At 63.1% G+C, this 54956-nt stretch carries 58 protein-coding genes and 1 pseudogene (1 of these 59 only partly in view); 35 read left to right on the top strand and 24 right to left on the bottom strand.

What is annotated here, in order from left to right; translation table 11 throughout:
* The 3 genes from ribA to ACE3PP_RS07985 form a co-directional block, all read left to right on the top strand.
* Position 1 carries a 1-nt sliver of a GTP cyclohydrolase II gene (gene ribA, locus ACE3PP_RS07995; RefSeq protein WP_374380228.1) on the top strand. The gene continues 1178 nt to the left of window position 1, outside the view, so only 1 of the gene's 1179 nt is visible here; its start codon lies beyond the left edge, outside the window; the stop codon is cut by the window's left edge — 1 of its three bases falls inside, at position 1.
* Positions 2-127: 126 nt separating this feature from the next.
* Positions 128-1333 carry a hypothetical protein gene (locus ACE3PP_RS07990; RefSeq protein ID WP_374380225.1) on the top strand — a complete coding sequence of 402 codons (1206 nt, stop codon included), beginning with the start codon at positions 128-130 and terminating at the stop codon, positions 1331-1333.
* 119 nt (positions 1334-1452) lie between these two features.
* Entirely contained in the window at positions 1453-2289 is an 837-nt protein-coding gene (locus ACE3PP_RS07985; protein ID WP_374380222.1) for a class I SAM-dependent methyltransferase, read from the top strand.
* A gap of 7 nt (positions 2290-2296) precedes the next feature.
* Here the strand turns inward: ACE3PP_RS07985 and ACE3PP_RS07980 are convergent, their stop codons facing one another.
* A complete protein-coding gene (locus ACE3PP_RS07980; RefSeq protein WP_374380219.1) occupies positions 2297-3220 on the bottom strand; it encodes a hypothetical protein in 924 nt (307 codons plus the stop codon).
* 149 nt (positions 3221-3369) lie between these two features.
* On the opposite strand from ACE3PP_RS07980, the gene ACE3PP_RS07975 reads away from it, so the two are divergent.
* The gene (locus ACE3PP_RS07975) at positions 3370-4671 is read left to right on the top strand and encodes an ATP-binding protein (protein WP_374380216.1); all 1302 of its coding nucleotides are present in this window, start codon (positions 3370-3372) and stop codon (positions 4669-4671) included.
* 22 nt (positions 4672-4693) lie between these two features.
* Entirely contained in the window at positions 4694-5485 is a 792-nt protein-coding gene (locus ACE3PP_RS07970; RefSeq protein ID WP_374380213.1) for an alpha/beta hydrolase family protein, read from the top strand.
* 66 nt (positions 5486-5551) lie between these two features.
* On the opposite strand, the gene ACE3PP_RS07965 is transcribed toward ACE3PP_RS07970, so the two are convergent.
* Positions 5552-6460, bottom strand: coding sequence for a LysR substrate-binding domain-containing protein (locus tag ACE3PP_RS07965; protein WP_374380210.1), 909 nt, complete (start codon positions 6458-6460; stop codon positions 5552-5554).
* Between the two features lie 98 nt (positions 6461-6558).
* Here ACE3PP_RS07965 and ACE3PP_RS07960 point away from each other — a divergent pair, with 98 nt between their 5' ends.
* The 3 genes from ACE3PP_RS07960 (at position 6559) to ACE3PP_RS07950 (ending at position 9568) form a co-directional block, all read left to right on the top strand.
* Positions 6559-7701, top strand: a complete 1143-nt coding sequence (locus ACE3PP_RS07960) for a TauD/TfdA family dioxygenase (protein ID WP_374380207.1) — start codon at positions 6559-6561, stop codon at positions 7699-7701.
* A 20-nt stretch (positions 7702-7721) separates the two neighbouring features.
* A complete protein-coding gene (locus ACE3PP_RS07955; protein ID WP_374380204.1) occupies positions 7722-8303 on the top strand; it encodes an HD domain-containing protein in 582 nt (193 codons plus the stop codon).
* Between the two features lie 242 nt (positions 8304-8545).
* On the top strand, positions 8546-9568 hold the full coding sequence (locus ACE3PP_RS07950; RefSeq protein ID WP_374380201.1) for a PstS family phosphate ABC transporter substrate-binding protein: 1023 nt from the start codon (positions 8546-8548) through the stop codon (positions 9566-9568).
* A gap of 67 nt (positions 9569-9635) precedes the next feature.
* Here the strand turns inward: ACE3PP_RS07950 and ACE3PP_RS07945 are convergent, their stop codons facing one another.
* On the bottom strand, positions 9636-9938 hold the full coding sequence (locus ACE3PP_RS07945; RefSeq protein WP_374380199.1) for a YciI family protein: 303 nt from the start codon (positions 9936-9938) through the stop codon (positions 9636-9638).
* 35 nt (positions 9939-9973) lie between these two features.
* Between ACE3PP_RS07945 and ACE3PP_RS07940 the strand changes: the two genes are divergently transcribed.
* Positions 9974-10891: a LysR family transcriptional regulator gene (locus ACE3PP_RS07940; RefSeq protein ID WP_374380196.1), complete on the top strand. Its 918-nt coding sequence runs from the start codon at positions 9974-9976 to the stop codon at positions 10889-10891.
* Between the two features lie 21 nt (positions 10892-10912).
* Here ACE3PP_RS07940 and ACE3PP_RS07935 read toward each other — a convergent pair whose 3' ends face one another.
* From ACE3PP_RS07935 to fsa, 3 genes are read right to left on the bottom strand one after another with little or no spacing between them, the layout of a single operon-like run.
* Positions 10913-11881 (bottom strand): tyrosine recombinase XerC, encoded by a 969-nt coding sequence (locus ACE3PP_RS07935; RefSeq protein WP_374380193.1) that lies wholly within the window; start codon positions 11879-11881, stop codon positions 10913-10915.
* Positions 11878-12600, bottom strand: a complete 723-nt coding sequence (locus tag ACE3PP_RS07930) for a DUF484 family protein (protein ID WP_374380190.1) — start codon at positions 12598-12600, stop codon at positions 11878-11880. Before ACE3PP_RS07930 ends, ACE3PP_RS07935 begins: the two co-directional genes overlap by 4 nt.
* Positions 12601-12622: 22 nt before the next feature.
* Positions 12623-13279, bottom strand: a complete 657-nt coding sequence (gene fsa, locus ACE3PP_RS07925) for a fructose-6-phosphate aldolase (RefSeq protein ID WP_374380187.1) — start codon at positions 13277-13279, stop codon at positions 12623-12625.
* 146 nt (positions 13280-13425) lie between these two features.
* On the opposite strand from fsa, the gene ACE3PP_RS07920 reads away from it, so the two are divergent.
* From ACE3PP_RS07920 to ACE3PP_RS07905, 4 genes are all read left to right on the top strand, one after another.
* Entirely contained in the window at positions 13426-15654 is a 2229-nt protein-coding gene (locus tag ACE3PP_RS07920) for a primosomal protein N' (protein ID WP_374380184.1), read from the top strand.
* Between the two features lie 129 nt (positions 15655-15783).
* Positions 15784-18039 carry a methyl-accepting chemotaxis protein gene (locus tag ACE3PP_RS07915; protein WP_374380181.1) on the top strand — a complete coding sequence of 752 codons (2256 nt, stop codon included), beginning with the start codon at positions 15784-15786 and terminating at the stop codon, positions 18037-18039.
* A 129-nt stretch (positions 18040-18168) separates the two neighbouring features.
* The gene (locus ACE3PP_RS07910) at positions 18169-19128 is read left to right on the top strand and encodes a neutral zinc metallopeptidase (RefSeq protein WP_374380178.1); all 960 of its coding nucleotides are present in this window, start codon (positions 18169-18171) and stop codon (positions 19126-19128) included.
* A 93-nt stretch (positions 19129-19221) separates the two neighbouring features.
* The gene (locus ACE3PP_RS07905) at positions 19222-20895 is read left to right on the top strand and encodes an ankyrin repeat domain-containing protein (protein WP_374380176.1); all 1674 of its coding nucleotides are present in this window, start codon (positions 19222-19224) and stop codon (positions 20893-20895) included.
* A gap of 57 nt (positions 20896-20952) precedes the next feature.
* On the opposite strand, the gene ACE3PP_RS07900 is transcribed toward ACE3PP_RS07905, so the two are convergent.
* On the bottom strand, positions 20953-21354 hold the full coding sequence (locus tag ACE3PP_RS07900) for a hypothetical protein (RefSeq protein ID WP_374380173.1): 402 nt from the start codon (positions 21352-21354) through the stop codon (positions 20953-20955).
* Between the two features lie 266 nt (positions 21355-21620).
* On the opposite strand from ACE3PP_RS07900, the gene ACE3PP_RS07895 reads away from it, so the two are divergent.
* The 9 genes and pseudogenes from ACE3PP_RS07895 to ACE3PP_RS07855 all read left to right on the top strand — a co-directional run bounded on the left by ACE3PP_RS07895 (position 21621) and on the right by ACE3PP_RS07855 (position 29738).
* Entirely contained in the window at positions 21621-22424 is an 804-nt protein-coding gene (locus ACE3PP_RS07895; protein WP_374380170.1) for a glycosyltransferase family 2 protein, read from the top strand.
* A gap of 48 nt (positions 22425-22472) precedes the next feature.
* Positions 22473-23063: pseudogene (locus ACE3PP_RS07890) on the top strand (glutathione S-transferase family protein); the annotation flags it as partial.
* Positions 23064-23414: 351 nt separating this feature from the next.
* Positions 23415-23990 carry a F0F1 ATP synthase subunit delta gene (locus ACE3PP_RS07885; protein ID WP_374380167.1) on the top strand — a complete coding sequence of 192 codons (576 nt, stop codon included), beginning with the start codon at positions 23415-23417 and terminating at the stop codon, positions 23988-23990.
* Positions 23990-25519: a F0F1 ATP synthase subunit alpha gene (gene atpA, locus ACE3PP_RS07880; protein WP_374380164.1), complete on the top strand. Its 1530-nt coding sequence runs from the start codon at positions 23990-23992 to the stop codon at positions 25517-25519. The genes ACE3PP_RS07885 and atpA overlap by 1 nt, the downstream gene beginning before the upstream one ends.
* Before the next feature lie 28 nt (positions 25520-25547).
* Entirely contained in the window at positions 25548-26429 is an 882-nt protein-coding gene (locus ACE3PP_RS07875) for a F0F1 ATP synthase subunit gamma (protein WP_374380161.1), read from the top strand.
* A gap of 36 nt (positions 26430-26465) precedes the next feature.
* Entirely contained in the window at positions 26466-27887 is a 1422-nt protein-coding gene (gene atpD, locus ACE3PP_RS07870) for a F0F1 ATP synthase subunit beta (protein ID WP_374380158.1), read from the top strand.
* 18 nt (positions 27888-27905) lie between these two features.
* Positions 27906-28346 carry an NUDIX domain-containing protein gene (locus ACE3PP_RS07865; protein ID WP_374380155.1) on the top strand — a complete coding sequence of 147 codons (441 nt, stop codon included), beginning with the start codon at positions 27906-27908 and terminating at the stop codon, positions 28344-28346.
* 38 nt (positions 28347-28384) lie between these two features.
* The gene (locus ACE3PP_RS07860; protein ID WP_374380152.1) at positions 28385-28798 is read left to right on the top strand and encodes a F0F1 ATP synthase subunit epsilon; all 414 of its coding nucleotides are present in this window, start codon (positions 28385-28387) and stop codon (positions 28796-28798) included.
* 124 nt (positions 28799-28922) lie between these two features.
* Complete coding sequence (locus tag ACE3PP_RS07855; protein WP_374380149.1) at positions 28923-29738, top strand: ferritin-like domain-containing protein; 816 nt, start codon at positions 28923-28925, stop codon at positions 29736-29738.
* A gap of 3 nt (positions 29739-29741) precedes the next feature.
* Here the strand turns inward: ACE3PP_RS07855 and ACE3PP_RS07850 are convergent, their stop codons facing one another.
* The 8 genes from ACE3PP_RS07850 to ACE3PP_RS07815 form a co-directional block, all read right to left on the bottom strand.
* Positions 29742-30407: a glutathione S-transferase family protein gene (locus ACE3PP_RS07850; RefSeq protein WP_374380146.1), complete on the bottom strand. Its 666-nt coding sequence runs from the start codon at positions 30405-30407 to the stop codon at positions 29742-29744.
* Positions 30391-31104, bottom strand: coding sequence for a DUF599 domain-containing protein (locus tag ACE3PP_RS07845; RefSeq protein WP_374380143.1), 714 nt, complete (start codon positions 31102-31104; stop codon positions 30391-30393). Before ACE3PP_RS07845 ends, ACE3PP_RS07850 begins: the two co-directional genes overlap by 17 nt.
* Complete coding sequence (locus ACE3PP_RS07840; protein ID WP_374380140.1) at positions 31101-31820, bottom strand: DUF599 domain-containing protein; 720 nt, start codon at positions 31818-31820, stop codon at positions 31101-31103. Before ACE3PP_RS07840 ends, ACE3PP_RS07845 begins: the two co-directional genes overlap by 4 nt.
* Before the next feature lie 18 nt (positions 31821-31838).
* Positions 31839-32210: a PilZ domain-containing protein gene (locus tag ACE3PP_RS07835; protein ID WP_374380138.1), complete on the bottom strand. Its 372-nt coding sequence runs from the start codon at positions 32208-32210 to the stop codon at positions 31839-31841.
* A 140-nt stretch (positions 32211-32350) separates the two neighbouring features.
* Entirely contained in the window at positions 32351-32740 is a 390-nt protein-coding gene (locus tag ACE3PP_RS07830; protein ID WP_374380135.1) for a hypothetical protein, read from the bottom strand.
* A gap of 132 nt (positions 32741-32872) precedes the next feature.
* Complete coding sequence (locus ACE3PP_RS07825) at positions 32873-33262, bottom strand: hypothetical protein (RefSeq protein WP_374380133.1); 390 nt, start codon at positions 33260-33262, stop codon at positions 32873-32875.
* A gap of 142 nt (positions 33263-33404) precedes the next feature.
* Complete coding sequence (locus tag ACE3PP_RS07820) at positions 33405-35120, bottom strand: ArnT family glycosyltransferase (RefSeq protein ID WP_374380130.1); 1716 nt, start codon at positions 35118-35120, stop codon at positions 33405-33407.
* Between the two features lie 26 nt (positions 35121-35146).
* Positions 35147-35857 (bottom strand): glutathione S-transferase family protein, encoded by a 711-nt coding sequence (locus ACE3PP_RS07815; RefSeq protein WP_374380128.1) that lies wholly within the window; start codon positions 35855-35857, stop codon positions 35147-35149.
* A 190-nt stretch (positions 35858-36047) separates the two neighbouring features.
* On the opposite strand from ACE3PP_RS07815, the gene ACE3PP_RS07810 reads away from it, so the two are divergent.
* The 3 genes from ACE3PP_RS07810 (at position 36048) to ACE3PP_RS07800 (ending at position 38672) form a co-directional block, all read left to right on the top strand.
* A complete protein-coding gene (locus tag ACE3PP_RS07810) occupies positions 36048-37544 on the top strand; it encodes a M17 family metallopeptidase (protein WP_374380126.1) in 1497 nt (498 codons plus the stop codon).
* Positions 37545-37772: 228 nt separating this feature from the next.
* Positions 37773-38285, top strand: coding sequence for a hypothetical protein (locus tag ACE3PP_RS07805; RefSeq protein ID WP_374380123.1), 513 nt, complete (start codon positions 37773-37775; stop codon positions 38283-38285).
* 69 nt (positions 38286-38354) lie between these two features.
* Positions 38355-38672, top strand: a complete 318-nt coding sequence (locus tag ACE3PP_RS07800) for a YkgJ family cysteine cluster protein (RefSeq protein WP_374380120.1) — start codon at positions 38355-38357, stop codon at positions 38670-38672.
* On the opposite strand, the gene ACE3PP_RS07795 is transcribed toward ACE3PP_RS07800, so the two are convergent.
* Both ACE3PP_RS07795 and ACE3PP_RS07790 read right to left on the bottom strand, forming a co-directional pair.
* Positions 38669-39397, bottom strand: coding sequence for a hypothetical protein (locus ACE3PP_RS07795; RefSeq protein WP_374380117.1), 729 nt, complete (start codon positions 39395-39397; stop codon positions 38669-38671). The genes ACE3PP_RS07800 and ACE3PP_RS07795 overlap by 4 nt on opposite strands.
* Positions 39394-40332 (bottom strand): transcriptional regulator GcvA, encoded by a 939-nt coding sequence (locus ACE3PP_RS07790; RefSeq protein ID WP_374380114.1) that lies wholly within the window; start codon positions 40330-40332, stop codon positions 39394-39396. The genes ACE3PP_RS07795 and ACE3PP_RS07790 overlap by 4 nt, the downstream gene beginning before the upstream one ends.
* Before the next feature lie 163 nt (positions 40333-40495).
* On the opposite strand from ACE3PP_RS07790, the gene ACE3PP_RS07785 reads away from it, so the two are divergent.
* Both ACE3PP_RS07785 and ACE3PP_RS07780 read left to right on the top strand, forming a co-directional pair.
* Positions 40496-40753 (top strand): DUF1127 domain-containing protein, encoded by a 258-nt coding sequence (locus tag ACE3PP_RS07785; protein WP_374380111.1) that lies wholly within the window; start codon positions 40496-40498, stop codon positions 40751-40753.
* A 282-nt stretch (positions 40754-41035) separates the two neighbouring features.
* The gene (locus ACE3PP_RS07780) at positions 41036-41539 is read left to right on the top strand and encodes a DinB family protein (protein ID WP_374380108.1); all 504 of its coding nucleotides are present in this window, start codon (positions 41036-41038) and stop codon (positions 41537-41539) included.
* A 10-nt stretch (positions 41540-41549) separates the two neighbouring features.
* Here the strand turns inward: ACE3PP_RS07780 and ACE3PP_RS07775 are convergent, their stop codons facing one another.
* The 7 genes from ACE3PP_RS07775 to ACE3PP_RS07745 all read right to left on the bottom strand — a co-directional run bounded on the left by ACE3PP_RS07775 (position 41550) and on the right by ACE3PP_RS07745 (position 47771).
* Entirely contained in the window at positions 41550-42161 is a 612-nt protein-coding gene (locus tag ACE3PP_RS07775; RefSeq protein WP_374380106.1) for a class I SAM-dependent methyltransferase, read from the bottom strand.
* Between the two features lie 154 nt (positions 42162-42315).
* A complete protein-coding gene (locus ACE3PP_RS07770) occupies positions 42316-42915 on the bottom strand; it encodes a hypothetical protein (protein ID WP_374380103.1) in 600 nt (199 codons plus the stop codon).
* A gap of 131 nt (positions 42916-43046) precedes the next feature.
* A complete protein-coding gene (locus ACE3PP_RS07765; RefSeq protein WP_374380100.1) occupies positions 43047-44021 on the bottom strand; it encodes an NADPH:quinone oxidoreductase family protein in 975 nt (324 codons plus the stop codon).
* 119 nt (positions 44022-44140) lie between these two features.
* Complete coding sequence (locus ACE3PP_RS07760; protein WP_374380097.1) at positions 44141-44461, bottom strand: hypothetical protein; 321 nt, start codon at positions 44459-44461, stop codon at positions 44141-44143.
* A 202-nt stretch (positions 44462-44663) separates the two neighbouring features.
* Positions 44664-45935 carry a cystathionine gamma-synthase family protein gene (locus ACE3PP_RS07755; RefSeq protein WP_374380094.1) on the bottom strand — a complete coding sequence of 424 codons (1272 nt, stop codon included), beginning with the start codon at positions 45933-45935 and terminating at the stop codon, positions 44664-44666.
* Positions 45936-46045: 110 nt separating this feature from the next.
* A complete protein-coding gene (locus tag ACE3PP_RS07750) occupies positions 46046-47107 on the bottom strand; it encodes an asparaginase (RefSeq protein ID WP_374380092.1) in 1062 nt (353 codons plus the stop codon).
* Between the two features lie 67 nt (positions 47108-47174).
* Positions 47175-47771, bottom strand: coding sequence for a CGNR zinc finger domain-containing protein (locus tag ACE3PP_RS07745; RefSeq protein ID WP_374380089.1), 597 nt, complete (start codon positions 47769-47771; stop codon positions 47175-47177).
* An 83-nt stretch (positions 47772-47854) separates the two neighbouring features.
* Here ACE3PP_RS07745 and ACE3PP_RS07740 point away from each other — a divergent pair, with 83 nt between their 5' ends.
* From ACE3PP_RS07740 to ACE3PP_RS07705, 8 genes are all read left to right on the top strand, one after another.
* Entirely contained in the window at positions 47855-48715 is an 861-nt protein-coding gene (locus ACE3PP_RS07740) for a DMT family transporter (RefSeq protein ID WP_374380083.1), read from the top strand.
* A 28-nt stretch (positions 48716-48743) separates the two neighbouring features.
* Positions 48744-49316 (top strand): RNA methyltransferase, encoded by a 573-nt coding sequence (locus ACE3PP_RS07735; protein ID WP_374380080.1) that lies wholly within the window; start codon positions 48744-48746, stop codon positions 49314-49316.
* A 123-nt stretch (positions 49317-49439) separates the two neighbouring features.
* Positions 49440-49970, top strand: coding sequence for an invasion associated locus B family protein (locus tag ACE3PP_RS07730; RefSeq protein ID WP_374380077.1), 531 nt, complete (start codon positions 49440-49442; stop codon positions 49968-49970).
* An 11-nt stretch (positions 49971-49981) separates the two neighbouring features.
* Entirely contained in the window at positions 49982-51145 is a 1164-nt protein-coding gene (rlmN, locus tag ACE3PP_RS07725) for a 23S rRNA (adenine(2503)-C(2))-methyltransferase RlmN (RefSeq protein ID WP_374380074.1), read from the top strand.
* Between the two features lies 1 nt (position 51146).
* A complete protein-coding gene (locus ACE3PP_RS07720; protein ID WP_374380071.1) occupies positions 51147-52280 on the top strand; it encodes a tetratricopeptide repeat protein in 1134 nt (377 codons plus the stop codon).
* 310 nt (positions 52281-52590) lie between these two features.
* The gene (locus ACE3PP_RS07715; RefSeq protein WP_374380070.1) at positions 52591-53214 is read left to right on the top strand and encodes a hypothetical protein; all 624 of its coding nucleotides are present in this window, start codon (positions 52591-52593) and stop codon (positions 53212-53214) included.
* A gap of 95 nt (positions 53215-53309) precedes the next feature.
* The gene (locus ACE3PP_RS07710; RefSeq protein WP_374380067.1) at positions 53310-54521 is read left to right on the top strand and encodes an argininosuccinate synthase; all 1212 of its coding nucleotides are present in this window, start codon (positions 53310-53312) and stop codon (positions 54519-54521) included.
* A gap of 104 nt (positions 54522-54625) precedes the next feature.
* The gene (locus ACE3PP_RS07705; protein ID WP_374380064.1) at positions 54626-54946 is read left to right on the top strand and encodes a heavy metal-binding domain-containing protein; all 321 of its coding nucleotides are present in this window, start codon (positions 54626-54628) and stop codon (positions 54944-54946) included.
* Positions 54947-54956 lie beyond the last annotated feature (10 nt).

The following is a 54956-nucleotide window of genomic DNA, read 5'->3' as shown; positions in this document are numbered from 1 at the left end:
ATCCTGCCGCCCGCCGACCCCAATAGCTGGGATCGTCCAGCGCTGGCACGCCGCTTGCTCTTAACCTTCCCGGACGGTTGCGGATAAAGGTCCGCGACCCTGGCTTCAACCCGGGGATGACAGCAGCGTGACGGATTTTCCGACCATCGCATCGGCGCCATCACCCACCCTCCGCGGTGGGGCGCTCGCGCCGACCGCCGGCAGCGGCGGCATCCCGGGCAATGCGCTCCGCCCCGGCGCCATCGACCAGAGCCAGTTCCAGGAGATGCTGCAGGCCCAATATCGGGTGCAGCAGCAGGGAAAGCAGCTGCCCCTCAAAAGCCAGCCGGAGCGGGGCCTGAGCCTTGCCGATTATCGCAAGCTCGCCGGCACCGACAACGGCACGCCCTACCAGCCACCGGCGGCATCCCCGCCTGCTGCTGCCCCACCCAGCAATGCCCTGATGCCGGCCGATGGCATTCCCACCCTCAGCGCGGAACAATTTGCCGCCCTGACCGGCATGCCGCTCCCTGATGAGCCAAGTCCGCCGGCCGTCCCCCCGGCCGTTCCGGTCAATGCCGGGGGCATCCCGCTCACCACCGCGCCGGCCGAGGTCGATCCCGAGAAATCCGCCATACCGGCCGTTCCGGAAACGTCACCCGCGGCCCAGGTGGCTGAGACGCCGGCTGAAGTGCCGGTCGAAACCCCGGCCGAAGGTGCGGCGGCGGAAGCCGCCGACGGCGTGCCGGCAACGAGTGACGGCGAGGTCGCAGAACCCAAGGATGATGGCCGAACCGTCTGGCTCGACACGATCCCCGACCGCGAAGAGCAACGGCAGATCGCCGCTTCCGGCAAGACCTGGCGCATGAAGGAGACGCCCGGGGCGCGTGAGCTGTTCCTGGGCCCGGATGGCGAATTCGGCTGGGACGATTTCGTCGACATCATCAACCCGCTGCAGCACATTCCTGTCGTCGCCCAGATCTATCGCGCCGTGACCGGCGACGAGGCCTATGGCCTGTCGAACTTCATCGGCGCCATCCCGTTTGGTCCTCTTTCCATCGCCAGCGCTGTCGGCGACACGGTGATTCGCGCCCAGACCGGGCGCGATGCCGGTACCGATCTCGCCGCGCGCGTGCTGGGCGTCGACAACCGGACGCCCGAGGAAGCCAATCTCCACCTCGTGACCCAACCCGAAGCGGCGCATGCCGCCGACGACACGGCGTCGCTCTCAACCGGCGGCGATCAAACGCAGGTTGAGACGGCCCAAGTCCAGACGGCCCAGGTTCAGACGGCTCAAGTGCCCGAGGTTCCGACCGCCTGGACCCGCGAGGCGATGGGCATCGAGCGCGGCTAACCCGCCATCGTCGGGGATGCAGCGCCTGCGCGCCATCACGCGCCCACTTGCCATCACCCACATGACCGGTCATTTTCGCCGCCCGTGGAATCTCCGGCGAAACCGCAAGGCAGGCTTTGATGGCCAACCGCTTCTGGCGCCAGCTTCGGCTCGGCCTGCCGACCCTGTTGGGCCTCGCCCGGCGCGGCTTCTTCATTCCCTATCGCTATGCCTGTTCCGTGCGCCCGCTCGACGCTTACGCATCGGCTGCGCGCCTGTTCGGTGCCGCGCGTGCCGATTTCATCGCCGCCCTCGACGATCTTGCCACCTGGCGGGATGATCTCATGCGCATCGCCGCCGACGATGCGCCGCCGGCACCGCGCTGGAACCAGCATTGGTTTGCGCCGCTCGATGCCGCGATGCTCTACCGCTTCATGCGCCGCCATCAGCCGCGGCTGTTGATCGAAGTGGGCTCCGGCCATTCGACGCGCTTTGCCGCCCGCGCCATCGCCGACGGCAAGCTTGCGACGCGCCATGTGGCGATCGATCCGGCGCCGCGCGCCGACCTCGCCGGCTTGGCGGTCGACATGCAGCGCTGCCTGCTCGAAGACGCCGATCCGGCGCTCTTCGGTGCGCTGCAGCCGGGTGACATGCTCTTCATCGATTCAAGTCACATCCTGATGCCGGGGACCGATGTCGACCGGCTCTTCAACGAGATCCTGCCGGGACTGGCCGCCGGCGTCATCGTCCATGTGCACGACGTTTTTCTGCCCGATGATTACCCGGCCGACTGGGCTTGGCGCGGCTATAACGAACAGAATGCGCTGCTGCCCTTTCTTACCGGCGGCGCCTATCGGCCGCTCTTTGCCAGCCGCTATGCGCAGACGCGTCTCAAAGCGGAAACGGCAGCGTCGCTGGTGGCGACGCTGCCGTCTCATCAAAACCTCGCCACATCGCTGTGGCTGCAAAAGAACTGATGGCCGCTTACTGCAGCGGCTTCACCGCCACCTCGCGCAGCCAATAGCTGCCGCCGACATTGGTGACGAGGATACCGTCGAAATCGCCGGTCAAGCTGGTGTCGGCGGCACTGATCGCCGTCTGCCCGTCGAGGAGGACGGTCATCTTGCCGGAGCTGTCGCGCGTCATCACCAGTTCATGCGCCTTGCCGTCTTCCAGATTGACGGCGCCGTTATAGGCGCCGAGCGTCTGGGCACCGCTCGCCGTCACCTTCTGCAGCAGGAAGGCCTGATTGTTGCCGGGCTGATAGGCGACCCGGTACTGGTTCTGCGCCGAGGCACCCTGATAGAGCGCCAGCTGCAACCCGCCATAGCGGTCCTTCGACGTGAACTTGGTGCTGGCGGTGAAGAAGCCGGGCAGCTTCGCCTTGGTATAGATCGCGGCATATTGCGCATTGCTGTTCTGCTGCTGGCCCTGCTGGTTGAGGAGGTTGCCGAGCAGCGAATTCAGATTGCCGCCCTGGCGGATCTTGCTGACGAGACCCCGGTTGCTGCCCGATTTGTCGACCTGCCATTGGCCGGCCGTCACCTTCCAGGTGGGGTTGGTCGCAAACTCACCGTCACTGAAATTGTCCAGGAACGGTTGCGCCTGCGAAACGGCCGTCGCCGCCTCGAACTCGGCAATCGATTTCTTGAGATCGTCGAGGAAGTCGGGAGACCCGGCCTGGTCCTTCTCCGCCTGGGCGATCTTGGCTTTGAGGTCGGCGATCAGCTTCTGCGTTGCCTTGCCCTGCGTCGTCCCGGTCCAGGGCTGATAGGTGGGGGTGGTATTGTCGGCCAGGGCCGGCAGGCTCGCGGCCATGCCGACGGCGACCATGCCGATCGCGGCAAGGCTTGCGCCCAGCAGGCGGCTGCGGCGGGTCGCTCGCTTCAGCGGGGATGAAATATCCATGACAGGCTTTCCTCTCTTGGGCAGTTTTCTTTAGTCTTTCCGGTCGAGTCGCGGGTTTGGCGCGTTTGGCTCACCGGTTCTTTGTCATAATGGCGGGACGCCGGGTTCGATCCATAACAACGTGCCCATTATGGGATGAGAGGGCTTCGGTGCGGAAGGGCTTCGCGACACTTTTTCGTGATCTGGCTGTGGTCGTGGTCGCGATGGCGGCGTTGGTCGGCTTTACCGGCCGCACCGATTGGCCGCTTCTCGTGGTGCTTCTCGCTGCGGCCTTGAGCGCTCTGGCCTTCGTCCTTTTGCGTCACCAAGGGCCGCAGGAAGAAAAGCCGGGCTCGTCGGTTTTGTCCGATACGGACGAGGCGCCACTGTCTTTGGGCGCACCGCGCGCCCTCATCGACGCGCTGCCCGATCCGGTCCTGGTGCTCGATGCCCAGCGCCGCATCGCCCTTGCCAACCTCGCCGCGCGCGATCTGCTGGGGGCCGATATCGAAGGCAACTCGCTCCTCTCCGTGTTGCGCCAACCGGCGCTCCTCACCGCTCTCGATGCGCTGGCGCGGGGCGAACAGCCGGAACCGATGGAACTGCCGGAAATCGCCGGTCATTCGATGGTGGCGGAACTCTCGCTCATCGAAGCGGCGGGCGCCGAGATCGGGCGGACGCTCATCGTCTTCCACGATGTCTCCAACCTGCGCCGTGCGGAAAGCTTGCGCAGCGATTTCGTCGCCAATGTCAGCCACGAACTGAAGACGCCGCTCGCGACCCTCATCGGCTTCCTCGAAACGCTGAAAGGTCCGGCCCGCAATGACGAGCAGGCGCGTGCGCGCTTCATCGACATCATGCTGACCGAGGCCCAGCGCATGAGCCGCATCGTCGCCGATCTGCTGTCGCTCTCGCGCATCGAACTCAACGAACATCAATCGCCCGAAGGCAGCGCCGACATGAAGCGCTTGGTGGCGGCGGTCGTCGATGGTCTCGCCTTGAAGGCCGAGGCGCGCGGCATCGTCATCCGTTCACCCGATCCCACCCATCTGCCGCGCGTGCCGGGCGATGCCGACGAACTGACCCAGGTCGTCCAGAATCTCGTCGACAACGCGCTCAAATATTGCCGCGACCAGGCGGTGGTGACGGTCTCGGCCGAGATTATCACCGACCCCGCCTTGCTGCGTCTCCATCTGCCGCATCCCAAGAGCGTCCCGGCGGCACTTGCCCTCAGCGTCAATGACCAAGGCCCCGGTATCGCCCGCGAACATATCCCGCGATTGACCGAACGCTTCTACCGCGTCGACACGGCGCGGAGCCGCGACCTCGGCGGCACCGGGCTCGGCTTGGCGATCGTCAAGCACATCGTCAACCGCCATCGCGGCAAGCTCGAAATCCAGTCGGTCCTCGGCCAGGGCAGCACGTTCACCATCTATTTGCCGATGGACGCAGCGCCCGCCAAGGCTGCGTAGGGCATTCGTCGGCTACGAAAATATGAAACTCGAGAAATTCTTCATTCCCTCCGGCGAGGCGGGTGTGCGCTTGGAAGTCGTTGTGGCCAAGCCTCAACGCGATGGGCCGTGTCCGACGATCGTCTTCAATCACGGCTCTACTGGGCGCGGTCAGAATAGGTCTCTCTACCGACGGACCGTAAGCCCGGCTGTTGCGGCCAACTATTTTTCCGAGAAGGGCTGGATGGTTCTGTTTCCGCAACGCCGCGGGCGCGGAAAGTCAGGAGGTGCCTATGGCGAAGGCCTGTCCGCAGACGGTTCTGGCTATTCCTGCGATGTCGATATTGCGATTGCCGGTTTCGAGCGGGCTGTCGAGGATATGGACGCTGTGGTGCATCATCTGCGCGAACGGTCGGATGTGGATCAGAGCCGGCTTGCGATAGGCGGCGTGTCGCGCGGTGGTGTCCTGGCGATCGGCTATGCGGGCATGCGGCCGAATACGTTCCGGGGCGCCATCAATTTCAACGGCGGCTGGCTTGGGCGCGGGTGTTCCAGTCATGAAGTCGTCAACCCGCGCCTCTTTGAACGTGGCGCATCCGCGGGCATTCCGACCCTGTGGCTGCATGGCAGCTACGACCAATACTATCGCATCAGGCATTGCCGGAATAACTTCGACAGGTTCGTCGCGGCCGGCGGACGAGGAACGTTCATCGCCGCGCCGATGGGCCATGCCTTGTTGTTCAAGCCAGCGTTGTGGAAAGACCATGTCGATCGGTACTTGGGCGACATTGGCATGGACGCCGCTCATCTTTGCATCGACTCTCTCTCGCCCTGATCCTCTCCAAGCCGACAATGTCGGCATTCTTCCCAGGTAGGGGAGAGAGGCTCTGCCGAACCAAGCTCATCGAGCTTCCGCCACCATCCATTCCGCGATCTTGCGCAGCAGCTTTTCCTGCGCATGGTTCTTGCGCCAGGTGATGAAATAGCCGTGCTGCTCGCGCTTCAATCCGGGCAGCAATTGCACCAGCGTGCCGCTGGCCAGCAGCCCGTCGACGAGGCCGCGCCAGCCAAGACCGACACCTTCACTGGACAGGATCGCCTGCAGCACCAGCGGATAGGTGCTGTAGAGCATCTGCGGTTTGGGGATCGCCGCATTCACATGATGCCAGCGGAACCAGTCGCCCCAATCCAGCCAATCGGCATTGGAACTGTCGAGGTGGAGAAGATGCGCCTGCACGAAATCGGCCGGTGCCAGATCATGCCGCTTCAAATCCGGATGCGCCTCCAGATAGGCCGGCGTGCAGACGGGGAAGACTTCTTCCGCGAACAGATCGACCACCTGCCAGCCCGGCCAGTCGCCGGTGCCGAAGCGGATGGCGATATCGCATTCCGCCATGTCGAGTGCTGCATCCTCGTCGCTGGTCATCAGGCGGAAGGAGAGCAGCGGGTGCGCGGCGCGCAGGCGCGCGAAACGGGGCATCAGCCATTGCTGGGCGAAACCGAAATTGGCGGCGAGACGGACATTATGCTCACCCCCTTGCGCGCGGATGACGGAAGTCGCCTGGGCGATATGGTCGAGCCCCAGCGCCACGGCATGGCGATAGGCATTCCCGGCACTGGTCAGCGTCAGGCCGCGCCGGTTGCGGTGGAACAGGGCCGCCCCCAGATCCGCTTCCAGGATCTGCAGCTGCCGGCTGATCGCCGGCTGGCTCACGCCCAATTCACGGGCAGCCGCCGACATGCTGCCCAGCCTTGCGGCAGCTTCGAAGGGAATGAGGCACCCAATTGGGGGAAAACGTCGCTCAGCCATAATCTGTGTTTATATCATATCTAAGTTTATTACAGCTATTCAATAAGTTACCGCGACCGCAAAATGACACCATCCCTGATGGCAAGAGATGGAAGAAAATGGCCTCGGCTGAAATTATCGTGCTCGATCAACCGCATGCCGGGCTCCGCCTGCAGTGGTCGGACGGCTCTCACATCGACCTCCATCCGCTGTGGCTGCGCGAACGCTGCCGCGGCGAGGCCAGCGTCGATCAGCGCACCGGCCAGCGCTACTACAACCCCTCGGACCTCGATCCGGCCCTGGCCGTGACCGCTGTCGAACGCGTCGGGGGCGACCTTTTCGCCGTCACCTTCAGCGACGGTCTGGTCAGCCGGTTCTCGGCAGCCGACCTCATCGCCGAAGCCGGGCTTGCCCCCGGTGCCGATGGCCTGCCGCCGCTCGTCGCCTGGGATTCGAGCCTTTCGCCCTTCCCCGAGGCCAACTGGCAGAAGCAGCCGGACGCGGCGCTGAAGCGCGACATCGTGGACAAGTTCCTGCGCTACGGCTTCGTCATTCTGCATGGCGTTCCCAGCACCGATCAGGCGATCTTCAGCGTCGCCGAGACGTTCGGCTTCGTGCGCGACACCAATTTCGGCCGTCACTTCAACGTGCGCTCGATTCCCAATGCCAACGATCTCGCTTATTCCTCGCTGGCGCTCGATCCGCACACCGACAATCCCTATCGCGAGCCGGCGCCCGGCATTCAGCTGCTGCACTGCCTCACCAACCAGACCTCGGGCGGTCTCTCGACCCTGGTCGACGGCTATGCCTGTGTCGAGGCGCTGCGGCGCGAGGACCCGGCAGCCTATGACATCCTCAGCAAGGTGCAGTCGCGCTTCGTCTTCCGCGACATCGATGCCGAACATGTCGCCTGGGCGCCGCATGTGAAGCTTGATGAGAATGGCGTCTTCCAGGCCGTGCATTTCAGCCCGCGTCTCGACTTTTCGCCGCTGCTGCCGGTCGAGAAGCTGCAGGCGTTCTACGATGCGCGGCGCAAGCTCGACCGGTTGCTGAAGGCGGCGGAATTCGAAATCCGCTTCCGCCTCGACGATGGCGATCTCGTGATGTTCGACAATCGCCGCCTGCTGCATGGCCGCACCTCCTTCGATCCCGCCGAAGGGATCCGACACCTGCAGGGCTGCTATATCGACAGCGACGGACCGCGCAGCCTCTACCGGGTGCTGACGCGGGCAGACAACAGCCGCATCCTGGCGGCCGAATAAGGACAAGGGGAGAATTTGGAATGTCGAAGATCGTCAGTTTCCTGCAGATGAAGGACGGCACGCGCGAGGATTACATGCTGCTCGACCAGTCCGAACGCGATCACGCCAAGGGCCTGCCCGACCGGGTCATGGCGACGCTCGCGCGCCTCGATGAATCGCTTGAAGGCTACAAGGTCAGCCGTCTCGAACATTCGCTGCAAACGGCGACGCGGGCCGAGGCTGATGGGGCGGACCCGGAAATGGTGGTGGCGGCCCTCGTCCACGATATCGGCGATGAGTTGGCACCCTATAACCATGCCGAAATCGCGGCGGGTCTCCTGCGCCCCTATGTGCGGCCGGAAGTGACCTGGGTGATCGAGAAGCACGGCATCTTCCAGATGTACTATTACGCCCATCATCTGGGCGGCAACCGCAACGCCCGCGACGAATATCGCGGCCACGAATGGTACGATGTCTGTCACCGTTTCTGCGAAAGCTGGGACCAGACCTCGTTCGACCCGGCCTATACCACCAAGCCGCTCAGCTATTGGGAGCCCCTGGTGCGCGACATCTTCGGCCGCAAGGCGCACGATCCGCGCTATGTGAAGGCCCAGGCTGCTTAAAGGGCCAGGCTGCTTAAGGGGCCTTTGCGCCCGAACTCCAACAAATTGATGACATGAAAGAGTCACGGCAGGCCCACCTGCCGTGATTTTTCATTGAGTCACATTCGCCTAGGGCAAAAAGCTCAAGGAATCAGCGGCTTTCCCGAGGGGGTGTCACTTAATCGTCATAAATCGGAAAACCGGCTGTCATGGAAGCGACCTAATAACGGCGCTGCTTGGTTTCACCAAAAAAGGTTTCTGCCATGAAGCGCATCTCTCTTGCTCTCGCCGCGACCGGCATCGTCATCCTGACGGCCGGCGCCGCCGAGGCCCGCGACCAGCTCCACATCGTCGGTTCGTCGACGGTTTATCCCTTCTCGACCGCGGTCGCCGAGGAATTCGGCAAGAGCGGCAAGTTCAAGACGCCGATCGTCGAATCGACCGGCACCGGCGGCGGTATCAAATTGTTCTGCGCCGGCGTCGGCGAGGACACCCCGGACATCGCCAATGCCAGCCGCAAGATCAAAGACACCGAGATCGAGACCTGCAAGGCCAATGGCGTCACCTCGATCACCGAAGTGACCGTCGGCTATGACGGCATCGTCGTCGCCAACTCGAAGAGCCACGGCCGCTTCGAACTGACCGTGAAGGACCTCTGGAAGGCCCTCGCCAAGGAAGTTCCGGTCGACGGCAAGCTCGTCGCCAACCCCTACCAGACCTGGAAGGATGTCAACGACAGCCTCCCGGCCGAGAAGATCGAAGTCCTCGGTCCGCCGCCGACCTCCGGCACCCGCGACGCTTTCGTCGAACTCGTCATGGACAAGGGCTGCAAGGGCGTTCCCGAAATCGACGCGATCAAGGACGAAAAGGCCAAGAAGGGCGCTTGCGGCTCGATCCGTGAAGACGGTGCCTATATCGACGCCGGCGAGAACGACAATCTGATCGTCCAGAAGCTCGAAGCCAATCCGGCCGCTCTCGGCATCTTCGGCTACTCGTTCCTCGAGCAGAACGAAGACAAGCTGCAGGGCAGCGTCATGGACGGTGTCGAGCCCAGCTTCGACAACATCGTCTCCGGTCAGTATGAAGTTTCGCGCCTGCTGTACTTCTATGTGAAGAACCAGCACGAAGGCCAGGTTCCGGGCATCCGCGAATACATCGCCGAATTCACCAGCGACAAGGCTGCCGGTGAGGAAGGCTATCTCGCCGACAAGGGCATGATCCCGCTCCCCGCCGACATGCTGAAGAAAGTTCAGCAGAGCGCGGTGGCCCTCACCCCGATGATGTAATCGGGTCCCTCGACCAAAGCCTCGACTCTTGTAACCCCTCCCGCGAGCCATCGCGGGAGGGGTTCTCTTATGCGCGGGCGGCGATGGCGTCCGCACCGAATACGCGATGCCAGGCAAGAATCCGGTGGCTGCGGCGCAATCCGGTCGGCCAAAAAGGATCGGCACGCACAAGCTCCTCGACGATCTCGGGCAAGCTTGCTTCCACTAGCCACATGCCACCGGCGCCTGTACCGTCCCTTTCCCGCAATGGCCCGGCCATGATGATTGCGCCACGGTTCCTTTCGAGGAAGGCGAGGTGTGCTGCCATGAATTGTCGGCGGACCTCGTCGGTCTTTGCGGCATTGTCTTCGAACAAAACGGCGTAGAGCATCACTGTCTCCCGGCTAGATTTGGCTGAAGATCAGGATGGATCGGTCGGGTACCGACTGGCAGCAGGCAATGCTGCCGTGCCATACTGCAATTATGCAGGGGCCGGATTGGGATGATCTACGCTATCTACTAGCGTTGGCGCGGCGGGGGTCCTTCGCGGGTGCCGCCCGCGATCTGCGGCTAGACGCGACGACCGTTTCACGCCGCCTGCGCGCGCTGGAGCATGCATTGTCGGTCCGACTCTTCATACGTGGCGCGGATGGGGCGTTGGCACCAACTGCCGCTGGTACGCTCGCCATTCGGCGCGCTGAAGCGATAGAGGCGGAGATCGGCGGTCTGCGCGCAGCTGTAGAGGGGGTGGACACGCCCGTCCAAGGCTCCGTTCGTGTGACGACTGTACCAATCCTGGCCAACAGAATTCTCATCCCGGCCTTGCCCGACCTGATCGGTAAATATCCGACACTTAGGATCGAAATCGCGGCCGATTTCAGGGACTATAATCTCGTGCGCCGCGAAGCGGATATTGCCGTGCGCTTCGCGCGACCGGACGCAAGGCTTGGTAGTCGCATTCTGGCTCGCCGCATCGCGGTTCTTGACTACTCCCCGTATTGTGCCGCCGAGATGCGCGGCCAAGGCACGGCCATTCCCTGGCTTGGATATGATGACAATTTCAAAGACCTGCCGCAGGCTGAATGGCTACGGCATGCCAAAGGCCGAAAGTCGGCACTTTGCCTGAATGACGCGGAGAGCTTCATCCATGCAGCAGTGACCGGTCTCGGACGGATTCTGTTGCCACGTCGAATTGGTGATGCGGAACCACGCCTCAAGCGCCTTCGCGCTGATGAGCTGCCGCCCCTACCGACGCGCGAGGTCTGGCTGCTGACGCATAGAGACCTGCGGCCATTGCCACGAATCAGAGCGGTCGTCGACTGGCTCGGAGCGATATTCCGGTGATCAAATAGCGAACGCGAAGCCTCAACCCTTCGCGCGCGGGTGCGCTGCCTGATAGACCGAGAGAAGTTGCGCCGCGTCGATCTCGGTATAACGCTGCGTTGTCGACAGCGAGGCGTGGCCGAGCAGTTCCTGAATGGCGCGGAGATCGCCGCCACCGGCCAATAGATGCGTCGCGAAGGAGTGGCGCAGGGCATGCGGCGTCGCAGTCTCGGGTAGACCCAGTTGCAGGCGCATGCGCTGCATCGAGCGCTGGATGAGCCGCGGGTTGAGCTTGCCCCCCTTGGCCCCGACGAAGAGCGGGCCGTTGGCGGCAAGCGGCCAGGGGCATTGGGCGAGGTAATCGGCGACCGCCTCGGCCACCACGGGGAGGACCGGGACCAGCCGGGTCTTGCCGCCCTTGCCGGTGATGCGGAGCGAGGTACCGGCCTTGGGGGCGTCGGCGCGGGTGAGGCCCAGCGCCTCCGAGATGCGCAGGCCGCAGCCATAAAGGAGCATAAGGGCGGCCAGATCCCGGGCGGCGAGCCAGGGTTCGGTGGTCTCATATTCTACATTGTAGAATATGGCGTCGGCTTCGGCGGCGTTGAGCGGTTTGGGCACCGACCGGGGGAGGCGGGGCCCGCGCTGGGCGGCCAGCACCCCCATCTCGATCCGCCCCTCCCGCGTCAGGCGCCGGGCGAGACTCTTCAGGGCCGAGAGGGCGCGGGCGTTGCTCGCTGCAATGAGTCCCCGATCCTTGCGCTGGGCAAGCCAGGCGCGGATGTCGGTGCGGGTGAGGGCACCGAGGCGCCCCACATCGGGGGCATCGCCGTCATAGAAGCTCAGGAACCGCAGAAAGTCGCCGACATCGCGTTGATAGGCCTCGACCGTGAGGGCCGCGGCGCGGCGTTCGCGGGAAAGATAAGAGAGCCAATCCTTGAGGGCGGCGACCAGATCGGCCTTGGCAAAGAGCAGCGGGTTGGCATCGACCTTGACCGCTGCCGCGTCGGTCATGGTTTTGGAAGATCCAGCCATGAGCGGATGCCGAACTCGATGATGCGGCCGAGGAAGCTCATCAACTCGGTGCCTTGGCCGGCATGGAAATAGCCGGGATGGCGCGTGCCGAAGGCGATGACGCCGGCCGGCGCCACCTTGCTGATGGAGAGCCTGAGCAGCGCGTCGGAGCGGACGAGATCGGCAGCGCCGCCATAGATTTCGGGATCGCCCTCAACCTCGTCGCGCAGCCACACCTTGCGGCTCTTGCCCATGACGCGGTCGACGGCGCCGCGATCGAGGAACTGGATGCCGTCATGCTTGGGCCGGCGCGAGGTGACGTCGGTGAGTTCGAGGCAGAGGCACACCACATCGACTTCGAGCAGGAAGGCCAAGTCCCCGGTCACGATCTCGATGAACTGCTCGAAGCTCTCGGCCTCGAGCAGTGCCAGCACCGCATTGTGGATGCGCTCGGTCGTGTTGAGATTGTCGCGGCTGTTGGCGATGATCTCGTCCTGATCGGCGCGCAGCCGCGCCACATCGGTCTTCAAACGCTCCATCATGAATTGCTGCAGATCGACGACGCCTTCGCCCTTGTGCCGCTTGGGGCTGAGCTGCGTGTCGAGCAATTCGGGATGGCGGGCGAGGAAATCGGGATTGCGCTTCAGATAGGCAGTGACCTGCGCCGCCGTCACACTCGCGGCGGGTTTGGCTTTGACCTCTTCCACGGGATCCGACATCCGCGCCCTTTGCCGACTTGGGTTAGAGTACTGACTGGCCGGTCTTGGCCCAATCGGCGAGGAACGCCGCGAGGCCCTTGTCGGTCAGCGGGTGGTTGAACATCTGCTTCAAGACCGCCGGCGGCAACGTCGCCACATCGGCGCCCATCTTGGCGGCGGCGACCACATGCACCGGATGGCGCACGGAGGCGACCAGCACCTCGGTCTTCAGATTGGGATAGGCGGAATAGATGGCGATGATGTCGCTGATGAGTTCCATCCCGTCCTGGCCGATATCGTCGAGGCGACCGACGAAGGGCGAGATGAAGGTGGCGCCGGCCTTGGCCGCGAGCAGCGCCTGCGCCGCCGAAAAGCAGAGCGTCACATTGACCTGGATGCCATCGCTGGTGAGCGCCTTGCAGGTCTTCAAGCCGTCGACCGTCAAGGGCACCTTGATGCAGACATTCTTGGCGAGCTTCGAGAGCTTTTCAGCCTCGCGCATCATGGTGGCGTGATCGGTCGCCGTCACTTCGGCGCTGACCGGGCCGGGGACGATGGCGCAGATTTCCTTGATCACGTCGAGGAACGGCCGGCCCGACTTGGCGATGAGAGACGGATTCGTTGTTACACCATCAAGCAAACCGGTGGCGGCAAGCTCCTGGATTTCCTTGACGTCTGCGGTATCTACGAAAAACTTCATGGGTCCTGTCCCTGCTAACGAAGCGCGGCCTTTATCGGCGCGGCGCCACGCACTAGGCTATAAGCGAGAGAGAAGCAAGAGCCTCGTCACCCCCTCGACGAATCACCCAACCGACGTGCCCCCGAGTCTAGCCCCCGAGCATCGCCATGCCAACCGAAAGTGATCAAGCCGGGGAGCTCTGGGTACGGCCTGTGACAGAAGAGTCACGGGTGGTGGGCGTCCTCCTCCCGCTCGCCCTGTTTCAACCCTATGACTATCTGGTGCCGCCCGGGTTACAGCTGGCGCGCGGCGACATCGTGCGCGTGCCGCTGGCGCGCCGATCGGTCATAGGAATCGTCTGGGGTGAAGGCCAAGGCGACGTTGCTGCCGAGAAGCTCAAGGAGGTGACGGCGCGCCTCGACCTGCCGCCCTTGCCGGAGATCACCTGCGCCTTCGTCGATTGGGTCGCACAATATACGATGGCGCCCTTGGGTGCCGTGCTGCGCATGGCGGTGAGTGTCCCCGACGCGCTGGAAGCTGAACGCAGTCAGAAGGCGTGGACGCTTGGCGAGACGCAGATTGAGGCGCAGATTGAGGCGCGGGGCGCCAAGCTGACGGCCGCACGCCAACGCGTCATCGACGTGATGAAGGAATCGCCACCGCTGCCGCCCACGGAACTGGCGCGTCTGGCCGCGGTGAGCAGCGGCGTCGTCACCGAGATGGGCAAGCTGGGCTTGCTCAAATCCGTGCCGCTCGCCCTGAAGCGGCCCTTCGGATCGCCCGATGCCGATGCTGCCGGGCCAACGCTTTCCGACGCACAAGCAGCCGCCGCGCAATCCTTGCGCGATCTGGCGCCCGGCGTCACCTTGATCGACGGCGTCACCGGGTCGGGCAAGACGGAAGTCTATTTCGAAGCGATCGCATCGGCCTTGCGCGCCGGCAAGCAGGCCCTGGTCCTGGTGCCGGAAATCGCGCTGACGCCGCAATGGCTGAAGCGATTCGAAGCGCGCTTCGGGGCGCTTCCCGCGCAATGGCATTCGGAACTGACGGGGCTGGAGCGGCGCCTCACCTGGCGCGGTGTGCTCGACGGATCGGCCAAGGTGGTGGTCGGCGCGCGCTCGGCCTTGTTCCTGCCCTATCGCGATCTCGGCCTCATCATCGTCGATGAGGAACATGAATCGAGCTTCAAGCAGGAAGACGGCGTCATCTACCAGGCGCGCGACATGGCGGTGGTGCGCGGGCATCTGGCGAAGATCCCGGTGATGCTGGCTTCGGCGACGCCATCGCTGGAGACGATGGTCAATGTCGAGACGGGCCGCTATCGCCAGGTCCATCTGCCGGATCGGCATGGCGGCGCGACGCTCCCTGCCATCGACACCATTGATCTTCGTGTTGACAAGCCGGCGCGCCAATCCTGGATCGCGCCGCGTTTGAAGGCCGAGATTGAGCGCGTATTAGAGGCCGGCGATCAGGCGCTGCTGTTCCTCAACCGGCGCGGCTATGCGCCGCTCACCTTGTGCCGCACCTGCGGCCACCGGCTGCAATGCCCGCGCTGCACGGCGTGGCTGGTCGAGCATCGCTTTCATCAGAAACTGATGTGCCATCATTGCGGCTTCGATTCGCCGATGCCGCCAGCCTGTCCCGCCTGCCAATCGGAGGGAAGCTTTGCGGCCTGCGGTCCGGGTGTCGAACGGCTGGCGGAAGAAGCAGCGGCTTTGTTCCCCGATGCGCGGCGCCTGGTGCTGACCAGCGACACGGTGACGGGCCCGGCCAAGGCGGAAGCCTTGATGCACATGGTGACGGAGCGCGAGGTCGATCTGGTCATCGGCACGCAGATCATCGCCAAGGGTCACAACTTCCCGCACCTCACTTTGGTCGGCGTGGTCGATGCCGATCTCGGTCTGCATGGTGGCGATTTGCGCGCGGCGGAGCGGACCTATCAATTGATGAGCCAGGTGGCGGGGCGCGCCGGGCGCGGCGAAAAGCCGGGCCGCGTTTTCCTGCAGACCTACGATCCCGACCGCGCCGTGATGCAGGCGTTGAAATCGGGCGATCGCGAGGCTTTCATGCAGGCGGAAGCCGATGACCGGCGCCAGGCCGGCATGCCGCCCTTCGGCAGACTCGCGGCCCTCATTCTCTCAGGCCAGGATCAGGCTGCGGTCAATGGGAAGGCGCAGGAGTTGGCACGCAGTGCCCCGCATCGCGAGGGCGTCCAGGTGCTGGGGCCCGCCCCGGCACCGCTTGCTCTCTTGCGCGGCCGACACCGCGTCAGGTTCCTCCTCAAGACGCGGCGCGACATCGCCCCGCAAGGTGTCCTGAAGGCATGGCTGAAGGGCCAGAAATTTCCAGGCGATTTGCGCCTGCAGATCGATATCGATCCTTACAGCTTCATGTGACTCGCAGCCGCGTCAACACCGGATGCGGGAATTTCACATTTCCGTCACCAGCGTTGTTAAGACGTTGTTAAGCGCATGAGTTCGATAAATCCCGCCATAAGCTCTGCTATCGATCTGGGGGGATTGATCATGCCGACCATCGGTATTCGCGGTCGTATCGCCATTGCCGGCGCGCTGTTGTCCGGCATTGCCGTCGCAAGTGTCGCTGCCGTGCTTTCCTGGCAGGCCAGCAACAATCTGGAAGACCAAGCGCGTCTGGTCATGACCAATCTCGGCCGCTCGACGGCGGGCGAGGTCGAACGCCAGATCGGCCGCGCCATGTCGACGGCGCGGACCTTCGGCGCCACGGTTCTGGGTTGGCGGCAGGACAATATCGCCGACCGCGCGCGCTACAATTCGCTGCTGGCGGCGACACTGGCGCCGGAAAAGACCTGGTTCGGTGCCTGGGGCACGTTCGAGCCCAATGCCTTTGACGGCAAGGATGCCGATTTCGCCGGCAAGGACGATCAGCCGACGGCGGTCAAAAGCAATGGCCGCTATGTGCCCTATGCCTATCGCGGCGAAGGCGACAGTGTCGTCCTCGACAAATCCTATGATTTCGACAATTCCACGAACTCGCTGGAATATTACGAAACGCCGATGAAGACGGGGATGACGCATGTCACCGATCCGGCGGGCTGGGATTTCGGCGGCGGCAGCGTCGTCTGGCTGGTCTCGATCTGCGTGCCGCTCAAGGATGCGACCGGCGCGGCGCTCGGCGTCACCGGCATCGATTTCCGCTTGAACGAACTCATCGACCAGATCGCCGCGCAGCGCCCCTGGGGCGAGGGCCGCGCGGCGCTCATCGACAATGCGGGCAATTGGGCGGCGCACCCGGCGGGCATGGCCTTTGTCGGTGCCGCCGCGGACGATGCCTTCTACAAAGCCAATGCCGACAAGATTCGCGCGGGCGAGATCGTCGTCGGCGCCGATGCCAGCAATCTGCTGTCCGGCGATGCGCTGGCGGAAGAAGCGAAGGCGGCCCTCGAGAAGGTGCAGAAGGAAGCCCACGATTCCGCCATTGCCGCCGGCAAGACCGAAGATGAGGCGAAGTCGGCGGCACTCACCACCAAGCTCAAAGAAGCCGGCGACGGATTTGGTGTCACCGCCACCGACAGTTTCTCGGTGCTGGTGCCGCTCAATCTTGAAGATTCGCCCGATCGCTGGAGCATCAAGGTCAGCGTGCCGAAATCCCTGGTGCTTGCCAAGGTCGACGAGATGCGCAATTGGGCGCTTGTCATCGGCGCCATCGCCATCCTGCTTTGCGTGATCTTCGCCTGGTTCGTCGGCCGCTCGATCGCAAAGCCCGTCACCGCCATGACCGGGACCATGCAGCAGATCGCCGCCGGGCATCTCGATGTTGCCATCCCGGCGCTGGGCCGCAAGGATGAGATCGGGCAGATGGCCGAGACGGTCGAGACCTTCCGACAGAATGCGCTGCAGAACAGGGAGCTGGTGGCGGGCCAGGAAGCGATGAAAGCCCGGGCCGAAGAGGAACAGAAGCAGGGGCGCCTGCGCCTCGCCGATTCCTTCGAAGGCCAGGTTTCGGAAGCGATCGGGTCGATGGCCGCCACCTCGCGCGAGATGGACAGTTCCGCCCAGCAGATGTCGCAAGCGAGCCACGAGAATGTCGGTCGCAGCCAGAATGTGAGCACGACGGCGGCGCAGGTCTCGGACAATGTGTCGTCGGTCGCGGCGGCGGTCGAGCAGCTGGCGGCCTCGATCCGCGAGATCAGCCAGCAGGCCAACAATTCGAGCAGCATCGCGGCCCAGGCCGCCGACAAGGCACACAGCACGGTGACATTGGTCAACGCGCTGGTGGCGGCGTCCGAACAGATCGGCTCGGTCGTGACCCTCATCAACGACATTGCCGGGCAGACCAACCTGCTGGCGCTCAACGCCACGATCGAGGCGGCGCGCGCGGGCGAGGCGGGCAAGGGCTTTGCCGTGGTGGCGTCCGAGGTGAAGAACCTCGCCAGCCAGACGGCGAAGGCGACCGAGGAAATCTCGGCGCAGATCGCCTCGATCCAGCAATCGACCGGTGCGGCGGCGGGCGAGATTGCCGAGGTCGCCAAGACCATCGAGCAGATCAGCCAGGTCAACAGCACCATTGCCGCGGCGGTCACCGAACAGGATGCGGCGACGACGGAAATTTCGCGCGCGGTCTCGGAAGCGGCGACCGGCACAGCGGAACTGCAGCAGCAGATCGGCCTGGTGTCGGAATCGGCGCAGAATTCCGGCGAGGCCGCCGGCACCATGGTGCAGGCGGTGGGGCAGCTGCAGAGCCGCTTCCAGGATCTCGAACACCGCATCGACGGCTTCCTGAGCAACGTGCGCGCCGGCTGATCCCGGTCCGTATTTCCGGCCCACTCTTTCGGAACCGGTTGCCCCGTGCCGTCGTTATGGCGCGGGGCATTACCGTTTCCCGGGCTGCCGTGATAATCTCCGGCCCGTGATTGGACAGGAGAATCCTTGATGCAATGGCGCGGCGGGCGCAGGAGTTCGAACGTTTCCGACCAGCGCGGCAGTGGCGGCTTAGGGCCCCTGGGCGGCGGTGGATTCGGCGGAATGGGTGGTGGTGGCTTCGGGCGGGGACCGCGCATCGGTGGCCTGGGCCTGGTGGCGCTCATCGCCTTCTTCGTCATCGCGAATCTGATGGGCGTCGATCCGACGGCGATTCTCAACGGCAGCCTGCCGATGGATACAAGCCGCAGCGACACGGAAGTGGCGGGCGACGTTCTCGCCGGCCGTGAGGGCAGCAGCGGGACCGGTGACGCGACGACCGAGGCGGAGCTCAAGGATTTCGTCTCGGTCATCCTCGCCAGCACCGAGGATGTGTGGGGGGAAATCTTCCGGCAGAATGGCGGCAGCTATCGCCAGCCGGTGCTGGTGCTCTTTTCCGGCGCCACGCAATCGGCCTGCGGCTATGCCAGTGCGGCAATGGGACCGTTCTATTGCCCGCCGGACCAGCAGGTCTATATCGACCTCGATTTCTATCGCGACCTGCGCAGCCGCTTCGCGGCACCGGGCGATTTCGCCCAAGCCTATGTCATCGCGCATGAGGTCGGGCACCATGTGCAGAATCTGCTCGGCATCGAGGCCCAGGTCGCGAAGGCCCGCGCGCGCATGAACGAGACCGATGCCAACGCCCTTTCGGTCCGCGTCGAATTGCAGGCCGATTGCTTCGCCGGCATCTGGGCGCACCAGATCGAAATCGACGACCAGAATCTGAAACTCGAACCCGGCGACATCGAGGAGGGGCTCAATGCCGCCTCCGCCATCGGCGACGATACGCTGCAAAAGCAAGCGACCGGCCATGTCGTCCCCGACAGCTTCACCCACGGCAGCTCCGCCCAGCGCGTGCGCTGGTTTGAGCGCGGCCTGGAGAGCGGCCAACTCGACGCTTGCGACACGTTCAAGGCGGGGAGTTTGTAGGGGGGTAGAGTGGAACTCCGGGGAACCCGTCGCAATTCCGCCCAATTTATGCGATAGAAAACACCATCATCGCATCCGATTGGGATATCTAAAATGCGCGCCGCTTTTGGTCTTGCCGCTTTTGCGTCCGGCTTGGCCCTGCACTCCGCCTTTGCCGGCCCGATAGAACCGACGACCTATCCCTTCCTGCCGTCGCTCACCGTGAACAACGAACCAGCGGTGTGTGGCGCTTTCGAATCGGTGGTGATCGAGGCGTTCAAAGGACCGCAATTCCAATTGTCGCTCGCGGACAGCTATTGGCCGGAGACAAAAGTACAATCTGTCGTCTTTACCGCAAACGGCTTGCTGCCGACGGCAGAAGCGAAGAACGTCACTCTGAATGGTGTTGAGACGCTGGTAGGTGAAGGCAGATGGATTCTTGCTCATGTAATCCAACACGCGCCCATGCAAGACGCTCACTTATTCATGCTGTTCGCAGATCAGGCGAGCTACTTGGCCAAGGTGAAAGAGATCGAGAATGTGCGCGACCAATATCTAGACTTTGAACAGGCTTTTGCAGATGTGCGAGATGTAGTTCCGGTCGAAGTGCCACAGGACATTGAATGGATCGAAGAGCCGTCTTGGGGTGAGCACGCCTTCTTTATCATCAACGACGCGCTCTATATGGTTGGGCGCAATAATCGAACGGATCCGACGGAATTGGATCTGTGGCGTATCCACGCTACATCCACCAAACTGGCATGTCGCGTCGATCTCTCCACCGAGAATCAGTTGACGTTTGGGCCGGTGGGTCACTTGCATGACCTATTGAGAGCCATATCGGGCGAAGAACCGTATTACGGTGGCACGATGCACACGCTGAACTATGTGCAGCTGCGCGGCTCGCCGGTTGTTTCGCGTATTGCCTTGCGGCCTTGGAGCCTATCGGATTTCGAACCGTTCGCTTCAAGTGCAGATGTGGATGCTTGGCTTGACTATTGGGGTCAAGCATCGCTGTGGAATCATCGGCAATGGAGAAAGATGGAGGCGTTGAAGCCAGCGGCTTTGAATGCGCTTGCCGGATATTTTCGCGACGCATTCGGGCTGTCCGGGATGGCTGCGTTGAATCTTGCACAAACATCCATTGAACGCTTGATGGGGTGCTACTTCATGTTCCCCGCCAGTCTGCATGATCTCGATCTCGACAATCCGCGGTGGCGACTGAGGCATGCTTTGCTGGCCGGCGCACCCTGGGCCGAAATCGCGCAGCTTCTACCGCTGGATAAACCGATGGGGCCACAAGATTGGGGCTGGTTTGAGGTAGAGCCGTCGCTTGATTATGCGCTGGAGCATCCAACGTTGCTGTCGCAGCTCCTCGGTCAGAATTCGGATCCTGATGCTGCGAATGGCTTCGGCAAAACACCCCTCATGTATGCAGCGCACTTTAATCTGCCGAAGGCCGCCAAGCTGCTTCTGCAGCACGGCGCCAATGTCAATGCGCAGACGGGCCGCAAAGACAAGAAGAGAGTGAGCCTCTTCAATGGCACGACCTATCGCATCGACCGCTGGTCTCGGACGCCGCTGATGTATGCTCTCGAAAATGCCGACATAGATATGGTCGCTCTCCTTCTCGATGCCGGGGCCGATCCACAGGCCCAAGACTCGAGTGGCGGCGATGCGATGGACTATCTGCAGCGCAATGTGGGTCTCTCGTCAACGGAACGGGAGCAAGTCGCCAAATTGCTGCGCAACGCAGGCTATGTCGGCAGCGAGGGTCAGCCGCAATAGTGGCTCGGCTTTGGTGCAGCCGCGGCAGGCCAAAGTGACAGCAGATTCATTCCTTTGTTAGCTAATGCTGTCTCCGGCGAGATAACGCTCCACCAAAGCAACATCGTCAGCGGTCCACCCTTCGACATCGAGTGACTTCCGTAGCCACTCTTCAAAGCGAGCTTTAATGGTGACTTCCCGCAGATCGGACAAGTGCAATGACTCAATTTCAGGCGCAAGCTTATGAAGCGTGACAAAAATCACGTAGTGCAGGTTGCGCATCAATATCTCGATCTTCGTACCAATATAACGTGTCGATATATTGTCTTCGAGTTCACCGAGACCTCGAACGGAGTAGCGCCGTTTGGCTGTTTTCGAATAGTCCAATAATCTAAGATCAACAATCTCTGGCCAATCAGCTAACGCCAACTGAAACAGTTTCGTAAAATTCGGATTCGGCTGATTGTCGGCGATATTCATTTTCTTACCTTCCCGGCGTCATCCCAGACACTCTGCGGCTTATTTCCCTTATTCCAATCTCTTTTGCTTGGCGAGCGCTTCTATCGCGGCTTGCTGCGGGCTTATTAGAGATACTCATGTTGAAGTAGATCGCTCTGTATTGCGGCGGCACACTGGCGCTCGATCGGCGCATGTCGGCATACCCTGATGGGAGGGGATTGGCGCGTGATGGTGCATGCCCGCACGAGCGATGACAGATGGCGCGACCTACATTAGGTTCACTCGTCATGACCGAACCCATCGTCTCCATCATCATCGCGGCCTACCGCGCGCAAGGCTTCATTGCCGAAGCGGTGGCCTCGGCCTGTGCGCAGAGTCTGCAAGCGATCGAGATCCTCGTGGTGCCGGATGAGGCGGCGGATTACGGGTTTTTGGCGGGGGTCGATGCGCGTGTGCGTGTGTTGCCCGGCGTCGCGCAACCGACCGGTCCGGGGCCGGCGCGGAACCGGGCGCTCGCTGTGGCGCAGGGGGCGTTCGTGGCGCTGCTCGATGCCGACGATCTCTGGTCGCCCGACTATCTGGCGCGGCTGCTGCCCCGCGCTGAAGAAGCCGGTGTCGCCTTCGGGCTCACGCGCTTGACCGATGTGAGTGGGCGCCTTATCCGCGAGGTACGGGGCAGGGGCGGCCAGGTGGATTTCACGACCTTCGCCACGGCCTTTGCCTCGCTGCATGGGCTGGCGCGGCGAACACCGGAGAGGCGCTGGCAGGATGTGCTGGCCGAGGATGTGCTGTTCGATCTCGAGAGCCTGGCGCTTGCCGGCGGCACGGCGCCCTTCGTTGAGGACGCCATCTATCATCTGCGCCAGCAGCCGCAATCGGCAACGCAGAGTGCGGCCTTCGTCTCGGAGATCGGTGCCGGCTACACGCGGCTCATGGAAATGGTCGATGCCGGGGAGACCCTGGTGCCGCCCGCGCACCGCGCCGCCGTCACTGCGGTCTGGGAGAGCTGGCAGGCGATGGACCGGCGCTTTACCGCCTCGGGTGCCACCGACTATCAACAGTTTGTCGCCGGACTCTTGCCGCTGGCTTGATGTTCTATTATTGTTCTTCCGCTATCGGCGAGGCGGGAGACAATCGCGATGAAACTCTATGTCGGGCCCTTGAGCCTCTTTTCACGCAAGGTCGAAATCGCCCTTCGGGAAAAGGGAATCGCGTTCGAGCGGGAATTCGTCGCCTTTACCCAGGCACGGGGTTATGAGCCGCGGCACCCGGCTGTTCTCGCCCACAGCCCCAAGCGTCAGGTGCCGGTGCTGGTCGATGGCGATCTGGCCCTCTTCGATTCGACCGTGATCCTGGAATATCTCGAGGACCGTTATCCGACACCGCCGCTCTATCCAGCGACGCCACTGGCGCGGGCACTATGCCGCCTGATCGAGCTCGATGCCGACGAGATCCTGTTCGCCCCCGTGCGCAACCTCCTTTACCGCACCGAGCCGCCGCATGCGGATCCAGGCCGGCAGGCGGAGCGGGAAGCGGCGGGGAAAGCCGCCGAAACGGCGATCGGCGCGCGCTTTGCCGAACTCGATCGCCGTTTGCTGGCGCGGGATTTCTTCTGCGACGGCCTGTCGGTCGCCGATATCGGCATGTTCATGACCATCCTCTTTACGCAGCGGCTGAATGGGCCGGATCTGGGCGCCTATCCCGCACTTGATGGCTGGTATCGGCGGCTTCTGGCCAGACCGGCCTTCGCGCAAGCGGCCGAGGAGATCGCGGCTGCGGATCGGGAGCTGTCGCCGGCCCTGGCCGTACCCTGAAGCAGGGCGCTGGCGGGGCGATCCGGCGGAGCCTGTTCCGAATGTCGAAAGAGCAGCGATTTCTGGCGCTTTTTCAGCTGCTTGCGGAATCGATGCCAAGCCAGGTTTGGGCCTGTTGATTAGCCCGAAACCATGTGTTACTAACCCGCCGCCTGTCGCAGCGCGGAAAGCCGCAGCGAGGGGTCGGTTGGGTTTGTACCGGCGCGCCTAGCGCCCAAGAATTCTCCGTAAAATCAATCCGTTAAGACCAGGGATGGGGGCGATATCGTGGCAGCCCAAGCGAGCGACAAGGGAAGCACCGCGTATGGCGGTCTGGCGCAGCGTTATGCAGCAGCCCTCTTCGAACTCGCCGATTCCAAGCATCAGCTCGATGCCGTCGTCGGCGATCTGGCGGCGCTCTCGAAGATGATCGATGAATCGGCCGACTTCCGCCGCCTCATCAATTCGCCGATTCTCTCGCGCAATGAGCAGGGCAAGGCCATCGCCGCCATCAGCCAGTCTGCGCAATTCGGTCCCCTGACCGCGAAATTCCTCGGCCTCCTCGCCCAGAACCGGCGCCTCTTTGCGCTCACCGCGATGATCCAGGCCTTCAAGAAGATGCTGGCCGACCGCCGCGGTGAAATGACCGCCCTCGTCTGGTCGGCCCGTCCGCTCTCTGCCGAACAGCAGAATGCTCTCGCTGAAACCATCAAGCGTGCCCACGGCGCCAAGGTCGCGATGGAGGTCAAGGTCGATCCTGATCTCATCGGCGGTCTCGTCGTCAAAGTGGGCAGCCGCATGATCGATTCGTCTATTCGAACCAAGCTGCAGAAGCTGCAGCTCGCCATGAAAGGGGTTGGATAATGGAAATCCGCGCCGCCGAAATCTCTGCAATCCTCAAGCAGCAGATTGAAAATTTCGGCAACGAGGCTGATGTCACCGAAGTCGGCCAGGTGCTGAGCGTCGGCGACGGCGTCGCCCGCGTGCATGGGTTGGACAATGTCCAGGCCGGTGAAATGGTCGAGTTCCCGGGCGGGATCCGCGGCATGGCCCTCAACCTCGAAACCGACAATGTCGGTATCGTGATTTTCGGCGACGACCGCGACATTAAAGAAGGCGATACCGTCAAGCGGACCGGCGCCATCGTCGACGTCCCCGTCGGCAAGGGCCTGCTCGGTCGCGTCGTTGACGGTCTCGGCAACCCGATCGACGGCAAGGGTCCGCTGACCAACGTCACGCGTACCCGCGTCGAAGTGAAGGCCCCCGGCATCATCCCGAGAAAGTCGGTGCATGAGCCGATGCAGACGGGCCTCAAGGCCATCGACAGCCTGGTGCCGGTCGGCCGTGGCCAGCGCGAGCTGATCATCGGTGACCGTCAGACCGGCAAGACCGCCGTCATCATCGACACCATCCTCAACCAGAAGGCCATCAACGCCGGTACGGATGAGTCGAAGAAGCTCTATTGCGTCTACGTCGCCGTCGGCCAGAAGCGTTCGACCGTCGCCCAGATCGTGAAGACGCTCGAGGACAACGGGGCGCTGGAATATTCGATCGTCGTCGCCGCCACCGCCTCGGAACCGGCCCCGCTGCAGTTCCTGGCGCCCTACACGGGCTGCGCCATGGGCGAGTTCTTCCGCGACAACGGCATGCATGCCGTTATCTTCTACGACGATCTTTCGAAGCAGGCCGTCGCCTACCGCCAGATGTCGCTGCTGCTGCGCCGTCCGCCGGGACGCGAAGCCTATCCGGGCGACGTCTTCTATCTCCACAGCCGTCTCCTCGAGCGCGCTGCGAAGCTCGGCGAGAAGTCGGGCTCCGGTTCGCTCACCGCGCTGCCGGTCATCGAAACCCAGGCGGGCGACGTCTCGGCCTACATTCCGACCAACGTGATTTCGATCACCGACGGTCAGATCTTCCTGGAAACGGCGCTGTTCTATAAGGGCATCCGTCCCGCCATCAACGTCGGTCTGTCGGTTAGCCGCGTCGGCTCGGCCGCCCAGATCAAGGCGATGAAGCAGGTTGCGGGCTCGATCAAGCTCGAACTCGCGCAGTACCGCGAAATGGCGGCCTTCGCGCAGTTCGCCTCCGACCTCGACGCCTCGACCCAGAAGCTCCTGGCCCGCGGTGCGCGTCTCACTGAGCTCCTGAAGCAGGGCCAGTTCAAGCCGATGCCGGTCGAAGAGCAGGTCGTCTCGATCTTCTCCGGTGTGCGCGGCTATCTCGACGGCATCGCCATCAACCAGATCGGCCGCTTCGAAGCGGGTCTCCTCGGCGAGATCAAGGCGAAGCATCCGGATGTCCTCAACGCGATCCGCACCGAGCGCGAGATCTCGAAGGCGACGGAAGCGAAGCTCCACGAAGTGATGGCCGCTTTCGCCAAGTCCTTCGCGTAACTTAAGTCGTCGTTGAGAAGGGGCAGCAATGCCGAGCCTTAAGGATCTGAAGGTCCGCATCAACAGCACCAAGAACACGCAGAAGATCACTTCTGCGATGAAGATGGTGTCTGCGGCCAAGCTGCGCCGCGCGCAGGAACAGGCGGAAGCCGCCCGTCCCTATGCCGAGCGCATGGAGAAGGTGCTGGGTGCCTTGGCGGCTTCGATGGCCGGCAAGGACAACGCACCGGCTCTCCTCGGCGGCACCGGGCGCGACCAGGTGCAGTTGCTGGTCGTCATGACCTCGGACCGGGGTCTCTGCGGTGCGTTCAACTCGTCGATCACGCGCCAGGCGCGCAAGATGGCGCGCGACCTCAAGGCCGCCGGCAAGACGGTGAAGATCGTCACGGTCGGCCGCAAGGCCAAGGACCAGATGCGCCGCGAATTCGGCGAGCAGATCGTGGCCTCGTTCGAGGAAATCGCGCGTCCGCGCATCACCTTCGAAACTGCCGAGAAGATCGCCATCCAGATCCGCAACATGTTTGCGGCCGGCGAATTCGACGTCTGCACCATCATCTACAACAAGTTCAAGTCGGCGATCGCGCAGATCGTCACCGTGCAGCAGCTCGTGCCGTTCGCGAGCGCCAGCGCCAACGAGAACAATGCCGGCCCCGCGGCGCTCTATGAATACGAGCCGAGCGAAGAGGCGATCCTCACCGATCTGCTGCCGCGCAACATCTCGATGCAGGTCTATCGTGCGCTCCTGGAAAACTCGGCCTCCGAGCACGGCGCGCGCATGACCGCCATGGACAATGCGACCCGCAACGCGGGCGACATGATCAACAAGCTGACCATCAATTACAACCGGACCCGCCAGGCGAACATCACCAAGGAGCTGATCGAAATCATCTCCGGCGCTGAAGCCGTCTGATCCGGACTGAAGAGATCGTTTTAAGGAGCAACCAATATGTCGAAGAACATCGTCGGCAAGATCACGCAGGTCACGGGCGCCGTCGTTGACGTGCAGTTCGAAGACGCCCTGCCCGCGATCTTGAACGCGCTGCATGTGCAGAACCAGGGCAAGCTGCTGGTTCTCGAAGTTGCCCAGCATCTGGGCGAGAACACCGTGCGCGCCATCGCCATGGACTCGACCGACGGTCTGGTCCGCGGTGCGGAAGTCTCCGACACCGGCGCCCCGATTTCGATGCCGGTCGGCCCCGAGACCCTCGGCCGCATCATCAACGTGATCGGCGAGCCGATCGACGAGCGCGGCCCCATCGGCAACAAGCAGACCCTGCCGATCCACCGCGCGGCGCCGGAATTCTCCGAGCAGTCGACGGAAGCCCAGATCCTCATCACCGGCATTAAGGTCATCGATCTGCTGGCCCCCTATGCGAAGGGCGGCAAGATCGGCCTCTTCGGCGGTGCGGGCGTCGGCAAGACCGTCACCATCATGGAGCTCATCAACAACGTCGCCAAGGCGCACGGCGGTTACTCCGTGTTCGCCGGCGTCGGTGAGCGTACCCGCGAAGGCAACGACCTCTATCACGAAATGATCGAATCGGGCGTTATCAAGCTCGACGGTCCGGGATCGAAGTGCGCCCTTGTTTACGGCCAGATGAACGAGCCCCCGGGAGCCCGCGCCCGCGTCGCTCTCTCCGGTCTCACCGTCGCCGAATATTTCCGCGATGCCGAAGGCCAGGACGTGCTGTTCTTCGTCGACAACATCTTCCGCTTCACCCAAGCGGGTTCGGAAGTGTCGGCGCTCTTGGGCCGTATCCCGTCGGCCGTCGGTTATCAGCCGACGCTTGCCACCGACATGGGCGCGCTGCAGGAACGCATCACCTCGACCAAGAAGGGTTCGATCACCTCGGTGCAGGCCATCTACGTGCCCGCCGACGATTTGACCGATCCGGCCCCGGCGACCTCGTTCGCCCACTTGGACGCCACCACCGTTCTTTCCCGTCAGATCGCCGAGCTCGGCATCTTCCCGGCGGTCGATCCGCTCGACTCGACGTCGCGCATGCTCGACCCGCGCGTCATCGGTGAAGAGCATTACACCGTTGCCCGTCGCGTCCAGGAAGTGCTGCAGGGTTACAAGGCCCTCCAGGACATCATCGCCATTCTCGGCATGGACGAGCTTTCGGAACAGGACAAGCTGACGGTCGCCCGCGCCCGTAAGATCCAGCGCTTCCTGTCGCAGCCGTTCCACGTCGCCGAAGTCTTCACCGGCACGCCGGGCGTGCTCGTGAAGCTCGAAGACACGATCAAGGGCTTCAAGGGCATCGTCGACGGTCAGTATGACGACCTCCCCGAATCGGCCTTCTACATGGTCGGCACGATCGAGGAAGCGGTTGCCAAGGCCAAGAAGATGGCGGAAGCCGCCTAAGGAATAGCGGGGGCGCTGATGGAACAAGCCAGCAGCGCCTCCGTTGAGACAAGAAGACCCGGCCCGGTATGGCCGGTTTCGGTAAAGGGGGTTCTCTTCGTCGGCAATGAAATCGTTCTGTTGCAGAACGAGCGCGACGAGTGGGAGCTGCCCGGCGGCCGGTTGGAACCGGGCGAAGAACCAGATCTCTGCTTGGCCCGGGAAATCTCGGAAGAGCTGGGGATCGACGTGACGGTCGGGGACCTCCTCGATTGCTGGCGCTACCCGGTCCTGCCCGGCAAAGAGGTCCTCATCATCACGTTCGGGGTGCAGTCCCTGCCGTCGGCGGATCTGCGCCTCAGTCACGAACACAAGGAACTGGGGCGCTTCCCACTGGATCAGGTGGATGGGCTCCGGATGCCGGAAGGGTATCGGCGCAGCATCCGCGATTGGGCGCGCCGGCTGGCTCTCCCGGCTTAAGAGCAAGGCCGGGCGTAACGGCAAGAGAAGGGTGGAACATGGCGGATCAGGTGCATTTCGAGCTCGTCTCGCCGGAACGGCTGCTGTTCTCGGCCAATGTCGCTGAGATCGTGATTCCGGGTGCCGAGGGTGACTTCGCGGTCCTGCCCGGTCACTCCAATCTCATCTCGACCATTCGTCCGGGTGTCATCCACATCCTGGAAGGCGCTTCGGTCAGCGACCGCATCTTCGTCGAAGGCGGTTTTGCGGAAGTGAACGACAAGGGCTGCACGGTCCTTGCCGAGCGCGCACAGAAGGTTTCCGAGATCGACCGCGCCGCTGCCGAGCAGGCCCTGAATGATGCCCGTGAAGATGTCGCCGACGCCAAGACCGATGTCGAGCGCGCCGTTGCGGCCAACGTCCTCACCATCGCCGAGGCGCGTGTTCACGCCCTTGGCCAGAGTGCCTACTAAAGCCCATCGTCAATGACCCGCGCTGCATGATCGCAGCGCGCTGCCACTGGACGGCAGGCCACAGGGTAAGCCACGGGGCAGAGTCGGGGTACTGAACGGAAAGCGCGGGAGCAGCGGCCACATCATGGCGCATTGGACCCTCGATCAGATTCCCTGGCACGCGTTCGACGCAAGCAAGGTCGATCCCGACCTTCTCAAGCTGGCCAAGGCTGCCGCGCTCGTCGAATATAACGGCGGCGACTACGCGACTTATCTCAACAACGTGTTTCACGATGATGACGGCTTCAGGGCCGTCGCCGACGAATGGTCGCTGGAAGAAGTCCAGCATGGTGCGGCCCTCGCCCGCTGGGCCAAGCTCGCCGACCCCAGCTTCGATTTCGACGCCGCGTTCCAGCGCTTCCTCGACGGCTATCGGATCCCGCTCGACGTCAACGCGTCGGTGCGTGGCAGCCGCTCAGGGGAACTCGTTGCCCGCTGCATCGTCGAAACCGGCACTTCGTCTTACTACACGGCCCTGGCCGAAGCCGCGCAGGAACCGGTCTTCAAGGCGATCTGCCGCAAGATCGCGGCCGACGAACTGCGGCACTACAAACTTTTCTACACGCACCTCAACCGCTATCTCGAGCGCGAGGGGCTGGGCGCCTGGGGCCGCTTCAAGGTGGCGATGTCGCGCATCACGGAATCCGAGGATGACGAACTCGCCTATGCCTATTATGCCGCCAATCACGGCGACGAGGCTTATGAGCGCAAACGCTTCTCCTCAGCCTATGCCAAGCGCGCCTATGCCTATTACCAGCCGCCGCATATCCAGCGCGGCATTGCCATGGTGCTGAAGGCCGCCGGCCTCAACCCGCAAGGGCCGCTGCACAAGCCACTTTCGGCACTTGCCATCTGGTTCATGCGCCGCCGCGTGGCGAAGCTCTCGGCCGCCGGGGCCTGATCGTCAGGTCAGCTCGGCCCCGAAACGGGTCGCGGCAACGCTGGGCAGCGTCTGCATCCTCTCCCACCATTCCCGCATCCGCGGTCGTTCCTGGAGCAGCGCTCTTCCTTCCACCGTGCGGCAGCCATAGGCCAGCATCGGCTGAAGATGGAGATCGGCCAGCGTCAGCTGGCGGCCCAGCAGCCACGGACCGTCACCGGTGAGGTCCGCCAGCGCGCCGAGCGCCGTCCGTGACTTCGCCATCGCGACCGATAAGGCGGCGGCATCGGCCGGCTTGCCGGATTTGGCCGCTTCGTCGCTTGCGACATAGAGGCCCCAAACCAGCGGGCGATAAAGGTACGAATCCATCACGCCGATCATCTGCATCATGCGGGCGCGAAGCCGGACGTCGGCAGGCTGCAGCGAGGGCCCGGCAAAGGCCTCATCGACATAGCGTGTAATGGCGGCGGTCTCATAGAGGGTGAAGTCGCCGTGCCGGAAAGTCGGAATGCGACCGAAGGGATGGAGCTTCAGATAGGCTGCGTCGTCCGCATGCTTGCCGAAGATATCGATCTCGGCAAGGTCGTAATCGACCCCTTTCTCCATCAACGCCAGGCGCGCGATGCGCACATAGACGCTGTAGGCCGCACCGAGCAGCTGAGGTCGGACGGGATCACTCGCGCGCGTCACGCTTCAACTCGTCCGGCGGGTTGAGCTCGACGAAGCGGCGGATCGCGCGGTGGCTGTGCGAATAGGCCTGGCGGCGCAGCAGCACCACGAGGATGGCGAGGATCGCGCCGATGAAGGCCAGCGGGTCGATCAACCAGGCGAGCCAGGCAAGCCCGAAATAATAGCAGCGGATGCCGCCGCCGAAGGCGGTGAGGGCGCTGGTATAGACGGTCGCCATTTCGTCGGCGAGTTCCAGCCGGTGCGGGTAATCGTTCTTGGCGAGCGGCGCCGCCCCGATGAGGGCGCAGCAGTAATTGTATTGCCGGATCGCCCAGGTGAAGCGGAAGAAGCCATAGACGAAGATGGCGATGAGGCCGATGAGCTTCAGCTGGAAAATGGTCGCGGAACTGTGGGTGACGAAGGTCCAGCTGGAAAGAACGGTTTGCGCATCAGCCGCCTTGCCCAGCACGCCGAGGAGGCCGGCGACGACCAGGATGGTGGCCGAGCTGAAGAAGGACATGGAATTGACCGTGTGGCCGGTCAAGGCCGAATCGACGATACGGTCCGGCCGCTCCATCAGGCGCTGCATCCAGACGCGCCGCACTTGGTGCATCAGCGCGTTGACGCTCTTGCCGCGCCCGGACACTTGCGCGATCCGCTGATAGCCGAAAAAGACGAGCAGGAAAAAGGCGAGGCCCAGATAGTCGATCGCGTTCATCGCCCCGTTGCCTCGTAATATTCGGCAACACTCGCCTGGCTGCGGCTGTTGACCTGCCGTTTCAGCAGCACCAGCACAACGGCCGACGTACTGAGCGCAAAGGCCGCCGGATGAATGAACCAGGCGAGCCAAGCCATCGCGAAATAGTAGGCGCGGATACCGCCGTTGAAGCTAACGACGGCCAGTGACAAGACGCGGGCGGCATGGTCGGCAAAGCGGTCACGCGCCCCGATCTCGACCGGCGGCAAGGGGGCGGCACCGATCAGCGTGCAGGCAAAGTTGAACTGCCGCAGGGCCCAGGTGAATTTGTAGAAGCCGATCATGAAGAGGCCGATGAGGCCCAGCACCTTCAGTTCGAACAGGATTTCCGACGAGGTGACGGTGAAACCGAAGGATTGGATGACGGCATGCGCGTCCGCCGCCCGACCGAGCACGCCAAGAAGGCCGGCGATGATCAGCATCGAGGTCGACGCAAAGAAGGTGGTCGATGAAACGGAATGGCCGGTCAGCGACGAATCGAGGATCCGCTCGGGCCGATCGAGCATGCGCCGCATCCACAGGCGCCGCAATTGATGCATCATCTGATTGAGGTTCGTCGGCGTCACATTGTCGGGCGGCAATTTGTCGGCAAAGCGTCCATAGACGAACCACAGGACCAGCATCCACAGGAATGCCAGCGCATCCAATCCACTGCCGCCTGGCCAGGAGATGTCCATGCCGATCGCCTGTGCAGCTCAGGCAGGCTTGCGGTCGCCGCGCTGAAAGCGCTTGGAGAAGCCGCGCTCGAAGAAATCGTAGATGGCGGGGCTCATTTGTTCGAACTTCAGGGCCAAGCGGCGATTCTCGCGGTCGTTGCGCACCACCTTGGCATCGATCTTCATCTCGAACTCGGCATGCTCGTCCTTGATCTTGATTTCGATCCCGACCGGCATTTCGACCAGCAGATGGCCTTCATAGTTTTCGACGAGCAGGCCGCCCAGCGACCAGTTGAGCGTGTCGCAGATCTGACCGCCGACACGAACGGTGAAGACGGGGAGCGGCATGCGCTTGTCCCGGCGATGCTCGGCGCCGCGGACCCTGGTGAAGCCCATGGTGAAACTGGTCATGCCCACTCTCTATTGCCACTGTCCCTGGGCACGAAGTGTAGCACATGCCGCGACTCGCACCACCAGCGCGCCCGAGTCGGCGCAAGAAATGAGGCGCGGTGCAGATGAAAGCCGGCAAAGCCGGCGCAGCATGGACGCGATCAGCGTTGCCGGGTTTGGTGAAAGCCGAAGCTGCGTTCGAAGAAGTCCAGGATGGTCGGCGTCAGGCGTTGGAACTTCAGCGCCAGTTCGCGCTTCTCCAGATCGTGGCGGATGACCAAGGCCTCGACCACCAACCCCTCTTCATCCAGGTCGCCGGCGGCCTTCTCCAGGGCGGCGGGCATGTCGCGCAGGCGGACCTGGATAACGACCTTCAGGCCCTGGAACAGATAGCCGTCATAGCCGCCGACCAGCATCCCGCCCAGGGACCAGTTGATACTGTCATAGCGACGGTTGCCGATCTTGACCGAGAAGATGGGCAGGCGCAGACGCTTGTCGCGCCGCTGCTCGGCGGAACCTGCGTTCTTGAAGCCCAAGGTGTAGCTGCGCATTTACCTTATCCGCCGCGAGATACATCAGTGGGTATAGCCTCTAATTCCTATGGTGCGCAAAGGCAAGGCCAAATGGGTGTTAGCCAATTGATTTATAATGAACAATTTTAGCTAAATCGCGCGGGCGGCGCGTCAATAGCCGCGCCGGCGATAGGCGATCAGGTGGCGTTCGAAGAATTTCAGCAGCGGCTGCGGCAGGTGCACGAAGCGGACTGCCAACTGGTGCTTGGCCTGGTTGCAATGCACCACCTGCCCATCGACCATATAGACGGCGGGACCGGCACGGCCCAGCCGGGAATCGCGCTGCGTCGCACTCAAATGCTCGGTGATCTCTACCCGGACGACCCGGTTGGGGGCGAGATACCCGCGATGATTCCGGACCAGCAAACCGCCCAACGACCAATTGATGCTCTGGCAGGTTTGGCCATCGATCTTGACGCTGAAGACCGGCGCCGCATGACGCTTGTCGCGCCGCTTTTCGACCGTGCCGACTTTGCGGAAGCCCAGGGTGAAACTAGGCATCGGCATTCAGGCAGGATGGGATCCGGGATTGGATCACGGTGCGGGTCCTCGAGTATGGGCTTGGGGCGGAACGCCTCTTCAGGCCAATAAACCTAAGCCGCATGAACATTAGGTTAATGACAAGTGACTGCGCGCGCAGCGCTCAGAAATTGCCGTCGAGTGCCTTGCCATCGGTCAAGATGACGGCACTGGTCGGCCAGATGGCGACCCAGCGATCGCGGGCGACGCCGCGATAATAGGGAAGGGCCGGCAGGCGCAGCGGCGAGCCGTCGAAATAGCTGACGATGACACCGGCCGGGTTGGCCTTCGCCCAGGCGATGGCCACCTGCCGGTCGGGAAGGGCGATAGGGGCCGATGCCAGCCGGCCGTAATAATCGAACTCGCCGCGATAGGGGCCATAGACGGCCAGCGGCTGACCGGCTTCCTCCAACTGGCGCAGGCGCTCGGCCACCGGTTCCAGATCGAAGAATTGCCTCAGATTGAACGGGAACTCGATGTTGACGCAGGTGATGAGAAGGATGGGAAGCGTGGCCACCTGGATGGTGCGCGACAGCAGGTGCATGGGTGAGAGCTGTGCGACGCCATAGCCCGCGACCAGCAAGACCAGTCCCGACGTCATACCGATGCCGCCGATCCAGATCGGCAGCGGCACGTCGAAGAGCTGGCGCCACAGTGCATCGAGATGCGCCGTCGGCACGATGTTCATCAGGAAGAAGAAGAGACCCAGCAGCAAGGCCAAGAGGGCCGGCACGATGGCGTGAAAATCCTTGGCGCGGATCTGCTGGGTGGCGAGAAGGCGCGCGCCGAGCAGCGACAACGGCAGAATGATGTAGACCATGCCCTGCATCTGCCAGCCGCTGATAAGGCCGGCGAGGATCGTGGCGCCGAAGAAGAAAAGGCAAAGGCGAAAGCTGCGGCCGGTGCGGTCGCGCAGCTGCTTGGCCAAAGCCCGCCACAAGGTCTTCCAGCAGATCCAGGGATAGAGCAGGGCCGGCACAAGGAGCAGCGACCAGATTTCGCGCCGGCTGGCCTCGGTCGCCGGATTGGCCCAGCCATTGCCGAAGCTCAGATAACCCGCCTCGATCCCCGATTGCTGCAGCAGGTTCATCCAGGCGATCCAGCAGCTAATGGCGGGCAGCAGTGCCAGTGCCAACGGCAGATGCCAGCGCAGGATGAAGCGCGGGGGTTGGCGCAGCGACCCCATCTTGGCACCGTGGCGCGGCGTCACCGCAGCCAACAGCGGCAGCATGAACCAGGCCATCATGCCGATCGAAAAAAGGCTGAGAAGAATGGCGGCGGACAAGATCACCCACCAGGCGGCCGTGTCGCGCTCGCTGTGCCAGAGCCGCGTCAGGGCGTGGAAACCGGCAGCGGTGAAAAGCAGGCCCAGCGGTTCCGCCTGCACCATCGTGGTGATGAGAACGAAGGCGATGACGCCGCTCATCAGGATGCGGGCGTAAAGCTCGGTCATGCGCCGGTGCGGCCACAGGATGAGCGCGCTGCGGCCCACCAGCCACAAGGTGGCGAGGCTGCACAGAACGCTGAGGAGGCGCGGCCACAGATCGCCGACACCGAAAGCTTCCCAGCCGAGCAGGATCGCCCAGAAATGCAGCGGCGGCTGATCGCCGGTGCCGGTGCCGACATGCAGCGGCATCCAGATATGGTCCTGCCACATGTGCCAGGCGGCGGAGAGGCTTTCGAGCTCCGCGGGCGCTGTCGGCGGGCGGCCAAGCAAGGTGCCGAGGACGACGATGAACCACAGCAGGAACGAGGCTGCGTAAGCCCAGCGCAGGAAGCCGGGGCTGGCGGCGACCGCCTCCTCCACATCGCTCATCGTGTCTGCATCGATCCGTGCCATCTTGCCGGTTCCGCTGCCGTGCCGCGTCAATCCGCCTTCTGGAAAACGTCGAATTGGAATATCGCCGTTTCCTGGAGGGCCGCTGCTTCCCACTCCTTGAAGCCGGGCCACGAGAAGATCGCCTCGCAATAGGCTTGGGAAACCTCGTCGAGCTTGACGCCATAGGTGCGGAAGCGGGTGGCGACGGGGGCGAACATGGCGTCGGCGATGCTGAAGCCGCCCAGCAGGAAGGGGCCGCTGCCATTGGCACCGCGTCGCCCAAAGCGCTCGCGCGCCTCGTTCCAGATATCGGCGATGCGGGCGATCTGGTCGGTCACCAGATGCGCGCGCGATTCATGGCGCCGGTCGCGGGCGAGATCCATCGGCATGTTCTGGCGCAAGGCCGCAAAGCCCGCATGCATCTCGTTGGCGATGGAACGGCCGAAGGCGCGTGCCTCGCGGTCCTTGGGCCACAAATTGGCGTCCGGCGCCAATTCGGCGATATACTCGCAGATCGCCAGCGTCTCCCAGACCTTGATGTCGCCATGCAGGAGCACCGGCACCAGGCCGCTCGGCGAATAAAGGCGGATATGGCGGTAGGTGTCGTCGGTGCGCAGCGGAATAAGCACTTCGCGGAAGGGGAGGCCCGTGGCCTTCAGCGCAAGGAATGGCCGCAGCGACCAGGATGAATAGTTCTTGCTGCCGACGATGAGCGTCAGCTCGTTGCCGCGCCCACCTGAAGATTCTTGAGCCGTCATTGCGTTTCCGTTTCATCCCCTGTTCTTCTTGCCCCGCATCATAGGCGAAGTCCCGGGCCTGTGAACCCCAATCGGGCCCGGGCCCACCGTTGCAATGACCGTGACGACACACCCCGGCAGCGGCTAAGATCGCCCCGAATCAGCCCCGATCCGGGGCGTTTGTCGCTACCTCAATTCGGGAATTGCCATCTTGCTCGATCATCTCGTCGCGCGCGCCGCCAAAGCCATTTCGATCCTGCCGCTCTCGGAAAAGGCACTGGGGCATTGGGTGAAGGCGCAAAGTGCAACCGTGCAGAACTGGGTCAAGTCCGCGGGCTTCAAGGCCAAGCCGGGTTCCTGGCTGCTGATCCCCGACGAGAGCGGGCGCGCGGCCGAGATCCTTGCCGGTGTCGAGGAGGGGGTCGACCGCTGGTCGCTCGCCAACCTCCCGGGCGCCCTGCCGAACGGCACCTATCAGCTGGTCGAGGGCGATCTGTCGCCGGAACAGGCCAGCGCCCATGCCTTTGCCTGGGCGATGGGCTGCTATCGCTTCGCCCGCTACCGGTCGGACGCCAAGGAATTCTCGAGCCTGGTCTGGCCCAAGAGCGCCGACCGCGCTGCGGTTGAGCGGGCGGTCCGGGCGATCGGCTTGGGGCGCGACCTCATCAACACGCCGACCGAGCATATGGGCCCGGCCGACCTCGCCAAGGCGGTGGAGAAGGTCGGAGCGGCGAGCAAGGCCAAGGTTACGACCATTGTCGGCGAGCAGCTCCTGAAGCAGAACTATCCGACCATCCATGCGGTGGGACGTGCCGCCGCTGCGGACCGGGCGCCGCGCCTCATCGATCTCACCTGGAAAGGTCCCGGCGGCGACAAGGGGCCGCTCCTGATCCTTGTCGGCAAGGGCGTCTGCTTCGATACCGGCGGCCTCGATATCAAGCCGCGTTCGGGCATGATGATGATGAAGAAGGATATGGGCGGTGCCGCGTCGGTGCTGGCGCTCGCCCAGATGATCATGGAAGCCGGCCTGCCCTTGCGCCTGCGCCTGATGATCCCAGCGGTCGAGAACTCGATTTCAGGGAATGCGATCCGCCCGCTCGACGTGGTGAAGACCAGGAAAGGCATCACGGTCGAGATCAACGACACCGATGCCGAAGGGCGCCTCATCCTCTGCGACGCGCTCGCCGAGGCCGATGCGCAGAAGCCCGATCTCGTCATCGACATGGCGACGCTGACGGGTGCCGCGCGCGTGGCGCTTGGTCCCGACGTGCCGGCGCTCTTTGCGACCGATGACGATCTGGCCGACGATCTTTTGCGCCATGCCCGGGCCGAGGGCGATCCGCTGTGGCGCCTGCCGCTGTGGAAGCCCTATCGCCGCATGCTGGACAGCAAGGTGGCCGACATCGCCAATTGCGAACCGGGCAGCTTCGGCGGCGCCATCACGGCGGCCCTCTATATGGCCGAGTTCCTGTCGCCCGCCACGAAGTGGATGCATATCGACACTTATGGCTGGACCTCGGGCCTGGGCGCCGGGCGACCGGAAGGCGGCGAGCCCTTAGGGATCCGCGGCCTTTTTGCCTTCCTGGCCGATTGGGCGACGCAGGGAAAGAAGGGGCCGCTGATCCCCACCCGAGCCGCACCCCGGCCGAAGCCCGCAGCCCGCGCGGGCCTCAAGCGGCCGGCCGCCCGACCGCGGCCGCGGCGCTGACGCAATATTTGTCATTTCAATAGGTTGAACATGATTAACTCATATTGAGTTAACTATGCCTTTTTCAGCCCTTAACCCGTTGCGGGCGCGCCTCTATTCCTCGGGTCCGACGTCGTTCGGCATTGTGCGGGATTTTCATCAAATACCCGATAACGCATTAATTTGCCTAGATTTTCGTCAGCTTCTACCAACATCTTGGTGACAGTGTCGAGACAAGGATTTCGGCGTATGTCTACAATATCGTATGAACCTGGCGATCTCGCAGCCCCCGCGGCGCTGCCGGGCTGGATTTATGAAGCCGATCCCGATGTCCAGGCTCTTTATGTCGCCTGGCAGGCGGCGGGCGGCAGCAAGGCGATGCCCAGCTTGGCCGATTTCGACGGCGGCGCCCTGAGCGAGGCCTTTCCGCGCCTTCTCCTGGCGCGTCTGGCGCAGACTGGTGAGGCTGAGGCCTTCCGGTTCCACCCCTTCCATGCCGCACTCGCTGCTGAAGATGGGTCCGGTAACGAGGGGTCGGGCGACGGCCTGGACCCGGCGCTGTTCCAGCATATTCCCCTGGCCGGCTGCCGCACGGTCGTTGCCAAGCGCCCCCCCTATGTCGACCGCTTCGGCGGCTTGTCGGCCGACGGTCTGCTGCACGATCACGAGATCGCCTTCCTGCCGCTGAGCGCGGACGGCAGTCAGATCGACGGTATCCTCATCCTGGCGGTCGAGCTGGAGCCGGGCGACTGGCGCCTCTGACCGCTTTCATCGTTCCTGATTGGGATCGTTCCTGACACGCAGCCGGGCATCGGCTATAGGCTGGCGGCCATGAGCGATCCATCACCCTGCCAAAGCTGCGGCGCCTGCTGCGCCCATGACCCGAGCTGGCCACGCTTCTCGCTGGAGGCGGAGGAAGATCTCGCCCTCATTCCCGAAGCCCTCATTGCCGCCGACAAGAGCGGCATGGCCTGGAAGCCGGATGCGGCAAATGGCAGTGGCGGGCGCTGCGCCGCCCTGCATGGCGAGATCGGCAAGGCCGTCGCCTGTTCGATCTACGGCCTGCGCCCCGATGTCTGCCGCGCCTGCCAGCCGGGCGATCCGGAATGCAACATCGCGCGGGAAGGCCGCGGCTTCCCGCCGCTTTAATCCAGCTTGAAGACGGTCTGCGCGCGCTTCAAGTCAATGAGTTCGGTCTGCATCGCCTCGAGCTTGCCCTGGAAGACCATGAGCTGAACGATGGCACCGCGGAAGTCCGGGCCCAGTACCTTTGCCCGGCGCTGCAAATCCATCGACCAGAATGCCATGTAATCCTCATGGGCGAGGGTCATCGGCTGCGGCAGGGCGGCGCGGATCTTCTCCTGCTCCTCCGCCGGCAGACTGGTATCGACGATGATGAGGATGGCATCGCCCGGCATGTCGTCCTGGGTGATGATGCGATCGGGCTTGGCATAGGTCTGTTCGACCATCGTCAGCATTTTGGCGATTCCATCCGCGTCGCCGGGCGCATGCATCGGCTTGCGGCTGCGGATCCAGAAGATGCGGTGCTGGTCGGCGGCACTCGAGAAGAAGAGCTGCATCTGCTCGTTCTTCGGATCGGTGTCGGCACCGGGGACGGAATCCTTGGCCGTGACTTTGCCCTTCCCGACCTTCAGCGTCGAATCGATGTGATAGCTCGGCCATTCGTTGAGCACGCTGGAGATCAGCCGGTCCATCAGCTTTTCCTGATAGATCCCTTCCAGGAACTCGCCGTCGAGCTCGTCTTCGAGCGGCATGTCGAGCGGAATATTGTTGATGCGCCAGCGCGCCCCGTCGGCGAGAGCGAGCTGCGTCCCCGCCACCATCAGCAAGGCTGCGATCCAAATCCGCTTCATGACGCGATCCCTTCTTTCTTCGGTTCCTTTGACTTGTCGCGGAAGGTCGCCATCTGATTCAGTATCCAGTCGCGAAAAGCCTTCACCTTGGCCTGCCGCAGCGCCCCCTTGCCGTAGATGAGATAATAGCCCGTCTCCAGCAACACGGTCTGCGGGAAGGGCTGCACCAAGCGCCCATTCTTCAGATCGTCACCGGCCAGCATCGTGTTGCCGAGCGCGATGCCGAGCCCGTCGATCGCCGCCTGGATCATCAAATTGGAATAGTTGAAGGTGAGGTTGGTTTTGAGCTCCAGGTCGGGGACGCCGGCTGCCGCCAGCCAGCGCGGCCAGAAATCGAACTGCGCCCGGCGCCAATCCATGTCTGAAATGAGCGAGAAGCGGGCAAGGTCCTTGGGCTCCTTGAGCGGGACCGATCCGGCCAGGATGCTCGGCGCGCAGACGGGAAAGACCTCGTCCTGCAGCAGCAGCTCCGCCTCGACCCCCGGCCACTGACCGCGCCCGTAGCGGATACCGATATCGACATCGCCCTCGCCCACGGGATCGAGCCGATCGGTCGCCGAAATGCGCACCTCGATCTCGGGGTGGCGGGCCTGGAAATCGTAAAGGCGCGGCACCAGCCATTTCGAGGCGAGCGACGGCAGGGCCGAAACGGTGAGCGGCCCGCCCCCCGGGAAGAGGCGCATCTCGGCCGAGGCTTCGGCAAGCTGATGGAAGGCCGCCCGCACCGGGGGCAGGTAGCGCCGCCCGGCTTCGGTCAGCGACAGCGACCTGGCCCCGCGCTCGAACAGGCTGATCCCCAGCCATTCCTCCAGTGCCTTGATCTGGTGGCTGATGGCGCTGTGGGTGACGTTGAGCTCGTCCGCTGCCTTGGTGAAGCTCAAATGACGGGCGGCGCATTCGAAATAGCGCACGGCTTTCAAGGGCGGCAGGCGCATCTTCTGGCTTCCCCAATGGAATCAAGGGCCGGGCTCGTCGGGTCCGGCAATGCTTGATCTCAGCTAACAGAACAAGTGAGAAACGGTCGTTTGTGTCCCCAGCAATGCAAGCATAACTTCACCCCAACGGCAATGGTGCCGGTTAGGAAAATGTGAGGATACAATGACTCAGATCAGCCTGTTTGCAGGGTCTGCCGCTTCCTCAAAGGCCGGCAACGGCCCATTCCGCGGCGGCCTGTTTCGTGATGCGGTCGCCCAGCCGGGCCGCGTCGCCTCCCTTTTCATCGCGATCGAGGAATGGCGGGAACGCCGCCGGTCGCGCCGGGACCTGATGCGCCTCAGCGACTATCAACTCAAGGATATCGGCATCAGCCGCCTCGATGCCGAACAGGAATTCGCCAAGCCATTTTGGCGCGCCTGACGCCGGTGCGGATGTCGGCCATGAGGTCCGTCCGGCATTCTTTCACCGCCGCCTCGTCCAACTGGCTTCGGCCAGAGGGACATTCTCAGGGGGGCGCGCGGTTTCGGGGACATCCCAGTTCCCGGCAATGTCCGATCCGGTCAGCCCGACCGGGTCGGATCTGGACCGTACCCCCATTCGGTCCAACCCTGGATACTTGAAGCGTCATCGGCCTTGCTCACCGCTCGGCCGATGGCGCATTTTCTCGTTCCGACTTCCCATCTTTTTTTGAGCGCCCCGACCATGCAAGCCTATTTCCTCACGCTCGCCGGCTATAACGAGTGGGCCAACAAGCGCCTCTACGATGCCGTGGGCAGCCTCGACGCGGCGGCGATCGTGGCACCCCGCATCGGTTTCTTTCCCTCGCTCCTGAAGACGCTCAATCATCTGGTGGTGACGGACCGCATCTGGCTGTCGCGCTTGACCGGTGTTGCTGATCCCGAGATGAAGGCGTTGGATCAAATCGTGGGCGACGATTTCGCCGATCTTCGGCGCCAGCGCGAAGCCCTCGATTTGCGCATCAAGACGTATGTGGCAGAGATGCCGCCCGCGCGCTTCGGCGAGATCCTCGTCTACAAGACGATGGCCGGCGCACCCTATGAAACGCCTGTTCGCTTTGTGCTGGCGCATATGTTCAATCACCAGACGCACCACCGTGGCCAAGCGCATGGCATGCTGTCGGGGACGGACGTCCCGCCGCCCTCACTCGATATGATCGTCTATTTGCGGGAAGCGGGAATCAGCTGACGGGATTCGCCTAGGCGGCGTGGTCCAGCTTGCTGCGGCCGTGGCTGCGCGCCAGCTGTCCGGCCGGTCGGACATAGCGCCAGACACTGGCCGGCGGCAGGTTCTGCAGCACGCGCTCCTCGACCTCGCCGACGATGCCCAGGCGGTTGCGCGGCAAGGGCGAGAACAGGCCATAGGTGAACTGGATGAAGGGCGCGCCCGGCTCCAAGACGGCAAAGGCCTGGGCGCCGATCCGCAGCTGGATCGATTTCTTCAGCGACAGCAGCGGCAGGCTCGACACGATGGCGGCGACAGGCGCCACATTGTGCCGGCGCAGCAAGGACGGCAGGTGCAGCGCGTCGCCGAGCAGGATCCGGACACCGGGGAAACGTTCGACCAGATGCTTGTGCAGCATCGGGTCCCGTTCGATGACGATCAGCCGGTCCGGCGCCACGCCCGCCGCCAGGATGGCGCGCGTGACCGAACCGGTGCCGCCGCCCAGCTCCACCACATATCCGTCAAGCTGCTTTGGGATCTGCCGCGCCATCGCCGCGGCCAGTTCCGGCCCCGACACTGCAACTGCACCGATACTGCGGGGGTTCTTCAGCCACAGTTTAAACAGCAGGCGCGAGTCTTTGAGCATGTGGGGCTTAATCCGGGGATGACCCTGTTCTTGTCAGCGCCAATCTGTCACTTCGCTGGCCCGGCTTCAATCCGCTTTACGCCATTTCCCGGCTAAATCGGGCGATTAGAGTAGCTTGGTAAGGCTGTCAGCTCGGCGAAATACAGCATTGGCCTCAGTTGAAAAACACATCTTCGTCTCGATCGAATGGGCTAGTAATGCAAGCTGCTTCGGAGGGATGATCCATTGGTGCGAGAATGGCTTTCCAGAAAGCTTCGTCAAAGCTATGGCTTAGCCAAGTATACCGGAGCGCTGAGATTAGTGCGTGCCTGTCCCATTCTGTTTGCCCGTGCCGAACACCGTAATGGCCCTCTAGATCATAGAAGCTCGGGATCTTCTTTCCTTTTATCCACAAGTCATCAAGGTAACTTGTAAGTTCAGACAACATTTCTCTGGTTACTCGGAAGCTTGTGTCAAACGGCTTGTGCCAGTCCGCTGCATCGTGAAATAGCGGATAGACCTCCTCATCCCAGGCATACAGATAAGCGTCAGAAATCCGTTCTCGAGGGCCGGGTGTGAGGCCCGCGGCCATAAGTTGAAGTTTGGCTGCCAAAAAGACTTGACGGGTCGTTGTCGTCTCGAGGCCTACCTCGACGAGCCTGCGCATTGCCTCTGACCTTGTAGGTGTGTCGGGTTGTTCGCGCCGCCATTCGTCGAGCCGCTCGATGGCTGCAATACCAAGGCGCAGCTCAAAGCGCTCTGATTTGGGTGTCATTGATGCCTCCGTACATTACGTACAATATCACGTACAATACGGAAAAAATGCACAACGTCAAGTCCCATCCGTCTATTCGCACAAAATCCATAAAGAAGGGATGTCGACTACTTCATCTTCTAGAATACATCTTAGGGGAGCAGCACGACCTTGCCGGTCGACCGCCGGCCGAGCAGGGTCTCGAACGCCCCCCGCCAGTCGGTCAGGGGCAGGGCGTGGGAGACATGGGGCTTCAGGGCGCCCTTTCCCATCATCTCCATCAGGGCCGCAAAGGCATCGGCCATCTGGGCCGGCGCGTGCTGCCGGTACGACCCCCAATAGAAGCCCAGCACGTCCACATTTTTCACCAGCAGGATATTGGCCGGAATCTGCTGCACCTTGCCGGCGGCAAAACCGATGACGACCAGGCGACCGTTCCAGGCGATGGCACGTAGCGACGCGTCAAACATGTCGCCGCCCACCGGGTCATAGACGACATCCGCCCCGCGACCGGCGGTGAGCGCCTTCACGCGTTCGCGCACATCCTCGACCTTGTAGTCGATGGTCTCGTCGGCGCCATGCCGGGCGGCGATGGCGCATTTGTCGGCACCGCCCGCCGTGGCGATGACGCGGGCCCCCAGCGCCTTGCCGATTTCGACCGCGGTCAGTCCCACGCCGCCGGCCGCACCATGCACCAGCAGTGTTTCGCCTTTTTGCAGGCGCGCCTTCCACACCAGCGCGCCATAGGACGTGCCATAGGCGATGGGAAAGCCGGCGGCTTCCGGGAAGGCGAGGCTGGCCGGCAGCAGGAACGTGTCCGTTGCCTTGGCCACGGCACGTGCCGCAAAGGCACCGTGATCAACCACCGCCATCACGCGGTCGCCGGGCTTCACATGCGCAACGCCGGCGCCGATCGCCAGCACGGTGCCGGCAAGCTCCAGTCCCGGCACGAAGGGCGGATTGGGCTTTACCTGGTATTTGCCGGCGGTCATCAGCGAATCGGCAAAGTTCATGCCGGCGGCGGCCACCTCTATCAGCACTTCGCCGGGGCCTGCTTGTGGGTCGTCCATCTCGCCCAGGCGCAGGCTTTCGTAACCGGTGGGCTGATCGCAGATGAGAGCGCGCATGACGGACTATCCCCGGGTGGTGAGTGCCACCCAGGGATAGCGCAGGCAGGGATTTTTAGAAAGATCGGAAGCTGCTCGGCAGACCGTCAACAGGGCGACCCAGTTTCAGTCGCCAGGATTCAATCGAACAGCGGCACGACGATGTTGATCGAGGGGCGCGGGGCCACATAGACCGGGCGCGGCTCGACATAGACGCGTTCGCGCACATAGACCGGGCGATCGACATAGACGACATCCGGCCCATCATCGTAATAGCGGTCGACATAGACGACGTCCGGCCCTTTCTTGTAGTGGCCGTAATGGTTGCCGTTGTCATGCCAATGCTTGTGCTTCCCATCGGCCAAGGCCGGTGTCGCCACCAGCGCCAAACCGATGGCGACCAACAAGCCCGCACCGGCCTTCAATACCGAACTGCTCGCTTGGTCTTTCAATGCCAACATGTCCCCACTCCTTCGCAAAGTTCTTTTGATGAGATCGGCAAGGTTCATCGCCGATCCGTATCGATAATAGGCAGCGGGGCCTTTTGATCCTGTGACTGTTCGGTGGCTTGGCATCGAAACGAGTCACGAATCCGTGAGGCATGAACGGCGCGAATTTATTCCATCCGCTTCGCTGCAATCTCTGTGATGAAACCGGGACGAGTCAGAGACCGGAAAGCGCCTGATCGAGATCGGCGATGAGGTCGTCGGCATTTTCCAACCCGACCGAAACCCGCACCAGCGCATCGGTGACGCCGACCTTGTCGCGGATCGCCTTGGCGACGCCCGAATGCGTGGTCGATGCCGGATGCGAGATGAGCGATTCGGTCCCGCCGAGACTGACCGCCAAGGTGAAGAGATGCAGGTCGTTGAGGAAATGGAAGGCTTCCTTTTCACCGCCCTTCACCGTGAAGGAGAAAGTGGACCCGCCGGCTCGCGCCGATTTCCGATAGACGCGCTGATAGGCTTCGTCCTTGATGAAGTCGGGATGATAGATGGCATCCACTTTGGGATGCTGCGCCAGAAAGGCCGCGATCTTGCGGGCCGAATCGCTGGCGCGCTCCATGCGCAGATGCAGCGTTTCCAACGATCGCCCCAGCATCCAGGACGAATGGGGATCAAGCTGCATGCCGAAGGCCGAGCGGATCTTGCGAATGGGCACCAGATGCGCGCTGCTGCCGATCACGGCACCCGCCACCAGATCGCTGTGGCCGCCTACATATTTGGTCAGCGAATAGACGACGATGTCGGCACCGAAGGACAGCGGCTGCTGGAAGATCGGCCCCAGCATCGTGTTGTCGACGATGATCAGCGGGCGCGATCCCTGTTTCTTCTCGATGGCATCGGCGGCACGCGTCACCAGATCGAAGTCGACGATGCCGCAGGTTGGGTTGGCCGGGCTTTCGACATAGATGATCGGCACCTTGCTGGTGCAGGCCGCAACGGCCTCGGTCACGGCCTCTTCATGCAGTCCGTCCATGAAGCCCTGCGCCTTCAGCCCGAACGGCGCCAGGGTGCCGACCAGCAGGGTTTCGGTTCCGCCGTAGAGTGGCTGGCTGTGCAGGATCGTGTCGCCGGGTCGCGCGAAGGCAAGGATTGCCGCCGTGATCGCGGCCATGCCGCTCGCAAACATCAGCGCGGATTGACCGCCTTCAAGGACAGCGAGCCGTTCCTCGACGATCTGCAGATTGGGATGATTGAAGCGCGAATAGACCAGGCCCGCATCCTGCGCATTGGGTGGTGTGCGGCGGCCGGATACATAGTCGAAGAAATCCTTGCCATCCTCGGCCGATTTGAACGCGAAGGTCGAGGTGAGAAAGACGGGCGGCTTCACCGATCCTTCCGACAAAAAGGGATCGTAGCCGTAACTCGTCATCAACGTTTCGGGACTGAGCTTGCGGTTGCCGATGGCAAGCTGGCGATAGCTCGATTTCATCTGAGGCTCTCCCGGAATGGAGGTTGCGCCTCAAATCATGTCACTCGCTTCCCCACCTGGCGACCGCAATTATTCTTGCGCTGCAACACACGCCGAAACGGCGGCGCCGTTTAGAAAGGCGCGCTTTCGTTCAACAAATTTGCTGCGGCGATCTTGCCGACCTCGGTCCCGGCCCAGTTGCGCAGGGTCGGCGTCAGCGATTGCTGCAACTGCTCCGCCTCATCCTTGCCGATGATGCCGAAATGGCGCAGCAGATGGCCCATCACCAGCTCGGCGCCGCGTCCGTTGCCGTCCTCGATCTTCAGGCAGACGCCCAGCCCCAGTTCCGGGAAGGCGCCCATATAGACACCTTCGGCGCCCGTCTTGATGGCGGCCTTGGTGCCCGTCACCTTCATCGCGTCGGTGCAGAAACGCCCGGTGCCGGCGACATACCAGGGCTCGGTCGACATGGCTTTGAGAATGCGGGCGCTGGCGGCGGCGCGGGCGGCGGAAAGGCCCTTGCCGTCGGCCATCTTCGCCATGCCCAGCGCATGATGGCCGACCGGAATGGCAATGGTGGGAATGCCGCAGCCATCGACACCGCGCGGTACATCGCCGAGGTCGAGGCCGCACATTTGCTCAAGGATGCCGAGCAGGCGCTGCTGCACCTTGTGCTCGTACTTGATGTAGCCGCGATGATCCTCGCCCAGATGCACGGCGGTGGTGAGGAAGCCGCTATGCTTGCCCGAACAATTATTATGGGCACGCGTCGGCGTTTCGCCCTTCCTCAGCATGTCGTGCGCGGCCGGTTCGTAATAGGGATAATGCGGCCCGCATTCGAGCGCCTCGGCAGTGAGACCCACCTTGGCGAGCCACTCATTGACGGCGGAAACGTGACCCGGCTCGCCACTATGGGACGCGCAGGCCAGGGCCACCTCGCGGTCGGTGAGGCCGAAGCGGTCGGCCGCGCCCGATTCCACCAGCGGGATCGCGAGCAGCGGCTTGATCGACGAGCGGCCATAAATGGGGCGTTCGATATCGCCCCACGACTTGACCACATGCGCGTCGGCATCGACCACGGCGGCGATGCAGCGATGGCGGCTTTCGACCAGATTGCCGCGCCACACCTCGACCAGGATCGGTGAATCGCCCTGTGGGATCTCGGCGTGGATATGGGGGTGCGGGTGGTTCATGGATCTCGCTCGCGAAAGGCCGGTCAATTGCGCGGGAGAATGCGCTGCCGGCCACGCTCTGGCAATGTCAGAAAGCGGCCTGGTGGCGGATGCGGAAGCGGCCGACCTTGTCCTTGACCCCGCAATCGCCCATCGCGCACCAGCGGCGCCGACCGTTCTTTGTGGTGTCGAAGAAGAACCAGCGGCAATCGGCGGCGGGGCAGCGCTTGATGCGGAACTGCGCCTCGCCCGTCAGCAGGTCGATGGCGTCGGCGACGATGGCTTGGCGGAATGCTGTCAACGGATCGTGGGCGCCGGGCCTCGCGACCGCGCGATGCGCGGCACTGTCCCAGACGAGTTGCGGTGGCAGGGCGGCGGCGGCCAGGGCCTCCAAGGCCGCGGCCGGCGGATCGAAGCCGATCACCAATTGGGCGAAGATGGCGATGAGCGTCTCACGCAGGGCAAGGAAACGTTCCAGGGAAGCGGCGTCGGGCGGTGCCGGCAAGGCGTGTCCGCCCCGGGCCGCCCAGGCGGCGAAGCTCTCGGCATCGGCACAGCGATCGGCGGCATCCGGCAGTGCGACCGTGTTGCAGAAGGCCAGCGACAGGCGGCCCGCCACGAATTCCGCCTTGGGCACGCGGCGGGGCAGGGCGTGGATGTCTGTCGGACTGTCGAATGTGCTCAATTCTGTAACCATTAAAACCGGATTGACTGGTTACAGTAGCAGAGGGCATTGTAACCAGCAAAATTGATTTTACTGGTTACAGCATGCACCCAGCCCATCTTGCCCTCGGCATCGGCATCCTGCTGTCGGGACTGAGCCCCATCCTGGTGCGTTTGTCGCCGCTCGACCCGGCGGCGACAGCCTGCTGGCGGCTGCTGGTGGCGGCCTTGCTCTCGCTTCTGTTTGCACGGGGCGCGGTGCGGTTGCCCGCTAAAGTCTTGATTGCCGTGGTTTTTGCGGGCTTCTTGCTAGCGGCCGATCTGGTCCTTTGGAACATCGCCATCATGACCACGACGGTGATGGAAGCGGCCCTCCTGGTGATGCTCTACCCGCTCCTTGTGGCGGGGATCGAGATCCTGTTCCTGAAGCGCCCGCTGGGCTGGCAGATGATTGTCGGTGGGCTCATTGCCTTTTCCGGGGTCGTTTTGATGTCTTTAGGGCCCGGTTTCGGCTCTTTTGGGAGTGGCAAATCGAGCACTTTGGGCAACCTCCTCGCCCTCACCGCCGCCTTCTTTTACGCCGGCTGCCTCCTCATCACCGCGCGCTCCTGCCGCGGCTACGACATCAAGGCGGTAACCTTCTGGGAGCTGCTAAGTGCCGGATTCTTTTGCGTTCCACTCCTCTTCGTCGAGGATCATGGGATGCCCCGGGACGGGTCAGAAGCGGGCTTCATGGCGCTCTATGGTTTGGTCACCTTCGCCGGCTACTACCTCATCAACAAGGGCCTCACCAAAGTGGCGGCGAGCGTTGCCGCGATCCTCGGCTATGCCCAGCCGGTCATTGCCAGTGTCATCGCTTTTTTCCTTTTATCTGAAGTACCTGGCGGCTTTGCACTGGCTGGCGGGGCGACCGTGATGGCGGGGTTGGCGCTGGCGGCCCAAGCCAAGGCGAAGGTTGCCGGATAGCGCCCATATCGCTAGGTTCCCGGCCATCATGAGCCAGAATCCCGTCCATCGCGGCTATTTCGGCATCGGCGTCGAGGGCATCTCGAAGCCGATGAACCTCGGTGCCGTCCTCCGAACCGCCCACGCCTTCCACGCCAGTTTCTGCTTCACCATCGGCGCCTGTTTCAATGTGCGCGATGTGCTGGCTTCCGACACGTCGGTGGCCTTCGATTCGATGCCGGTGCAGATCTATCCCGATGTCGCCTCGTTCCAGGCGCCGGTCGGGTGCCGGATCGTGGGAATCGAGATCACGGACGATGCCATCGACCTGCCGAGCTTCACCCACCCGCCGGCCGCCATCTATGTGCTGGGGGCGGAAAAGGATTCGCTCACGCCCGCCATGCAGGAACGCTGCGATTTCATCATCAAGATCCCGACCCGCTTCTGCGTGAACCTGTCGGTGGCCGGGGCCATCGTCATGTACGACCGGATGATCAGCCTGGGCCGCTTTGCCGAGCGGCCCGTGCGGGTGGGGGGACCGGCCGCCCCCTTGCTGAAACATAAACGGGGCCTCCCCGTCTGGAAGCAGAAGCAGCTGAAAAAACAGCAGAATTCCGATTGATCCACAGGCTTGTGACAGCTGCGGCAGTGGATTTTGCCGCCGATCCTTGCTAGATGAAGGCATGAGCCCCGTGCGCCTTGGCCCTTTTGGTCGGCCGGCGCCCCACATCAAGCGGAAACATCGATGCGTCTCAACGCCAAGATCATCGCCGGATATCTGTTGCTGCCCCTCCTCACCCTGGGCGCCATGAACCTGCCGGCGTCGGCCGATACACCGAAGAATCTCGGCGCCTACAAGAAATGGCGGGCGATGACGGCCGATTCCGACGGCAACCGGACCTGCTATGCGATGAGCGAGCCCACCGACAAGAAGGGGAACGTCAAGGAGCGCGGCAAGGTCGCGGCCCTCGTCACCCATTTTCCGGAGATCGGGGCGCTCGATCAGGTCTCGATCGTGCTGGGTTTCAAGCCGCAATCGAAGACGCCGGTCATCGTCAAGATCGGCGGCTTCACCTTCAAGTTCACCGAGATCGAGGATGACCGGGCCTGGGTGAAGAGCCGTGCCGACGACAAGGCGCTGGTGCAGGCGATGCGCAAGTCGAACCAGATGGTGGTGACGGCGACGACGGCGAAGGGCCTCAAGGTGCAGGACACCTATGACCTGTCCGGCTTCACCAAGGCCTATCGCACCATGAGCCAAGCCTGCACGAGCTAGAGATACTGAAGATGAGCATCGAGAAGCACGCCGAATCCTTTGCCGCCCCGGCCGTCGACGCCGAAGGGCGCCGCGACCTCATCGGCCTGTCGCGCGAGGAACTCGAAGCCTTGATGATCGAGGTCGGCGAGCCGAAGTTCCGTGCCCGCCAGCTGTGGCATTGGCTCTATCATCGCGGCGAGCGCGATTTCTCGCAGATGAGCAATCTCTCGAAGGATTTTCGCGTGCGCCTCGCCGAGAAGTTCTTCGTCGGCCGGCCCGATATCGCCGTGAGCCTTGCCTCGAAGGACGGCACGCACAAATGGCTGCTGGAATTCAACGATAAGCAGAAGGCCGAGACCGTCCATATCCCGGAAGAGGATCGCGGCACGCTTTGCGTCTCGTCCCAGGTCGGCTGCACTTTGACCTGCAAATTCTGCCATACCGGTACGCAGCGCCTGGTCCGCAACCTCACCGCCAACGAGATCGTCGGCCAGGTGATGATGGCGCGCGATCATTTGGGCGAATGGCCGAGCCCGCAGGACGGGCGGCTCCTGTCCAACATCGTCATGATGGGCATGGGCGAGCCGCTCTATAATTTCGATCAAGTGGCGAAGGCGCTGAAGATCGTCATGGACGGCGAGGGTATCGCCATCTCGAAGCGCCGCATCACACTGTCGACTGCCGGTGTCGTGCCGCTCATCGAACGCTGCGGCAACGAACTCGGCGTCAATCTGGCCGTCTCGCTGCACGCAGTGAATGACGAGTTGCGCAACGAGATCGTGCCGATCAACAAGAAATATCCGATCAAGGAATTGATGAAGGCGCTGGAGAACTATCCGGGTCTTTCCAATGCGCGCCGCATCACCTTCGAATATGTGATGCTGAAAGGTGTCAATGACAGCCCGGCCGATGCGCGCGCCCTGGTGAAGCTGATTTCCAAGGTGCCGGCCAAGGTCAACCTCATCCCCTTCAACCCCTGGCCGGGCGCACCCTTCGAGCGCTCGACGCCGGGCGCCATCCGCGATTTCTCGGACATCATCTTCGATGCCGGCTATTCGAGCCCCGTGCGCACCCCGCGCGGCGAGGACATCATGGCGGCCTGCGGCCAGTTGAAGAGCGACAGCGTCAAGCAGCGCCGTTCCGAGATCGACCGCGACGCCAAACCGAGCACTGCCTCGGGCGAGGCCGCCTGACGTGACATTTTCCCGTTGGTGGGTGATCGCGGGGGCACTGCTGCTGGCCGTTCCGGCGGCCGCTCAGGAACAGCCGGCCGCACCGCAGGATCAGGCGACCAAGAATGCGGCGCCCAAGAATCAGGCACCCCAAGAAAAGACACCCCAAGAAAAGACACCGGCCAAGAAGCTGAACCCGCTGCTGGAAAACTGCCTGAAGCCCGCGGATACCGAGGACACCGTCGTCGCCTGCACCACGGCGATCGAAAGCCGGCAATTGCAGGGCGAAGAGTTGGCTGCCGCCTTGTTCCGGCGCGGCATCATCCAGGGGCGCCGCGGGCAGGGCACCGCCGCTGCGAACGATTTCAGCTCGGCCTTGAAACAGACGCCCGATGCGACCGACGTGCTCTATGCGCGCGCGGCGATCTATGGCGCGATGAAACGGCATGATCTCGCCATTGGCGATTACGACCATATCCTGAAGCTGGTGCCGGGCGATCCGGACTCGCTCAACCGCCGCGCCTGGTCGAAGGCGGCCTTGGGGCGCGATCAGGCGGCGATCGACGATCTCACGGCGCTTCTCAAAGTATCGAAGGACGATGTCGACGCGCTGATGGATCGCGGCGGCCTGTTCCTGCGCCAAGGCAAATTCGCCGAAGCGGCGGCTGATTTCGGTGCCATCGTGAAGCTGGAGCCCAAGAGTGCGGCGGCCTTCTACAATCGCGGCCGTGCCAACTTCCTGAAAGGCGATTTCAAGGCAGCGGTGAAGGACTTTGCCGATGCCGAGCGTTTCCGCGAGAACAATCCCTATGCCGCGCTACGCCGCTATCTGGCTCTGGCGCAAGGGGGCGCGAAGGCCGACGGCAAGATCCTGGATGAAGTGATGGCGAAGTTCCCGGCCGATCAATGGCCGCTGCCGGTGCTGGCGACGATCCGCGGCCAGGTCGCGGAAAAGGACCTGCTGGCTGCGACAACAGTGCGCGATCCGAATGTGGCGCGGCGCCTTGCGGCCGAGGCGCATTATTATCTGGGTGAAGCGGCGCTGTTGCGCAAAGACGCGAAATCGGCGCGCGCGCATTTCGATGCCGCGAAGGATGGCGACCGCAATCTGCCGGAAGCGATCGATGCCGGCTGGCGCCAGAAGCAACTGCCATAAGGTTTGAATGGAGAAGAGGGGCGCCCGGCAGGCCATCTGCACGATGGGGGGAGTGTGCAATTTCGATGGCCCGCCGGGAGCACTTGGACCCGCACCGGGGCTGCGGTGCGACTCCAAGGAGACCGGTCGGTCGATCCTGATCTGGGGGCGTGTCAGCGGGGCGACGTCGACCCGCTGTCCTCCGGAAGGCGACCGTCAGGTGAAGAATACATCCGGAGATATTACGGAAAGCTGAAGAAATATCCCTGGATTGCGCAAAAACTCAGCGGCGTATTAACCTTCTTTCAATATTCCTGCCGAGAAACGGAACATGCTCTTATCCGCCAATACCCGCCCTTTATTGTCCGGGCTTGCAGCGCTCGCCGCTGCCCTGCTGATCAACCCGCTCGCCGTCGGTCCGGCGCGGGCGGACAATCCGGATCTGCCGGCCTGCCTCGATTTCGAGCGCGCGGCCTGCGATGCGGTGCTGCGCACCGAGCCCGACAATCTCACCGCCTTGTTCCTGCGTGGACTGGCTTCCGAACTCGCGGGTGACGAGCAGGCCGCCCTGGCCGATTTCGACGCCACCGCCACCCGCGAGCCGCGGCATTTCGGCGCACAGCTTTGGCGCCAGGTCGCGGCAGCGAGCCTCCAGCAGGATCGCCGGGCGTTGCTGGAAGCCTATCTGGCCGGTGCCAAGCAATTGGCACCCTGGCCGCGGGTTCTTGCCGAGCTCTATCTGGGGAAGGCCGATGCGGGTGCGGTCCTGCAACTGGCCGAAGGGCAGCCGGCGACGGCGCGGGCCGAGGCCATTTGTGCCGCCGAATACCATATCGGCCGGGCGTTGGCCTTAAGCGGGGACATGGAAGCCGCCAAGGTGCATTTTGGCCGGGCGCTGGCGACGGGTGCGGAACATGTTTTCGAGTACCGGGCCGCGGAGCGGGCGCTTCACTGAGGAGTCCCATTCGGCTCGCACCGGCACCCCCACCCTTGCCACTAACCCGCATTTCCCCTAGGTTCCGCCCGCTTTTCCTGTGAACAAGGTGGACCATGTCGCGCGATATCAAGAAAGTTGTCCTCGCTTATTCCGGCGGTCTCGACACGTCGGTCATTCTGAAATGGCTGCAGGAAACCTATCGATGCGAAGTGGTGACCTTCACGGCTGACCTCGGCCAGGGCGAGGAGCTGGAGCCGGCGCGCAAGAAAGCCGAGATGCTGGGCATCAAGGAGATCTTCATCGAGGATCTGCGCGAGGAATTCACCCGCGATTTCGTCTATCCGATGTTCCGCGCCAATGCGCTCTATGAAGGCCAGTATCTGCTGGGCACGTCGATCGCGCGACCGCTCATCGCCAAGCGCCAGATCGAGATCGCCAAGATGACCGGTGCCGATGCCGTCGCCCACGGTGCGACCGGCAAGGGCAACGACCAGGTGCGTTTCGAGATCGGCTATTACGCGCTCAACCCGGAGATCAAGGTGATCGCCCCGTGGCGCGAATGGGACCTGACCTCGCGCACGCGCCTCATCGAATATGCCGAAAAGCATCAGATCCCGGTCGCCAAGGACAAGCGCGGCGAAGCGCCGTTCTCGGTCGACGCCAACCTGTTGCACTCGTCCTCCGAAGGCAAGGTGCTGGAGGATCCGTGGCAGGAACCGGAAGAGATGGTTTATCAGCGCACCATTTCGCCGGAAGCCGCTCCCGACAAGCCGACCTATATCGAGATCGGCTTCCAAAAAGGCGATGCGGTGTCGATCGACGGCGAGAAGCTGTCGCCCGCGACCCTGCTCACCAAGCTGAACGCGCTCGGCAAAGCCAACGGCATCGGCCGCCTGGATCTGGTCGAGAACCGCTTCGTCGGCATGAAGTCGCGCGGCGTCTATGAAACGCCGGGCGGCACCATCCTTCACGCCGCCCATCGCGGCATCGAGAGCATCACGCTGGATCGCGGTGCGGCGCATCTCAAGGACGAGATCATGCCGCGCTATGCCGAGCTCATCTATAACGGCTTCTGGTTCGCGCCCGAGCGCGAGATGCTGCAGGCCCTGATCGACAAGAGCCAAGAGCATGTCGAGGGCACGGTGCGGATGAAGCTCTACAAGGGCAATGCCACCGTGGTCGGGCGCAAGTCCGACAAGTCGCTGTATTCGCTGAAGCACGTCACCTTTGAGGACGATGCCGGCGCCTACGACCAGCGCGACGCGCAAGGCTTCATCAAGCTCAATGCCCTGCGCCTGCGGTTGCTGAAATACGGTCGCGGCTAAGGGTCCGCGCCCTCAAAAAGCGACAAGGGTCAGCGACAAGGGTCATGGAAGCCCCTCATTCTCTCAGGCAGAATGAGGGGCTTTTTCTTTCAGGAGACGCTCTGATGATCATCACCACGACACCGACCATCGAAGGCAAGCGCATCGTCGACTATCGCGGCGTCATCGCCGGCGAAGCGATCGTGGGGGCCAATATCTTCCGCGATCTCTTTGCCTCGATCACCGATATCGTCGGCGGCCGATCCGGTGCCTATGAAAGTGCGTTGAAGGGTGCCCGTGAGACGGCGTTCGACGAGCTGCGCGATGCCGCGCGCCGTGCCGGCGGCAATGCCGTGGTCGGCGTCGACATCGATTACGAAGTGGTCGGCAAGGCCGGTTCGATGCTGATGGTGAGCGTCAGCGGCACGGCAGTGGTGGTGGAGTAGCTGGACGCGT

The sequence above is a fragment of the Dongia sp. genome, assembly GCF_041910485.1.
Taxonomy (GTDB): domain Bacteria; phylum Pseudomonadota; class Alphaproteobacteria; order Dongiales; family Dongiaceae; genus Dongia.
The sequence above is the reverse complement of the archived record's forward strand: the minus strand, read 5'-3'. Positions and strand labels throughout refer to the sequence as shown.

Excerpts from the sequence above, each read along its gene's own strand:
- ACE3PP_RS07770 (WP_374380103.1), bottom strand. The coding sequence starts at position 42,915 with ATGACACCCAAATCAGAGCGCTTTGAGCTGCGCCTTGGTATTGCAGCC.
- ACE3PP_RS07835 (WP_374380138.1), bottom strand. The coding sequence starts at position 32,210 with ATGACCAGTTTCACCATGGGCTTCACCAGGGTCCGCGGCGCCGAGCAT.
- ACE3PP_RS07825 (WP_374380133.1), bottom strand. The coding sequence starts at position 33,262 with ATGCCTAGTTTCACCCTGGGCTTCCGCAAAGTCGGCACGGTCGAAAAG.
- ACE3PP_RS07905 (WP_374380176.1), top strand. The coding sequence starts at position 19,222 with ATGCGCGCCGCTTTTGGTCTTGCCGCTTTTGCGTCCGGCTTGGCCCTG.
- ACE3PP_RS07740 (WP_374380083.1), top strand. The coding sequence starts at position 47,855 with ATGCACCCAGCCCATCTTGCCCTCGGCATCGGCATCCTGCTGTCGGGA.
- ACE3PP_RS07955 (WP_374380204.1), top strand. The coding sequence starts at position 7,722 with ATGTCGAAGATCGTCAGTTTCCTGCAGATGAAGGACGGCACGCGCGAG.
- ACE3PP_RS07750 (WP_374380092.1), bottom strand. The coding sequence starts at position 47,107 with ATGAACCACCCGCACCCCCATATCCACGCCGAGATCCCACAGGGCGAT.
- ACE3PP_RS07730 (WP_374380077.1), top strand. The coding sequence starts at position 49,440 with ATGCGTCTCAACGCCAAGATCATCGCCGGATATCTGTTGCTGCCCCTC.
- ACE3PP_RS07705 (WP_374380064.1), top strand. The coding sequence starts at position 54,626 with ATGATCATCACCACGACACCGACCATCGAAGGCAAGCGCATCGTCGAC.
- ACE3PP_RS07760 (WP_374380097.1), bottom strand. The coding sequence starts at position 44,461 with ATGTTGGCATTGAAAGACCAAGCGAGCAGTTCGGTATTGAAGGCCGGT.
- ACE3PP_RS07895 (WP_374380170.1), top strand. The coding sequence starts at position 21,621 with ATGACCGAACCCATCGTCTCCATCATCATCGCGGCCTACCGCGCGCAA.
- ACE3PP_RS07860 (WP_374380152.1), top strand. The coding sequence starts at position 28,385 with ATGGCGGATCAGGTGCATTTCGAGCTCGTCTCGCCGGAACGGCTGCTG.
- ACE3PP_RS07945 (WP_374380199.1), bottom strand. The coding sequence starts at position 9,938 with ATGCTCTACGCCGTTTTGTTCGAAGACAATGCCGCAAAGACCGACGAG.
- atpA (WP_374380164.1), top strand. The coding sequence starts at position 23,990 with ATGGAAATCCGCGCCGCCGAAATCTCTGCAATCCTCAAGCAGCAGATT.
- ACE3PP_RS07820 (WP_374380130.1), bottom strand. The coding sequence starts at position 35,120 with ATGGCACGGATCGATGCAGACACGATGAGCGATGTGGAGGAGGCGGTC.
- ACE3PP_RS07930 (WP_374380190.1), bottom strand. The coding sequence starts at position 12,600 with ATGTCGGATCCCGTGGAAGAGGTCAAAGCCAAACCCGCCGCGAGTGTG.
- ACE3PP_RS07965 (WP_374380210.1), bottom strand. The coding sequence starts at position 6,460 with ATGGCTGAGCGACGTTTTCCCCCAATTGGGTGCCTCATTCCCTTCGAA.
- rlmN (WP_374380074.1), top strand. The coding sequence starts at position 49,982 with ATGAGCATCGAGAAGCACGCCGAATCCTTTGCCGCCCCGGCCGTCGAC.
- ACE3PP_RS07780 (WP_374380108.1), top strand. The coding sequence starts at position 41,036 with ATGCAAGCCTATTTCCTCACGCTCGCCGGCTATAACGAGTGGGCCAAC.
- ACE3PP_RS07735 (WP_374380080.1), top strand. The coding sequence starts at position 48,744 with ATGAGCCAGAATCCCGTCCATCGCGGCTATTTCGGCATCGGCGTCGAG.
- ACE3PP_RS07910 (WP_374380178.1), top strand. The coding sequence starts at position 18,169 with ATGCAATGGCGCGGCGGGCGCAGGAGTTCGAACGTTTCCGACCAGCGC.
- ACE3PP_RS07875 (WP_374380161.1), top strand. The coding sequence starts at position 25,548 with ATGCCGAGCCTTAAGGATCTGAAGGTCCGCATCAACAGCACCAAGAAC.
- ACE3PP_RS07710 (WP_374380067.1), top strand. The coding sequence starts at position 53,310 with ATGTCGCGCGATATCAAGAAAGTTGTCCTCGCTTATTCCGGCGGTCTC.
- ACE3PP_RS07715 (WP_374380070.1), top strand. The coding sequence starts at position 52,591 with ATGCTCTTATCCGCCAATACCCGCCCTTTATTGTCCGGGCTTGCAGCG.
- ACE3PP_RS07805 (WP_374380123.1), top strand. The coding sequence starts at position 37,773 with ATGTCTACAATATCGTATGAACCTGGCGATCTCGCAGCCCCCGCGGCG.
- ACE3PP_RS07855 (WP_374380149.1), top strand. The coding sequence starts at position 28,923 with ATGGCGCATTGGACCCTCGATCAGATTCCCTGGCACGCGTTCGACGCA.
- ACE3PP_RS07950 (WP_374380201.1), top strand. The coding sequence starts at position 8,546 with ATGAAGCGCATCTCTCTTGCTCTCGCCGCGACCGGCATCGTCATCCTG.
- ACE3PP_RS07980 (WP_374380219.1), bottom strand. The coding sequence starts at position 3,220 with ATGGATATTTCATCCCCGCTGAAGCGAGCGACCCGCCGCAGCCGCCTG.
- ACE3PP_RS07800 (WP_374380120.1), top strand. The coding sequence starts at position 38,355 with ATGAGCGATCCATCACCCTGCCAAAGCTGCGGCGCCTGCTGCGCCCAT.
- ACE3PP_RS07790 (WP_374380114.1), bottom strand. The coding sequence starts at position 40,332 with ATGCGCCTGCCGCCCTTGAAAGCCGTGCGCTATTTCGAATGCGCCGCC.
- ACE3PP_RS07755 (WP_374380094.1), bottom strand. The coding sequence starts at position 45,935 with ATGAAATCGAGCTATCGCCAGCTTGCCATCGGCAACCGCAAGCTCAGT.
- ACE3PP_RS07785 (WP_374380111.1), top strand. The coding sequence starts at position 40,496 with ATGACTCAGATCAGCCTGTTTGCAGGGTCTGCCGCTTCCTCAAAGGCC.
- ACE3PP_RS07830 (WP_374380135.1), bottom strand. The coding sequence starts at position 32,740 with ATGCGCAGCTACACCTTGGGCTTCAAGAACGCAGGTTCCGCCGAGCAG.
- ACE3PP_RS07915 (WP_374380181.1), top strand. The coding sequence starts at position 15,784 with ATGCCGACCATCGGTATTCGCGGTCGTATCGCCATTGCCGGCGCGCTG.
- ACE3PP_RS07815 (WP_374380128.1), bottom strand. The coding sequence starts at position 35,857 with ATGACGGCTCAAGAATCTTCAGGTGGGCGCGGCAACGAGCTGACGCTC.
- ACE3PP_RS07845 (WP_374380143.1), bottom strand. The coding sequence starts at position 31,104 with ATGAACGCGATCGACTATCTGGGCCTCGCCTTTTTCCTGCTCGTCTTT.
- atpD (WP_374380158.1), top strand. The coding sequence starts at position 26,466 with ATGTCGAAGAACATCGTCGGCAAGATCACGCAGGTCACGGGCGCCGTC.
- ACE3PP_RS07985 (WP_374380222.1), top strand. The coding sequence starts at position 1,453 with ATGGCCAACCGCTTCTGGCGCCAGCTTCGGCTCGGCCTGCCGACCCTG.
- ACE3PP_RS07920 (WP_374380184.1), top strand. The coding sequence starts at position 13,426 with ATGCCAACCGAAAGTGATCAAGCCGGGGAGCTCTGGGTACGGCCTGTG.
- ACE3PP_RS07865 (WP_374380155.1), top strand. The coding sequence starts at position 27,906 with ATGGAACAAGCCAGCAGCGCCTCCGTTGAGACAAGAAGACCCGGCCCG.
- ACE3PP_RS07960 (WP_374380207.1), top strand. The coding sequence starts at position 6,559 with ATGGCCTCGGCTGAAATTATCGTGCTCGATCAACCGCATGCCGGGCTC.
- ACE3PP_RS07900 (WP_374380173.1), bottom strand. The coding sequence starts at position 21,354 with ATGAATATCGCCGACAATCAGCCGAATCCGAATTTTACGAAACTGTTT.
- ACE3PP_RS07775 (WP_374380106.1), bottom strand. The coding sequence starts at position 42,161 with ATGCTCAAAGACTCGCGCCTGCTGTTTAAACTGTGGCTGAAGAACCCC.
- ACE3PP_RS07970 (WP_374380213.1), top strand. The coding sequence starts at position 4,694 with ATGAAACTCGAGAAATTCTTCATTCCCTCCGGCGAGGCGGGTGTGCGC.
- ACE3PP_RS07940 (WP_374380196.1), top strand. The coding sequence starts at position 9,974 with ATGGATCGGTCGGGTACCGACTGGCAGCAGGCAATGCTGCCGTGCCAT.
- ACE3PP_RS07935 (WP_374380193.1), bottom strand. The coding sequence starts at position 11,881 with ATGACCGACGCGGCAGCGGTCAAGGTCGATGCCAACCCGCTGCTCTTT.
- fsa (WP_374380187.1), bottom strand. The coding sequence starts at position 13,279 with ATGAAGTTTTTCGTAGATACCGCAGACGTCAAGGAAATCCAGGAGCTT.
- ACE3PP_RS07765 (WP_374380100.1), bottom strand. The coding sequence starts at position 44,021 with ATGCGCGCTCTCATCTGCGATCAGCCCACCGGTTACGAAAGCCTGCGC.
- ACE3PP_RS07795 (WP_374380117.1), bottom strand. The coding sequence starts at position 39,397 with ATGAAGCGGATTTGGATCGCAGCCTTGCTGATGGTGGCGGGGACGCAG.
- ACE3PP_RS07840 (WP_374380140.1), bottom strand. The coding sequence starts at position 31,820 with ATGGACATCTCCTGGCCAGGCGGCAGTGGATTGGATGCGCTGGCATTC.